At 63.1% G+C, this 43,775-nt stretch carries 37 protein-coding genes and 3 tRNA genes (1 of these 40 running past the window's edge); 18 read left to right on the top strand and 22 right to left on the bottom strand.

From position 1 onward, the window contains the following. Window positions 1-1,799, bottom strand: a 1,799-nt coding sequence (gene recJ, locus BA190_RS29255) for a single-stranded-DNA-specific exonuclease RecJ (RefSeq protein ID WP_068296315.1), incomplete at its 3' end; no start/stop codon positions are given. Window positions 1,800-1,940: 141 nt separating this feature from the next. Between recJ and BA190_RS29250 the strand changes: the two genes are divergently transcribed. Beyond that, a complete protein-coding gene (locus BA190_RS29250; protein WP_068296389.1) occupies window positions 1,941-3,839 on the top strand; it encodes a potassium transporter Kup in 1,899 nt (632 codons plus the stop codon). Between the two features lie 76 nt (window positions 3,840-3,915). Here the strand turns inward: BA190_RS29250 and BA190_RS29245 are convergent, their stop codons facing one another. Continuing rightward, window positions 3,916-5,094: a DUF563 domain-containing protein gene (locus BA190_RS29245; protein WP_068296312.1), complete on the bottom strand. Its 1,179-nt coding sequence runs from the start codon at window positions 5,092-5,094 to the stop codon at window positions 3,916-3,918. Window positions 5,095-5,169: 75 nt separating this feature from the next. On the opposite strand from BA190_RS29245, the gene rfbF reads away from it, so the two are divergent. Genes rfbF through BA190_RS29225 form a run of 4 tightly spaced genes read left to right on the top strand, consistent with a single transcriptional unit; the run spans window position 5,170 to window position 8,801 of the window. Next, window positions 5,170-5,943, top strand: coding sequence for a glucose-1-phosphate cytidylyltransferase (gene rfbF, locus BA190_RS29240; protein WP_068296385.1), 774 nt, complete (start codon window positions 5,170-5,172; stop codon window positions 5,941-5,943). Further along, a complete protein-coding gene (rfbG, locus tag BA190_RS29235; RefSeq protein WP_245314986.1) occupies window positions 5,940-7,019 on the top strand; it encodes a CDP-glucose 4,6-dehydratase in 1,080 nt (359 codons plus the stop codon). The genes rfbF and rfbG overlap by 4 nt, the downstream gene beginning before the upstream one ends. Before the next feature lie 10 nt (window positions 7,020-7,029). Continuing rightward, a complete protein-coding gene (locus tag BA190_RS29230; RefSeq protein WP_068296309.1) occupies window positions 7,030-8,274 on the top strand; it encodes a class I SAM-dependent methyltransferase in 1,245 nt (414 codons plus the stop codon). Further along, on the top strand, window positions 8,271-8,801 hold the full coding sequence (locus BA190_RS29225; protein ID WP_068296306.1) for a dTDP-4-dehydrorhamnose 3,5-epimerase family protein: 531 nt from the start codon (window positions 8,271-8,273) through the stop codon (window positions 8,799-8,801). Before BA190_RS29230 ends, BA190_RS29225 begins: the two co-directional genes overlap by 4 nt. A gap of 40 nt (window positions 8,802-8,841) precedes the next feature. Here BA190_RS29225 and BA190_RS29220 read toward each other — a convergent pair whose 3' ends face one another. Both BA190_RS29220 and BA190_RS29215 read right to left on the bottom strand, forming a co-directional pair. After that, a complete protein-coding gene (locus BA190_RS29220; protein WP_068296303.1) occupies window positions 8,842-9,339 on the bottom strand; it encodes a GNAT family N-acetyltransferase in 498 nt (165 codons plus the stop codon). A 14-nt stretch (window positions 9,340-9,353) separates the two neighbouring features. Beyond that, on the bottom strand, window positions 9,354-9,611 hold the full coding sequence (locus BA190_RS29215; RefSeq protein WP_068296378.1) for a YjhX family toxin: 258 nt from the start codon (window positions 9,609-9,611) through the stop codon (window positions 9,354-9,356). A gap of 363 nt (window positions 9,612-9,974) precedes the next feature. Here BA190_RS29215 and BA190_RS29210 point away from each other — a divergent pair, with 363 nt between their 5' ends. Then, on the top strand, window positions 9,975-10,187 hold the full coding sequence (locus tag BA190_RS29210; protein ID WP_068296300.1) for a hypothetical protein: 213 nt from the start codon (window positions 9,975-9,977) through the stop codon (window positions 10,185-10,187). Between the two features lie 43 nt (window positions 10,188-10,230). Here BA190_RS29210 and BA190_RS29205 read toward each other — a convergent pair. The 6 genes from BA190_RS29205 to BA190_RS29180 form a co-directional block, all read right to left on the bottom strand. Beyond that, a tRNA-Val gene (locus BA190_RS29205) sits at window positions 10,231-10,306 on the bottom strand. 116 nt (window positions 10,307-10,422) lie between these two features. After that, a complete protein-coding gene (gene lon, locus BA190_RS29200; RefSeq protein ID WP_068296297.1) occupies window positions 10,423-12,846 on the bottom strand; it encodes an endopeptidase La in 2,424 nt (807 codons plus the stop codon). A gap of 548 nt (window positions 12,847-13,394) precedes the next feature. Further along, a complete protein-coding gene (gene clpX, locus BA190_RS29195) occupies window positions 13,395-14,654 on the bottom strand; it encodes an ATP-dependent Clp protease ATP-binding subunit ClpX (RefSeq protein ID WP_068296294.1) in 1,260 nt (419 codons plus the stop codon). Window positions 14,655-14,934: 280 nt separating this feature from the next. Continuing rightward, a complete protein-coding gene (locus BA190_RS29190) occupies window positions 14,935-15,567 on the bottom strand; it encodes an ATP-dependent Clp protease proteolytic subunit (protein ID WP_068296291.1) in 633 nt (210 codons plus the stop codon). Between the two features lie 300 nt (window positions 15,568-15,867). After that, on the bottom strand, window positions 15,868-17,298 hold the full coding sequence (tig, locus tag BA190_RS29185; RefSeq protein WP_068296288.1) for a trigger factor: 1,431 nt from the start codon (window positions 17,296-17,298) through the stop codon (window positions 15,868-15,870). 61 nt (window positions 17,299-17,359) lie between these two features. Next, window positions 17,360-17,444: transfer RNA gene (locus BA190_RS29180), tRNA-Leu, on the bottom strand. 223 nt (window positions 17,445-17,667) lie between these two features. Between BA190_RS29180 and BA190_RS29175 the strand changes: the two genes are divergently transcribed. Next, window positions 17,668-18,969: a multicopper oxidase family protein gene (locus tag BA190_RS29175; protein ID WP_068296285.1), complete on the top strand. Its 1,302-nt coding sequence runs from the start codon at window positions 17,668-17,670 to the stop codon at window positions 18,967-18,969. A gap of 63 nt (window positions 18,970-19,032) precedes the next feature. Here the strand turns inward: BA190_RS29175 and BA190_RS29170 are convergent, their stop codons facing one another. Continuing rightward, complete coding sequence (locus BA190_RS29170) at window positions 19,033-19,827, bottom strand: DUF4239 domain-containing protein (protein WP_082980106.1); 795 nt, start codon at window positions 19,825-19,827, stop codon at window positions 19,033-19,035. Between the two features lie 26 nt (window positions 19,828-19,853). Here BA190_RS29170 and BA190_RS29165 point away from each other — a divergent pair, with 26 nt between their 5' ends. Beyond that, the gene (locus tag BA190_RS29165; RefSeq protein WP_202908539.1) at window positions 19,854-20,969 is read left to right on the top strand and encodes an RNA ligase family protein; all 1,116 of its coding nucleotides are present in this window, start codon (window positions 19,854-19,856) and stop codon (window positions 20,967-20,969) included. Between the two features lie 16 nt (window positions 20,970-20,985). Here the strand turns inward: BA190_RS29165 and BA190_RS29160 are convergent, their stop codons facing one another. After that, the gene (locus BA190_RS29160; RefSeq protein WP_068296375.1) at window positions 20,986-22,455 is read right to left on the bottom strand and encodes a bifunctional ADP-dependent NAD(P)H-hydrate dehydratase/NAD(P)H-hydrate epimerase; all 1,470 of its coding nucleotides are present in this window, start codon (window positions 22,453-22,455) and stop codon (window positions 20,986-20,988) included. Window positions 22,456-22,741: 286 nt separating this feature from the next. Here BA190_RS29160 and BA190_RS29155 point away from each other — a divergent pair, with 286 nt between their 5' ends. The 5 genes from BA190_RS29155 (at window position 22,742) to BA190_RS29135 (ending at window position 28,760) form a co-directional block, all read left to right on the top strand. After that, on the top strand, window positions 22,742-23,080 hold the full coding sequence (locus BA190_RS29155) for a P-II family nitrogen regulator (protein ID WP_068296275.1): 339 nt from the start codon (window positions 22,742-22,744) through the stop codon (window positions 23,078-23,080). Between the two features lie 166 nt (window positions 23,081-23,246). Beyond that, a complete protein-coding gene (glnA, locus tag BA190_RS29150; RefSeq protein ID WP_068296272.1) occupies window positions 23,247-24,656 on the top strand; it encodes a type I glutamate--ammonia ligase in 1,410 nt (469 codons plus the stop codon). Window positions 24,657-24,872: 216 nt separating this feature from the next. Beyond that, complete coding sequence (locus BA190_RS29145; protein ID WP_068296269.1) at window positions 24,873-26,024, top strand: carboxylate-amine ligase; 1,152 nt, start codon at window positions 24,873-24,875, stop codon at window positions 26,022-26,024. A 165-nt stretch (window positions 26,025-26,189) separates the two neighbouring features. Further along, a complete protein-coding gene (gene hutH, locus BA190_RS29140; RefSeq protein ID WP_068296266.1) occupies window positions 26,190-27,821 on the top strand; it encodes a histidine ammonia-lyase in 1,632 nt (543 codons plus the stop codon). Window positions 27,822-27,830: 9 nt separating this feature from the next. After that, window positions 27,831-28,760 carry a carbohydrate kinase gene (locus tag BA190_RS29135; protein WP_068296262.1) on the top strand — a complete coding sequence of 310 codons (930 nt, stop codon included), beginning with the start codon at window positions 27,831-27,833 and terminating at the stop codon, window positions 28,758-28,760. 54 nt (window positions 28,761-28,814) lie between these two features. On the opposite strand, the gene BA190_RS36220 is transcribed toward BA190_RS29135, so the two are convergent. From BA190_RS36220 to BA190_RS29120, 3 genes are all read right to left on the bottom strand, one after another. Then, the gene (locus BA190_RS36220; RefSeq protein WP_156771749.1) at window positions 28,815-29,498 is read right to left on the bottom strand and encodes a hypothetical protein; all 684 of its coding nucleotides are present in this window, start codon (window positions 29,496-29,498) and stop codon (window positions 28,815-28,817) included. A 172-nt stretch (window positions 29,499-29,670) separates the two neighbouring features. Beyond that, window positions 29,671-29,744 (bottom strand) — tRNA-Gln (locus tag BA190_RS29125). 244 nt (window positions 29,745-29,988) lie between these two features. Beyond that, window positions 29,989-30,291 carry a hypothetical protein gene (locus BA190_RS29120; RefSeq protein ID WP_068296256.1) on the bottom strand — a complete coding sequence of 101 codons (303 nt, stop codon included), beginning with the start codon at window positions 30,289-30,291 and terminating at the stop codon, window positions 29,989-29,991. A 384-nt stretch (window positions 30,292-30,675) separates the two neighbouring features. On the opposite strand from BA190_RS29120, the gene BA190_RS29115 reads away from it, so the two are divergent. Beyond that, window positions 30,676-31,413, top strand: a complete 738-nt coding sequence (locus BA190_RS29115) for a hypothetical protein (RefSeq protein WP_156771748.1) — start codon at window positions 30,676-30,678, stop codon at window positions 31,411-31,413. 36 nt (window positions 31,414-31,449) lie between these two features. On the opposite strand, the gene BA190_RS29110 is transcribed toward BA190_RS29115, so the two are convergent. Continuing rightward, window positions 31,450-32,313, bottom strand: coding sequence for a cell envelope integrity protein TolA (locus BA190_RS29110; RefSeq protein WP_068296252.1), 864 nt, complete (start codon window positions 32,311-32,313; stop codon window positions 31,450-31,452). 270 nt (window positions 32,314-32,583) lie between these two features. Here BA190_RS29110 and BA190_RS29105 point away from each other — a divergent pair, with 270 nt between their 5' ends. Continuing rightward, window positions 32,584-33,693, top strand: coding sequence for a hypothetical protein (locus tag BA190_RS29105; protein WP_068296250.1), 1,110 nt, complete (start codon window positions 32,584-32,586; stop codon window positions 33,691-33,693). A gap of 299 nt (window positions 33,694-33,992) precedes the next feature. Next, window positions 33,993-34,739 carry a hypothetical protein gene (locus tag BA190_RS29100; protein ID WP_068296247.1) on the top strand — a complete coding sequence of 249 codons (747 nt, stop codon included), beginning with the start codon at window positions 33,993-33,995 and terminating at the stop codon, window positions 34,737-34,739. Window positions 34,740-34,767: 28 nt separating this feature from the next. Here the strand turns inward: BA190_RS29100 and BA190_RS29095 are convergent, their stop codons facing one another. The 6 genes from BA190_RS29095 to BA190_RS29070 are packed head-to-tail and all read right to left on the bottom strand — an operon-like array spanning window position 34,768 to window position 40,913. Then, window positions 34,768-35,694 carry an RDD family protein gene (locus tag BA190_RS29095; RefSeq protein ID WP_068296244.1) on the bottom strand — a complete coding sequence of 309 codons (927 nt, stop codon included), beginning with the start codon at window positions 35,692-35,694 and terminating at the stop codon, window positions 34,768-34,770. Continuing rightward, window positions 35,678-36,772 (bottom strand): stage II sporulation protein M, encoded by a 1,095-nt coding sequence (locus tag BA190_RS29090; protein ID WP_245314985.1) that lies wholly within the window; start codon window positions 36,770-36,772, stop codon window positions 35,678-35,680. The genes BA190_RS29095 and BA190_RS29090 overlap by 17 nt, the downstream gene beginning before the upstream one ends. Then, window positions 36,769-38,079, bottom strand: coding sequence for a DUF58 domain-containing protein (locus BA190_RS29085; RefSeq protein ID WP_068296241.1), 1,311 nt, complete (start codon window positions 38,077-38,079; stop codon window positions 36,769-36,771). The genes BA190_RS29090 and BA190_RS29085 overlap by 4 nt, the downstream gene beginning before the upstream one ends. Then, the gene (locus BA190_RS29080; protein WP_068296238.1) at window positions 38,076-39,032 is read right to left on the bottom strand and encodes a MoxR family ATPase; all 957 of its coding nucleotides are present in this window, start codon (window positions 39,030-39,032) and stop codon (window positions 38,076-38,078) included. Before BA190_RS29080 ends, BA190_RS29085 begins: the two co-directional genes overlap by 4 nt. Continuing rightward, the gene (locus BA190_RS29075) at window positions 39,001-40,236 is read right to left on the bottom strand and encodes a DUF4350 domain-containing protein (protein ID WP_068296235.1); all 1,236 of its coding nucleotides are present in this window, start codon (window positions 40,234-40,236) and stop codon (window positions 39,001-39,003) included. The genes BA190_RS29080 and BA190_RS29075 overlap by 32 nt, the downstream gene beginning before the upstream one ends. Next, complete coding sequence (locus BA190_RS29070) at window positions 40,233-40,913, bottom strand: hypothetical protein (protein WP_068296233.1); 681 nt, start codon at window positions 40,911-40,913, stop codon at window positions 40,233-40,235. Before BA190_RS29070 ends, BA190_RS29075 begins: the two co-directional genes overlap by 4 nt. Before the next feature lie 293 nt (window positions 40,914-41,206). Between BA190_RS29070 and BA190_RS29065 the strand changes: the two genes are divergently transcribed. Both BA190_RS29065 and BA190_RS29060 read left to right on the top strand, forming a co-directional pair. After that, window positions 41,207-43,294, top strand: coding sequence for an ATP-dependent helicase (locus tag BA190_RS29065; RefSeq protein ID WP_082980104.1), 2,088 nt, complete (start codon window positions 41,207-41,209; stop codon window positions 43,292-43,294). Window positions 43,295-43,325: 31 nt separating this feature from the next. Further along, a protein-coding gene (locus BA190_RS29060; protein WP_068296230.1) for an SOS response-associated peptidase crosses the window boundary here: on the top strand, window positions 43,326-43,775 show its 5' portion. The gene runs 249 nt beyond the window's last position; 450 of the gene's 699 nt are visible here — the first part of the coding sequence; its start codon is at window positions 43,326-43,328; the stop codon falls past the right edge of the window.

Genomic DNA, 43,775 nt, shown 5'->3' with positions numbered 1-43,775 from the left:
ATGGCGGGGGCTGCGTCGATCACGCGCAATTGCACGCGTTCGCGCCCGCCATAGCGGTCGACACTCAAGGTGCCGGCGACATGTACCGCCTTGCCGCGATGGCCGACGAGGCCATCGCCCAAGGGCTGCCCGACCGAGCGGAAGGCGATAGCGTCGAGCATGGCGCCGTCATGCGCCTTGAGGCGCAGACGCAGATGCGCTTCCCCAACCGTATCGACGAAAGCGAGCTGGTGGCCCGGCAGCGCCAGCACGGGCTCGGGATTGCCCTGGCCGAACGGGCCGGCCTTTTCGAGCATCTCGATCAGGCCGGTGGTCGCGCCGCCAGCTGCGAGTGCGCCATCGATCTCCAGGGCTGCGTCTGCCCGTGCCGTCTCGACGGCGGATGCGAGTTCCGCCTCCAGATAGGCCCGGAAAGCGCCGAGCTGGTCCTGGCCCAGAGTGATGCCAGCGGCCATGGCGTGGCCACCGCCCTTGACGATGAGACCGCGCTCCACCGCCTGCCTTACGGCCTTGCCCAGATCCACGCCCCCGATCGAGCGCCCGGATCCCGTGCCGACGCCATCCTTGTTGAAGGCAACAGCAAAGGCGGGACGTCCGAAGCGCTCCTTGAGACGGGCGGCTACCAGGCCCACGACACCCGGGTGCCAATTTCGCGAGGCCGTCACCACTGTCGCGCCCGTCTCCTCGAGGCCAAGGGCCGCGACCGCCTCAGCCAGCGCTTCCTCCAGCATGATAGCCTCGACCGTCTGGCGCTCCCGGTTGAGCCGGTCCAATGTCGCGGCGATCGAAGCTGCCTCCTCGCCGTCTTCTGTCATCAACAGCCTTGCCCCGAGTGCGGCATCGCCGATGCGCCCACCTGCATTGATGCGCGGGCCGAGCAGGAAGCCGAGATGATAGGGACGTGGCGGCCCGTCCAGGCGGGCCATGTCCATCAGCGCGCGCAGGCCGGCACGCTGGCGCTGGCGCATGACGGCGAGGCCTCGCGCCACGAAGGCCCGGTTAAGTCCTTTCAGCGGCACCACATCGGCCACCGTCCCCAGGGCGACCAGGTCGAGGCGTGCCATCAGGTCCGGCTCGGGGTGCTCGCGCCACCAGCCGCGCTTGCGCAGGCTTCGACTGGCGGCGACGAGAAGCATGAAGGTGACGCCGCAGGCACACAGATGCCCCTGCCCTGAAAGATCGTCCAGACGATTGGGATTGACCACCGCCACCGCCGGCGGCAGCGCTTCGCCGGCCTGGTGATGGTCCACGACCAGTGTCTCGAAACCGAGCTCAGCTGCCTTACCGAGGACGTCGACGCTCGTCGTGCCGCAATCCACCGTCACCAGCAGGCTGGCGCCTTCGGTCCGCAGCAGTCGAATCGCCTCCTCGTTCGGGCCGTAGCCTTCATAGATGCGATCGGGAATGTGGATCCGGGCCGGCACGCCGACCTCGCGCAGCCACCCCGCAAGCAATGCGGAGGAAGTGGCGCCGTCGACGTCATAGTCGCCGAAAATGGCAATGCTCTCACGCGCCACCACGGCATCGGCCAGCCGCTCCGCCGCCTTGTCCATGTCGGTCAGGCGCGAGGGATCGGGCATATAGTGGCGCAGGGTAGGAGCCAGATAGGCGTCGGTCTCCTCGGCCGTCACGCCTCTGCCAGCAAGGATGCGCGCCAGCAGGTCGGGCTGGCCGGAGCGCTGGGCCAGGGTCATGGCCTGCATCTGCCCCTGCGCATCCAGCCTTTCCCGCCAGGCCTTGCCGGTGAAAGAGGATTGCACGCCGAGAAAATAACGAGAGGGGGAAGCGGATGACTGCATGCGCGGACCATATCGGCGAAGCCATGGCCCAAGCCAGCGGAAATGCTTTGAAGACACCGCATAACACCTTCGGCATCCTTGACCGCGTGCGACAATCTGCCATCAATCGCAGAATTCCCGAAGGTTCACGGGGCGATGGTGATGACGACTGCGGCGGGCGCTAACGGATCTCGTTTTTCACCTGGACTCGCCCTGGCGGCGCTCGGCGTCGTCTATGGAGACATCGGCACCAGCCCGCTCTATGCCTTCGCACAGGCCATCGGCGCCAGCGGCGATGGCGGTGCGAGCCAGGCCTGGATCGTGACCGGTGTCGTCTCGGTGATCTTCTGGGCCCTGATCCTGATCGTATCCCTGAAATATGCCATCCTGATCCTGCGCGCCGACAACAAGGGCGAAGGCGGCATCGTCGCCCTGCTCGCCATTCTGGGCGGCAGCGGCCGCCGCGAAGGCCGTCGCCATATCGTCTTCCTGATCATCGGCCTGGTCGGTGCGGCGCTGCTCTATGGCGACGGCGCCATCACGCCAGCCATCTCGGTGCTCAGCGCCATCGAGGGACTGGAAGTCGCCACGCCCTCTCTGGCCCATATCGTGGTGCCCCTGACCGTCGCGATCCTTCTGGTCCTGTTCATGGTCCAGCGCTACGGCACCGGCATGATCGGCCGTTTCTTCGGCCCGGTCATGCTGGCCTGGTTCGTCCTCATCGGGCTGCTGGGCCTGGCAAGCATCGTGCGCAATCCTGCCATCCTCGCCGCCCTCAACCCGTTCGTGGCCCTGCATTTCCTGGTAACGGCCAATCCGGCCGTCAGTTTTGCCATCCTGGGGGCGGCCTTCCTTGCCGTCACCGGCGGCGAGGCGATGTATGCCGATATGGGGCATTTCGGCCGAAACCCCATCCGCCTGGCCTGGTTCACGATCGCCCTGCCCGCCCTGGTCCTCAATTATTTCGGCCAGGGCGCCCTGCTGCTCGGCAATCCCGCCGCCGCCTCCAATCCGTTCTACAATCTGGTGCCCGACTGGCTGCATTTCCCGGTCATCATTTTTGCGACGGCAGCCACCGTCATCGCCAGCCAGGCCATCATATCGGGAGCATTTTCGCTGGCACGCCAGTCCATTCAACTTGGTCTTCTCCCGCGCCTCACCATCAAGCAGACCGACAACCAGGAATTCGGCCAGATCTACGTACCCCTGGTCAACTGGCTGCTGTGCATCGCCACGCTGGGCGCTGTGCTCGGCTTCGGCTCGTCTGCCGCGCTGGCGGGTGCCTATGGCGTCGCGGTTTCCCTGCTGATGGCGATCACCACGCTGCTGGCGGCATTGGTGGCCCGGCACTGGGGATACAATCTCTTCCTCGTCATCCTGGTCAATGGCGCCTTCTTCGTCGTCGACCTGATCTTCGTCTCCGCCAATGGCGTCAAGCTCTTCGAGGGCGGCTGGTACCCGCTGCTGTTGGCCATCTTCGTCGCCATGCTGATGCTGACCTGGCGCCGCGGCCAGATCCTGGCCGAACAGGCCCGCAAGCATCTGCGCGTGGAGGAGACGACCTTCTTTGCGGCGATGAAAACCCAGCGTCCCGTCAGGCTGCCGGGCACGGCCGCCTTCCTGAGTTCGGCCGCCATCGGCATGCCCCTTTCGCTGAGCATTTTCCTGCGCCACACCCAGGCTATTCCCGAACGCGTGTTGCTGGTCACCGTGCAGGGGGCGGAGATCCCTCGCGTCAAGGACGGGGACCGCGTGACGGTAACCTCGCTTCGCCCCGGTTTCGAACGCATCGTCTTGCGCTTCGGTTTCATGGAGGAACCAGATGTGCTCAAGGGCATGCGGCTGGCCATCTCGCAAGGCCTGATCTCGGGCTTCGACCTCGGCGAGATCTCCTTCTATATCGGCAGCGAGACGATCATCCCCTCCAAGAGGATTGCGGGCATGGCCTTCTGGCGCGAGGTGCTCTACGCCATGCTCCAGCGCAATGCCGAGCGCTCGGCCTCCTATTTCCGCATCCCGGCGCCGCAGGTGGTGCAGTTCGGAACTGAGATCGAGATCTGAACGGGCTCAGGGGCCGATCGGTCCCTTGAACACGAAGAAGGCACCGGCAGAGATCAGGCCGAGGCCGGTGGCATTTTCAGGAAGGAGCTGAAAGTTTCTCGAGCTTGTCGCGCAGCAGATCTTCATTCAGCACGAAGGCCTGATCGTAGTCGCCCGGCTCGCCGATGAGCCAGCTATAGTCGAGGCCAAGGCGCTTGCTGAGCCATAGATAAGTGCTCTTGGTGAAATTCTCGGGAAAAAGCTCGATGACTTGCGTTCCGGGGCGGCAGAACGCCAGATTGCCGAGCCCGGCGCCATGCACGCCGACAACCACCTCGGCCTGGGAGAACAGCCGAACCTGTTCGGCATGATTGTCGCCTTTGGCCTCGAAACGCTCGAAACCATGACCCTTTGCAATCTCCCAGAGCGCCTCTTCATTGAGCAGGCGCCGGATCTTGCTGCCTCCCCGTGAAAAGAAAATACGCCGCCCGCCGCTGGGTTCCACCCGGTAATGTGCCCGGAAGAGTTCTGCCAGCCGCCATACCGGAGCGGCATCGGCAAAGCTCCATTCGGCGTTGCCGGCATCGAAGGAAAGCCATAGCGCCTCCTCGACCGCCACTTTGGCGTCGTCCGGCATGGCGACCACGCGCACGCCCGGATAGGCCTGCTCGAGCAAGGCACAGCCAAGATTCAGGCTCTCCAGGCGGGAAGGCGGCAGCAGCAGGGTGAGCGGCATGCCCTCGGGGTGAAAGCGCTCGAGATAATCGACCACCGGCACCAGATCTTCAAAAAGCGCGTGGTAGTAGTTGTCCGTGCGGGCGAGCAGATGACAACGCCCGGAAAGGGCGGGCAGGACCTGGAGCCGCTTGGCCCTGGCGAAATTCCAATTCACCCATTTCACATCGCGTATCACCACGCCCTGCTGGCGAGGTGCGAAAATGCGGCTGACATGGCCGAGCAGTTCGGCCGGCTTCACCGTCACGGCCAGCTCTTGCACCGGAACCATGACGCCGCCCGTCCACTCGCGCGCCAATGTGTCATAGGACCAGCACCGGTCCCGCACGAAGGTGCTTTCTTCCGGCGTGAACGAGGTCGCCATCTCGGTTTTGCGGTCTTCGATGACCAGTGCCGCGGCGATCCCAGGATCGACCCCGCGCGGATAGAAGGAAAAACGCCGCCGCAGTAGGCCGATCCGGCCAATGGTCGCCCGCGCCAGCAGCCAACGCCAGTAGCGGATATTGAAGCGCTTTCGAAATCCGGATTTGACGCGGGCCATTTCTGCCGTTTGATTGCCATTGAACAGCCAAGCGGCTATAGCCGCGCCACCACCCTCTGTCTATCGGATCAGACCTTGAAAGCAATCATTCTCGCCGGCGGCATGGGCACGCGCATTTCCGAAGAATCGCATCTGCGTCCCAAACCGATGATCGAGATCGGAGGCCGGCCGATCCTCTGGCACATCATGAAGATCTACAGCCATTACGGCATCAACGATTTCGTGATCTGCCTGGGCTACAAGGGCTATATGATCAAGGAGTATTTCTCCAACTACTTCCTGCACAATGCAGATGTGACGATCGACGCCGAGAAGAACGAAGTCATCTATCACAACCAGAAGGCCGAGCCCTGGCGGGTCACCATGGTGGATACCGGCGAGACCAGCATGACGGGCGGCCGGCTCAAGCGGGTCGCGCCCTTCCTGACGCCGGGCGAACCCTTCTGCTTCACCTATGGTGACGGCGTCGCCGATGTCGATATCGGCGCCCTCATCGCCTTCCACAAGAAGCACGGCAAGCGCGCCACACTGACCGGCGTGATCCCTCCCGGCCGTTACGGCTCCCTGTCGCTCGAGGGAGACAAGGTCACCCGCTTCATCGAAAAGCCGCCCGGCGACAACGCGCTGATCAATGGCGGTTTCTTCGTGCTGGAACCGAGCGTGGTCGATCTGATCGAGACCGACCAGACCTCCTGGGAAGGTGCACCGCTCGAGGCCCTCGCCGCCTCCGGCGACCTGATGGCCTACCGGCACGGCGGTTTCTGGCAACCCATGGATACCCTGCGCGACAAGAACCATCTCGAGCAATTGTGGGCGCAGGGCAAGGCTCCCTGGAAGGTCTGGCCGTGAGCGAGGCACTCGCCGCAGGCGCATTGCCTTCACCCGGCTTCTGGCGGGGCAAGAAGGTGTTTCTCACCGGCCATACCGGCTTCAAGGGAAGCTGGATGGCCCTGTGGCTGCATCGGCTGGGAGCCGACGTCACCGGTTTTGCGCTGCCGCCGGCCGCCGACCAGCCGCTGTTCGCCGCAGCCGGCGTGAAAGAAGCTGTCCACTCCATTCTCGGCGACCTGCGCGACACCGACGCCGTGCGTCGCGCCGTGGATGCGGCCCAACCGCAGATCGTGTTGCATCTCGCCGCCCAGGCCCTGGTGCGGCGCTCGCTTGCCGAACCGATCGAGACCTTCGGTTCCAATGTGATGGGCACCGTCCATCTGCTCGATGCCCTGCGCTCCCGCCCCGGCCTTGCCTGTATCCTCGCTGTGACCTCGGACAAGGTCTATCTCAACCAGGAAGAGGGAGCGGCCTTCCGGGAGGACGACAAGCTCGGTGGTAAAGACCCCTATTCCGCATCCAAGGCGGCGGCCGAGATCGTCACCTATGCCTATGCGCGCTCCTATTTCGACAAGGCTGGGGTGCCGGTTGCCACTGCACGTGGCGGCAACGTCATCGGCGGCGGCGACCATTCCACCGACAGGCTGGTTCCCGATATCGTACGCGCCGTGCGCAGCGGAAAGCCGCTGGAACTGCGCCATCCCGAGGCCGTCAGGCCCTGGCAGCATGTGTTGGACTGCGTGAACGGCTACCTCGTCTATGCCGAGCGGCTGGCCACCGTCCCGGACACACCGCGCTCGCTCAATTTCGGCCCGGATCCCTCCCGGCCCCTGCCCGTTTCGGCCGTGGCCGATGCCGTCTTCCAGGCCCTCGACCGCAAGCCGGACTGGCTCCACAAGCCGGTGCCCGGCTCCATCGAGATGAAGGCCTTGACCGTCAACTCGGACCTCGCCCGCCAACTGCTCGGCTGGCAGGACCGCCTCGCCGGGCCGTCCAGCCTGGAATGGACGGCGCAATGGTATGCTGCCGAGGCCATCGGGCAGGACATGCATGCCTACACCCTCGACCAGATTTCCCGTTTCTCGACGCCCTGAGACCGCTGCCATGACCGCTGCCACGACGACGCTTCCCCATTGCCGGTTCTGCGCCACCCCGCTGACGACCACTTTGTGCGATCTCGGCTCGATGCCGCTCGCCAATGACTATCGCCTGCCCGACGACAGCAATCCCGAGCGCAGCTTCCCGCTGCATGCCCGCGTCTGCCCGAGCTGTCTGCTGGTCCAGGTCGACGATTCCGTGCCGCCGGACGCCATCTTCTCCGACTATGCCTATTTCTCTTCCTATTCGGACAGTTGGGTCGCGCATGCCAAGCGCTATGCGGACGCGATGATCGAGCGCTTCGGGCTCGGCGCCAACTCCCTGGTGGTCGAGATCGCCTCCAATGACGGCTATCTGCTCCAGCATTTCAAGGCTGCAGGCGTGCCGGTGCTCGGTGTCGAACCGGCTGCCAACGTCGCCGAGACGGCCCGGGCCAAGGGTATCGATACCGAGGTCGCTTTCTTCGGTGTCGAAACCGCCAGGCGCCTCGTCGGCCAGGGCAAGCGCGCCGACCTCATGGCTGCCAACAACGTGCTCGCCCATGTCCCCGACATCAGCGATTTCGTCGGTGGATTCGCCACCTTGCTGAAGCCCGAAGGTGTCGTCACCTTCGAATTCCCGCATGTGCTCAATCTGATCGAGAAGGTGCAGTTCGACACCATCTATCACGAGCACTTTTCCTATCTCTCGCTGGTGACGGTGGAGAAGGTATTCGCCGCCGTGGGCCTCAAGGCGATCGATGTGGAAGAACTGCCGACGCATGGCGGCTCGTTGCGCCTGTTCGCGGCACCGATTGCTTCCAGCCACCAGCCATCGGCACGGCTCGACGCCCTGCGCGCCAAGGAGCATGCCGCCGGTCTCGACACGCTGGCAGGCTATGAAGGCTTTGCCGCCAAGGTCGCCGAGGTCAAGCGCGGCTTCCTTGCCTTCCTGGCCGAGGCCAAGGCGGCCGGCAAGACCATCGCCGCCTATGGCGCCGCAGCCAAGGGCAATACCTTCCTGAATTTCTGCGGTGTCGGCCCTGCCGATATCGTGGCGGTCTTCGACCGCTCGCTGGCCAAGCAGGGCCGCCTGCTGCCCGGCAGCCAGATCCCGATTCTCTCACCCGACAAGATCAGCGAGATTGCGCCGGACTATCTCGTCATCCTGCCCTGGAACATCGCCGAGGAAGTGATGGAGCAGACGCGCGCCCTGATGCCATCGGGCAGTTCCTTCGTGACGGCAGTGCCCAGCATCAGGCTCACGCCGTGATCTTCAGCGAAACGCGGATCCCTGGCTGCTTCCTGATCAAGCCGGAACCGCGGCGCGATGATCGCGGCTTTTTCGCCCGCACCTATTGCCCGGACGAGTTCGCCGCGGCCGGCATCACCTTCGCGCCTGCGCAGACCAATCTTTCGCGCAACGACAAGGCCTTCACGCTGCGCGGCATGCATTTTCAGGACCCGCCTCATGCCGAGGCCAAGCTCGTCCAGGTGGCACGGGGCGCGATCCATGATGTCGTAGTCGACCTCAGACCGGACAGCCCGGCTTTTCGCCAATGGATCGGTGCGGATCTGAGCGCCGACAACCTTCATCAGCTCTATATTCCCGAAGGCTGCGCTCACGGCTTCCTGACGCTCGAAGCAGGGACGGACGTCTTGTACGGCATGGGCCGCAAATATGTTCCCGGCCACGCTCGCGGCTATCGCTATGACGATCCTGCCTTCTCTATCGAATGGCCCCGCCCACCCGCAGTGATCGCGCCGGCGGACGAAGCCTGGCCCTCTTTCGGAGCTTGAAAGACCGTCCGCCACGCCTCAATCGCAGCGGACGGATCCACTATTTCGCGTCGAAAGCCGGGTGGTAGGCCACGTTTCCGCGCGGCGTATCGGCCCCGAAGGGCAGGCACTGGAAATAGACCTGCGGCAGGCCGGGAAAGCAAAGCTGCTCTTCGTTCTTGAAGCCGAAGCGGCCGTAATAGGCAGGATTCCCCGCCACGACGCAGCCATCTGCCTTTTGCCGGTGAAGATGGGCCAGGCCTGCCTCGATCAGCGCCCGGCCAATACCACCCTTCTGGCGATCCGGCCGCACCGATACGGGCCCCAGCCCATACCACTGCCGGAAAGCGCCGTCGATGGTGACGGGCGAGAAGGCGGCATGACCGACGACCTCGCCGTCTTCTTCCGCCACCAGGGACAAAGTCAAGGCTCCGGCCGCCCGCAAGGCGTCGACGATCGCCGCCTCCGTCTGGCTGCTGTACGGCTTACCTTCGAAGGCCGCCTTGGTAATCGCGCGGATGGTATCGATGTCATCGGCACGTTCTGGTCGGATCTGCATGGTTTTTCCCCTATTCAGCGATTATCGGCCTGCGCGCGCACGCTCTCCCGCCCCTTGCGCGAAATGCGGTAGGGACCGGAGGCGTGGGATTCGATCAGCCGTTTGCGGTGGAGTTTGCCGAATGTCTCCAGCGTGCAATCGGCCAGACGATGGCCGTCGCGGGTGAAGCAGTCGACATGGTGGATGCGGCCACTATCGCCGCGGTGATGACGGATATGCCCGCCCTGGGCCAGCACGTGCAGCACACGCTGCTCGCCCCGTGAGATATTCATGATGGTGGAGCCTGTCGCAGAAACCATGACAAGCATCGCCTGCGCACGCGCCCGATCCGGCTGCAGTGCCTCGCAATGCTTTCTCATGTCTCGTCAAATCGAGACGGTCAGCGGTTTCCCACAAGCTCTGACATAAAACCTTCCGCTCAAATCAGCAGGCCGTGATCGCTTAGTTCAGCATCGGTCCGATGTCAATCCGATCCGGCCACGCGCCGATCTTCCCAACCCAATAGGACTTAGAGACGCCGTGCATCGATTTCGACAAGTGACGCCCGAGCGGCGGGAGCCTGAAACGACCTCGCCGTGGAACCCCGCGCCTCGCTGCGCATTTCATTGATGAATGCACTATTCAGGACGACTCGAATGACCCAGTTCATCATCATGAAACGCCGCGGCGCTCACGTCGAACCATTGCCGGATGCACCGATTTTCGATGATCTCGTCGAGGCGGAGATTTGGGCGGCCACCTATCTGGAAGGCGACCCGGCCTTGTTCGACAAGGGCCTGGACTCGATCGAGGTACACCGGCAGGAACAACGGCTGGCACCGCGCCAGTTAGCATCAGGCAGGCGCTGAGCGCGCGCTACGCACAGATCGACGGCTCTGAATATTCAATGAATGGTGGGCGGTGACGGGCTCGAACCGCCGACCCTCTCGGTGTAAACGAGATGCTCTACCAACTGAGCTAACCGCCCCCGATCGCGGGGATCCACGCAGGGCCTCTGTCTATTGTGCTTGCGCGCGCTTCGCAAGGCAAAAGAAAGCGGCCGTGCCTTTGTCGAGGCACGGCCGCTCTTAGATCACTTCAGCGTCAGTGGGCGACGACGGTGTTGCTGTCATCCCCGACCTTGGCCGGCGGAGGCGCGTTCTTGTCCTCGTCCCAGGTGATGGGTTCGGGCATGCGCACCAGCGCCCTGCGCAGAACCTCTTCCATCCGGGAGACCGGCACCAGTTCGAGGCCGTTCTTCACATTGTCCGGGAGCTCGGCCAAGTCCTTGGCGTTCTCTTCGGGGATCAGAACAGTCTTGATGCCAGCCCGCAACGCAGCAAGCAGCTTCTCCTTCAGGCCACCGATCGGCAGCACACGACCACGCAGCGTGACCTCGCCGGTCATCGCAACGTCGCGGCGCACCGGGATGCCCGTCATCACCGACACCATGGCAGTTGCCATGGCGATGCCGGCAGAGGGGCCATCCTTGGGCGTTGCGCCTTCCGGCAGATGCACATGCACGTCGCGCTTGTCGAACAGCGGCGGCTCGATGCCGTAGTCGATGGCACGCGAACGGACATAGGAAGCTGCCGCGGAGATCGACTCGCGCATGACGTCCTTCAGATTGCCCGTCACGATCATCTTGCCCTTGCCGGGCATCATGACCGCTTCGATGGTCAGAAGCACGCCGCCAACCTCGGTCCAGGCCAGACCCGTGACGGCGCCAACCTGATCCTCGAGCTCGGCCTGCCCGTAGCGATAACGCGGGGCCCCGAGATAGTCTTCGAGCACCGTGTTGGTCACCTTCACGCTCTTCTTCTTGGACATCAGGATGTCCTTGACGGCCTTGCGGGTCAGGTTCGAGATTTCGCGCTCGAGGTTACGCACCCCGGCTTCCTGCGTATAGCGGCGCACCAGGTTGAGCAGCGCTTCATCGTCGATCGAGAACTCGCGTGCCTTCAGACCATGCTTCTGGACGGACGAGGGGATGAGATGCTTGCGGGCAATCTCGACCTTCTCGTCTTCCGTATAGCCGGCGAGACGGATGATCTCCATGCGGTCCAGCAGGGCCGGCGGGATGTTGAGCGTATTCGCCGTGGTCACGAACATCACGTTCGACAGGTCGTAGTCGACCTCAAGGTAATGGTCGTTGAACGTCGAGTTCTGCTCAGGATCCAGCACCTCCAGCAGAGCCGAAGACGGGTCACCGCGGAAATCCTGGCCCATCTTGTCGATTTCATCGAGCAGGAAGAGCGGATTCTGCTTCTTGGCCTTGCGCATCGACTGGACGACCTTGCCGGGCATCGAGCCGATATAGGTGCGCCGGTGGCCACGGATCTCGGCCTCGTCCCTGACGCCGCCGAGCGACATGCGCACATATTCGCGGCCGGTCGCCTTGGCGATCGAACGGGCGAGCGAAGTCTTGCCGACACCGGGCGGGCCGACGAGGCACAGGATCGGACCGGTCAGCTTGTTGGCGCGCTGCTGCACCGCCAGATACTCGATGATGCGCTCCTTGACCTTCTCCAGGCCATGGTGATCCGCATCGAGGATCTCCTGGGCATGCGGCAGATCCTTCTTGATCCGGGACTTGTCGCCCCAGGGCAAGGAAATCAGCCAATCCAGGTAGTTGCGCACGACGGTGGCCTCGGCCGACATCGGCGACATCTGGCGCAGCTTCTTCATCTCGGCCTGCGCCTTGTCGCGGGCCTCCTTGGAGAGCTTGGTGTCCTTGATCTTCTGCTCGAGTTCGCCGAGTTCGTCCTTGCCTTCCTCGTCACCGAGCTCCTTCTGGATCGCCTTCATCTGCTCGTTGAGATAATACTCGCGCTGGGTCTTCTCCATCTGCCGCTTGACGCGGGTGCGGATGCGCTTCTCGACCTGCAGGACGGAGATCTCGCTCTCCATCAAGGCGAGCACCTTCTCCAGGCGCGCCGGGATCGACAGGATCTCCAGCACTTCCTGCTTGTCGGCAATCTTCACCGCAAGATGCGCGGCAATGGTGTCGGCGAGCTTCGAATAATCCTCGATCTGGGTGACCGTGGCCACGACCTCAGGCGACACCTTCTTATTGAGCTTCACATAGCTCTCGAATTCGGCCACGACGGAGCGGGCAAGCGCCTCGGCTTCGATCTTCTCGCCATTGCCGTCGCCCAGCACTTCGGCTTCGGCCTGGTAGAAATCGTCATGCCCGGAATAGGAAAGCACGCGCGCGCGGTCGACACCTTCGACCAGCACCTTCACCGTGCCGTCGGGCAGCTTCAGCAATTGCAGCACGGTAGCCAGCGTGCCGAGCTTGTAGATGGCGTCCGGCGCCGGATCATCCTCGGCGGCATTGAGCTGCGTCGCCAGCAGGATGTGGCGGTCGGTCCGCATGACTTCTTCCAGCGCCCGGATCGACTTCTCGCGGCCAACGAAGAGCGGCACGATCATGTGGGGAAACACCACGATATCGCGCAGAGGCAACACGGGGAATGTATCGACAGTGCCAGCCGGCACCGGAGGACGCTGCTTATTCGTCGTCATTGCATATCCTTTCCTGCGCCGTACCACGCTGCAATAGCCGTGCCAGCGACGCTACCCTCCTGGCCAACACGAAGAGCGACCCCAGAGGTATTCCCAACTGCCCCGGATGAGCACAGTTGCTTCGATAAGGGTTAGGTGGAGAGCACCAAGCACAGTGTCAAGCCGGCTAATCCCGGTAAATCGCGCTGTCTCGATTTTCTTTCCCGCACCTGCGAACCTCGCTGTAAATTTCTGCTCGATCGACTTTGGATTGATTGCCGGAAGCTTCGGGCTATCCTTGAAATGAAGCCCTGAAAAGTGTCGACAATCAGCCAAATCGTGTATTTTTCTACGGAAACCGGCTCGAATCGAGCCGATCCCTCCTCAACTCACGATACCCCCCTCCGACGTCCAGCGCAATCAACGGTCGCTGCGGCGAATGGCCGATCTTGGCCAAAGTCGAACGCCCCGGACCGAGCCATGCATTTCAACATGCCTGGAGGAAGATGCCGACATGACAATGCCGGCCAGAGGCCGGCATTGCACTGAGAATATCGCTCCAGCGGGCATCAGCCGGTGGAGGAGACCTCCTGCTTCTCGGAATAGATGAAGAGCGGCTTGGCCTGCCCGTCGACGACCTCCTTGGAGATCACCACTTCCTCGACGCCGTCGAGGCCGGGCAGTTCGAACATCGTGTCGAGCAAGATGCCCTCCATGATCGAGCGCAGGCCGCGCGCACCGGTCTTGCGCTCGATCGCCTTCTTGGCAATCGACGACAAGGCCTCGTCCTGGAAGGTCAGATCGATGCCCTCCATCTCGAACAGGCGCTGATACTGCTTCACGAGCGCGTTCTTCGGCTCGGTCAGTATCTTGATCAGCGCCGGCTCGTCGAGGTCTTCCAAGGTCGCGATGACCGGCAGACGCCCGACGAATTCCGGGATCAGGCCGAACTTCAAGAGATCCTCGGGCTCGACCTCGCGGAAGATCTCGCCGGTACGCCGGTCCTCCGGCGTCACCACGCGGGCGCCGAAGCCGATCGAGGTGCCCTTGCCGCGGCTGGAGATGATCTTCTCGAGACCCGAGAAGGCGCCGCCGCAGATGAAGAGGATGTTGGTGGTGTCGACCTGCAGGAACTCCTGCTGGGGATGCTTGCGCCCGCCCTGCGGCGGAACGCTGGCCACCGTGCCTTCCATGATCTTCAGCAAGGCCTGCTGCACGCCCTCGCCCGAGACGTCGCGGGTGATCGAGGGATTGTCGGACTTGCGGCTGATCTTGTCGACTTCGTCGATATAGACGATACCGCGCTGGGCACGCTCTACATTGTAGTCGGCCGCCTGCAGCAGCTTGAGGATGATGTTCTCGACATCCTCGCCGACATAGCCGGCTTCCGTCAGGGTGGTGGCGTCGGCCATGGTGAAGGGCACGTCGATGATGCGGGCCATGGTCTGGGCAAGCAGCGTCTTGCCCGAACCGGTCGGTCCGATCATCAGGATGTTGGACTTCGCCAATTCGACATCGCTGTGCTTGGTGGCATGGTTGAGGCGCTTGTAGTGATTGTGCACGGCCACCGAGAGTACGCGCTTGGCCTGCATCTGGCCGATCACGTAATCGTCGAGCACCTTGCAGATCTCACGCGGGGTGGGCACTCCGTCGCGCGACTTCACCAGCGAGGACTTGTTCTCCTCGCGAATAATATCCATGCACAGCTCGACACATTCATCGCAGATGAATACCGTCGGGCCGGCGATGAGCTTGCGAACTTCGTGCTGGCTCTTGCCGCAGAACGAGCAGTAGAGCGTGTTCTTGGTATCGCTGCCGGCCTTGGTCATGGCATCCCCCTTTCGGGCTCTCTCGGCGGAACGGACATTCCGCATAATCCCACGGGAACCCCCGTGGCTGTAAACACAATCGCGCAGGCGTACCTGCATCGACCAAGCTCGTCTAGCAAGGGCTATGCCAAGTGGCGGCCGCCCCTGCCATCTTCGGTGACGCTGCATCCAGCGGATCCAATGCTGGAATCTAGCGCCCCCCACGTCAACAGATCATTACCGATATCCATCGCAACGAACTGTGGCGAAACTCGTACGGGTCGCCTCCCGCAGCGTCACATCAAGCCTTGGCAGCGCCGTCGTCGGGACGCTTCTCGCTGACATGGTCGACGATACCAAAAGCTTTGGCCTGCTCGGCTTCCATGAAATTGTCGCGCTCGAGCGCGTCCTGAATCTTCTTGATGTCCTGGCCGGTATGCTTGACGTAAATCTCGTTGAGACGCTGCTTCACGCGGCGAGTTTCCTCAGCATGGATGAGGATGTCGGTCGCCTGGCCCTGATATCCGCCCGAAGGCTGATGCACCATGATGCGCGAATTGGGCAGGGCGAAGCGCAGGTCCTTCTCACCAGCCGCCAGAAGAAGCGAACCCATCGAAGCGGCCTGGCCAACGCAAAGCGTGGAAACCGGCGAGCGGATGAACTGCATGGTGTCGTAGATCGACAGGCCCGCCGTCACCACCCCGCCCGGGGAGTTGATGTACATGGCGATTTCCTTCTTGGGGTTCTCGCCCTCGAGGAACAGCAGTTGCGCCACCACGATCGAGGCCATGTAGTCTTCAACCGGGCCGGTCAGGAAGATGATGCGTTCGCGCATCAGCCGCGAATAGATATCCCACGAACGCTCGCCGCGATTGGTGCTCTCGACCACCATCGGCACGAGGTTGTTGGTGTAGAAGTCGATCGGATCTCGCATCAAAGCTCTCCAGAAGGCGAATCTAGGCAATCCCTGTTCCCTGTCAGGGCAAGGATAGCGGGCGCATTTGTCAAGTGAACCTTCCTGCCGCCCGCTGAGACATGAAGGCGCGACGGGGGTTCGAGAGTATGGCCCTCCCCGACCGGGCCGGCCCCTCATGTCGCAAATGTGTCGTCAAGCCTCGTCCTGCAAGCCCCCGCCTCGCCTTTTGCGAGTCGAGGGTTTTGAGAACGACAATGGCCGGGGAAGACCCGGCCATTGCAGACTCGTTTCGACAGGCCATTACGGCCCGGCGCAGCCTCACTCGGCGGTCTCGGCGGAAGCCTTGGCAGCCTTGGCCTTCTTGGGCTTGGCCGGCTTGTCCTCGGCAGCAGCGGACGTAGCCTGCTCGTCGTCTTCCTTGAACAGATCCTCCTTGGAGACCTTGTTCTCGGTGACATCCGCGAGCGACAGGATGTGGTCGACGACCTTGTCCTCGAAGATCGGCGCGCGCAACTCGGCAATCGCCTGCGGGTTCTTGGTGTAGAACTCCCAGATCTGGCGCTCCTGGCCCGGGAACTGGCGGGCGCGCTCGATCACGGCGCGGGTCGCTTCCTCGTCGGTCACCTGGATCTTGTTGCTTTCGCCGATCTCGGCCAGGACGAGGCCGAGGCGAACGCGACGGGCCGCGATCTTGCGATAGTCTTCCTTGGCGGCCTCTTCGGTGGTGTTTTCCTGCTCGAAGGTGCGGCCGGTCTGCTGCATCTCGCGCTCGACCTGCAGCCAGACATTGTCGAACTCCTGCTGGAACAGGGTCGGCGGCAGATCGAAGGAATATTTGGCATCGAGCGCATCGAGAAGCTGGCGCTTCACCTTGCTGCGCGAGGCGGCATTGTACTCGCCTTCGATCGAGCTCTTGATCACTTCCTTGAGCTTGTCGAGCGATTCGAGGCCGACGGACTTGGCAAGCTCGTCGTCGACAACGAGTTCAGCCGGAGCCTGCACCGTCTTGACCTTGACGTCGAAGGTGGCGTCCTTGCCGGCCAGCGTGTCGGAGGCATAGTTGGTGGGGAACTTGACCTCGATGGTCTTCTCCTGGCCGGCGGTGACGCCGATCAGCTGGTCCTCGAAGCCCGGAATGAAGGTCTTGGAGCCGAGATCGACGGAGATATCTTCGCCCTTGCCGCCTTCGAACTCGACGCCGTCGATCTTGCCGACGAAATCGACGATCACGCGGTCGTGGTTCTCGGCCTTCGACTTGGCCTTCTTGTCGGCATAGGTCACGTTGCGGCGGGCCAGATCCTGGAGGCGCGACTGCACCTCTTCGTCGGCGACTTCAGCCACCGGCTTGACGATCTTGATGCCGTTGATGTCGCCAACCTCGAAGGTCGGCAGCACTTCTACGGCCACGGTCCAGGCGAGATCGGCCTTGCCGTCGAGCACCTGGGTCACGCCCTCATCATCGGCACCGAAGTCGAGCTTGGGCTCCATGGCCAGCTTGATCTGGTTGTCATCGACGATCTTGCGATTGGCTTCGCCAACGAAATTGTTGACGACATCAGCCGTGACCGAGCGGCCGTAGAGACGACGCAGATGCGCCACCGGCACCTTGCCCGGACGAAAGCCGTTGACGCGGACCTTGCCCTTCATGTCTTCCAACTGGGCATCGGTGCGCGAGGCGATATCGGCCGCCGGCACCACCACTTTGAATTCCCGCTTCAGGCCATCGGCCAGGGTTTGGGTCACCTGCATTATCTTGTCCCGAATCCGTGAGTTCGTAGCTGCCCCGTGTTTAAGCCGTCGAGGCCGATCGTGGTGCGGGCGGAGGGGCTCGAACCCCCACGACTTTCATCACTGGAACCTAAATCCAGCGCGTCTACCAGTTCCGCCACGCCCGCAAATAGGGCTCCCTTTCGCAAAACTTGCATTCTGCGAAACGAGTGGCGCCATATAGCATGTCATGAAATTGATGCAGCAAAAAAATGCCATCCCCTGCATGATATTTGGAATTGGGGATTCGCAGACGGATGCCTTGCTCGACCGCAACGCCGCTCCCGGCCCACCGAGCGACCTTCCCGGCAGGCGGGAATAGCCAACACCCCAGCCCGGAAGGAGCGAGCAATGACCGTCAGCCTCGATCGGCGCCAGCTTCTGGCCGGGCTCGGCGTCACCCTGGCCAGCCTTGCTCTTGCCCGCCCCGCGCTGGCGACCACGGGACCTCTCCTGACAGCCGCCCCTGGTGAACTCGCGCTGCCAGGTGGCGCCAAGCCCACCCGCACGCAGTGCTTTAACGCCACGATCCCGGGGCCTCTCCTGCGCGCCAAGCGCAATCAGCCCGTGAAGCTGCGCTTCGCCAACCAGCTCGAAACCCCTTCGACGATCCATTGGCATGGTCTGCGGCTCGCCAACGCCATGGACGGCGTTGCTGGCCTGACGCAGCAGGCGGTGAAGCCAGGCGCGGGCTTCGACTATGCCTTCACGCCGCCGGATGCCGGCACCTTCTGGTACCACCCGCCGGCTTTCGGCCCCTTTCTGTCCCAATGCGAGGCTGGCCTCTATGGCGTCCTCGTCGTCGACGAAGACGAACCGCCACAGGTCGACCAAGACCTGATTCTCGTCATCGACGACTGGAATATCGGCCCTGACGGACAAATTCTGGCCGCCCCGACCACCGAGAGCAAGCCAACCGTTACGGTGAATTCGAAAGCGGCCGAAACGATCCGCCTCGCCCCCAACGAGCGTGTACGCCTGCGCCTCGTCAACGCCGCCGCAACGCGCATCGCCAAACTGGCCCTGGCCGGCTTTGAGGCCACCATCATCGCGATCGACGGCCATGCCGTCGATACGCCCTTCGCCCCCAATCGCGGCCGAATCGACCTGCCCCCCGGCGGCCGCGCCGATATTGTGGTCGACGGAACACTCGCAAAGGGGAGCGAGGCCGGCATCGCGCTGGACCGTGACGGTGACGTCGTCATTCTCGCTCAGCTTGTCGCGAGCGATACGGCTCCGCTTCGCTCGGCCCCCCTGCCCCCTCTGGTGCTGCCGCGCCCCGGCCTGCCCGTCGCACTTGCCTTGCAGAAGGCCAGGCGCATTGCCGTATCGCTGCCCGGCCATGAGGGGGGCGGCTCCGGGTTGCCCGGCAAGCCTCTGTTCTCGGTCAAGCGCGGCAGCCTCGTCGATCTCGGCATCGCCAACAAAACGCCCATCGATCAGGCCGTGCATGTACATGGCCACGCCATGCGCATCCTTCATCCCTTCGACGACGAGTGGCAGCCCTATTGGGTCGACACGGTCGCGATCGGTCCGGGCGAAACCGTGCATACGGTGTTCCTGGCGGATAATCCCGGCAAATGGCTCCTGCATGGCCGCGCCTGCGGCCCCTCACGGAAAGACGATCTCCTGGCCTGGTTCGAGGTGACCTGAATCAAGGCGCCGCCGGCTGTCACCGTGCCGGCGTCTTCGAGATGGCGAGCGGCTTCCGGAGGTTCAGTCGCGATTCATGTCGGCCAGCGCGTCGCGCATGGAGATGCTGGAGATGCCGAAGAAGCCGCCATAGGGAATCTTCAGGTCGGTTATCACGAACATGACGCTCGATATGCACACCACGCCGATGGCGAGCACGATCTTGCTCAACAGCCGATGCGAGATCTGAAGGCCGAAGCTGAGAAAGACGAGGGCCAGCCAGAAGCTGATGATCAGGGTGAAGGACACGCCGGACGGAGCGTGGGTATCCTCGATCACGGCCCAACGTCCCGTCAGTGCCGCCCTGTAGTCCAATTGGCAGCGCGCGACGATGTTCTTGCTGATGCCATCGGCGGGCTCGAATGAATCGATCGCCAGACCGATCCGGTTCATCATGCCGGCAAGCACCCTGTCCTCGCCCATGAGCGGCATGTCCTTGGTGTCGAGCATGGTCTTGACCTGCGGCGCCGGCTCATCGGGCCAGGTGCTGGCGATCACCGCGGCGGTGTAGCGGCGCAACAACTGCCGTGTTGGTTCCATTTGCTTGGAGAGATCGCGCAGGCATTGATCGAGGCTCGCCAGATGCGCCGCATAGGTCGAGCGATCCTTGCTGGCTGCGTCGAATTCAGCCCTGGAGGTGGAGAGTTGCAGGCTCAGGATCAGGGCCGCGAACGATACCAGCAGGCCTGTCACCAGCCGCAGCGCCTCCATGTTCTCTTTCGAGAGGTGCTCCTCATGCAGGTGCCTGCGCAGGATCACCCCGCCGACGGCGCTCAAACTGAAAAGCACCAGGAAACTCAGGCCGTAGATTTCTTCCATGACCGGGACCGCCAGGTTTTTCTTTTGTGTCGGCAGTGTCGCTCAGCAGGCGTGACTTGAAAGTCACACCAGAATTCGGTCGCGCGCACAAGACCGTCACGCTCTCTTGCCCGGACGTGTTGCGGCGCCCCTCGAGTTCAGTGGCTGAATGGAGCGCCGCCTCGATCGCGCGCCTGTCGACGCTTGTCCGATCAGGCGATCGCCCCTATACGCGATACTCAGGAGTTCGCCATGTAACGCGCATCTCGGCCCTGTCGGTTCAGGCAGGGCCTCCGTCCCACAGCCCGCATTTTCCTACGCCGCCTGCTGGCCGGGCGAATGCGAAATCGTGTGTACAAGGTGCGACCATGTCCTTCTTCAAATATCCGCGCACGCCGCATCTCGTCGGCTCGCGGCTGCAACCCGGCGACGACAGTACGGGTCAGATTCAGCTCAGCCAGCTTGACGGCGGCCGTCTCGTCTTCGAAGAGAAGCTCGACGGCGCCAATGCGGCCATAAGCTTCGACCATAGCGGCAACCTCACATTGCAATCGCGCGGCCATATCCTCGCCGGTGGCGGGCGCGAAGCCCAGTTCAACCTGTTCAAGGCCTGGGCGCAAACTCATGAACGTATATTCAGGATACTGCTGGGCCGGCGTTTCATGATGTTCGGTGAATGGTGCTTTGCCAAGCACACGGTCTTCTATGATCGGCTGCCGCACTATTTTCTCGAGTTCGATATCTATGATCGCGAACGCGCGGCCTTTCTTGCGACGCCGCGCCGGCATGCCTTGCTAGCCGGATTGCCCGTGGTTTCGGTACCGGTCGTTCATCAAGGCAACCTGCCCAGGAAGGTAGAACTACCGGCACTGGTCGGGCCGTCGCTCTATAAATCGCGGGACTGGCGGCAATCCCTGCGGCTCGCCGCAGCCGAGGCCGGCCTCGACGTCCCGACTGTCCTGGGCCAGACTGAGGACAGCGATCTCGCCGAAGGGCTCTACCTCAAGCAAGAGGATGAGGAACAAGTCATCGGCCGCTACAAATTCGTGCGTGCCGATTTTCATCAGACCATCCAGGATTCGGGTTCCCATTGGCAGGAGCGCCCAATTCTGCCCAACCGCCTGGCCGATGGCGTCGACCTGTTCGCCGAAAGCCTGGCATGAGTTGATGCGGCACGGCTCACGACAAGGCTGCGAGGGCCTTGGGCAACATCACCGGCAAGTCGTCGGCGGTGAGCCCCGGCCCGAACAGATGGGCCGCCTCGCCATGCAGCCAGACGGCCGCGCTGGCGGCTTCGAAGGCCGGCATCGATTGAGCGAGAAGCCCGCCGATCAGGCCGGAGAGCACGTCGCCGGAGCCGGCCGTCGCCAGGGTCGGCGGTGCGTTGGCGTTGATGGCGGCGCGCCCGTCCGGTGCTGCGATCACGGTATCGGCCCCCTTCAGCACGATCACAGCGCCGGTTGCCTCGGCGGCTGCACGGGCCCGCTGGAGCTTGTCAGCATGTTTTCCGGCAATGTCGTCGAAGACGCGTGCGAATTCGCCCTCATGGGGCGTGAGAACGACGGGCCCGAGCGCAGCCCGCAGCGTGGCGATGAAATGAATGCGCTCGGCGGCAAAGGCGGAGAGCGCGCCGGCGTCGATCAGCACGGCTCGCGCGGAAGAAAGAACCAGATCGACCTTGGCGCGGGTCTCCTCATCCGGCGGCAAAGCGGGCCCCACGACGAATGCATTGCGCCGGGCATCTTCCAGCATGACGGCGAGGCCTTCCGGGCCATCGCAGCGCCGCACCATGATGGCATCGAGCGAGGCAGCATGGATGCCGAGAGCGTCGGAAGGACTGGCAACCGTCACAAGCCCCGCGCCGACACGCAATCCGGCCTTGGCCGCCAACCGTGCCGCCCCCGTCCCTTCAATGCCGGCGGACAGCACCACCAGATGCCCCCGCGCATATTTATGTCCCGCCGGCCCGGGATGCGGAAAACAGGGCTGCCACAGGGAAGGCTGGTTGACGAAAGTCCGCGGCCGGATGGTTGCCAGCACATTGTCCGCAATGCCGATATCCGCAATCCGGACCGCACCGCAATTGAGCTTGCCCGGCAGCAGCAGATGTCCAGGCTTGCGCCGGAAGAAGGTCACCGTCTCGTGCGCCTTGATGGCCACGCCGCGGATCTGGCCGGTCGCCCCATCGATGCCGGAGGGCAGATCGACTGCGATGACCTGCAGGCCCGAAGCATTGATCCGTTCGACCAACGCGGCGAGCGGGCCGCCGATGTCGCGGGAAAGCCCGGCGCCGAGCAGCGCATCGATGATGATTCCTTCCTTGGGGAGCGACAGCGCCAGAGCATCCTCCACCGGCTGCCCCCATTTCTCGGCAGCATAGGCGACCTCTCCCCCCAGCGCCGAAACCGGGCCCAGCAGGCCGAGCCGGACCCGATAGCCCCTTTCGCGCAGGATACGGGCGGCAACGAAGCCATCGCCCCCATTCAGGCCGGTGCCGCACAAAACCAGGATCGGCGTGTTGAAGGGGTGTCGCGCCGCGACATCGGCCACGGCCCGCCCGGCCCTCTCGAGCAACTGGTCGGCCGTCATGGCCTCGGCAATGGCAAGACGATCCGCATCGGCCATTTCGGACGGGGTCAGTAACTCAATCAAAACGTCCTCCAAACCTTCCCTGGCATGCGCCACCTCGTCGCATTCGGTGGAAAAAATGCGTTCCTTCACGTCAAGCGCTGAAAATTACCCTCTCGGGGCGCATATTTTATTGGCAGGTCGCCGAAAAATTGTGCAGTCTTCCGGCATCGCTTGCCCATTTTTCAGCACCTAACGCCTCAACATCTTGAAGATAAAAGAAAATTTTCCTGTTGGCGGTTTGGCATGCGACCTGCTACCAGCAAGGAGGTTTCTGCGCACTATGTGCTGAAATCGAGGAGACCCCATGAAGAAAATTGAAGCCATCATCAAGCCCTTCAAGTTGGACGAGGTGAAGGAAGCGCTGCAGGAGGTCGGCCTGCAGGGCATTACGGTGACGGAAGCGAAGGGATTCGGGCGGCAGAAAGGCCACACGGAACTTTATCGCGGCGCCGAATATGTCGTCGATTTTCTTCCCAAGGTGAAGATCGAGGTTGTGGTGCCGGACGAGCGTGTCGAGCGCGCCATCGACGCCATCCGCAAGGCCGCCCAGACGGGCCGGATCGGCGATGGCAAGATCTTCGTCCTCAACATCGAGGAAGCCATCCGCATCCGCACCGGCGAGAGTGGCCTCGACGCCATCTAGAGCAAAGCGCGTTCATGGCTGAACGCCTATTTGCTCTGGCTTTGTATTTCGACGCGTCTTTGCGATTTCCGGTGATCCCGTCCAATCGCAAGACGCTCTGGCAATCAGCGGGCCTCGGTTCGCGCCTTAAAAGATAGTGCCCAAACGAACGAAAGGGTTGCACCAGATGAAGACCGCCAAGGATGTCCTGAAGGCGATCAAGGACAATGACGTCAAATATGTCGATTTTCGCTTCACTGACCCGCGCGGCAAGTGGCAGCATGTGACCTTCGACGTCTCCCTGGTGGATGAGGAGATCTTCACGGAAGGCACGATGTTCGACGGTTCCTCCATCGCTGGCTGGAAGGCGATCAACGAATCCGACATGTGCCTGATGCCGGACCCCACCACCGCCACGATGGATCCCTTCTTCTCGGCAGCGACGATGTCGATCACCTGCGACGTGGTCGAGCCCTCCACCGGCGAAGGTTACAGCCGCGACCCGCGTGGCATCGCCAAGCGCGCCGAGGCCTATCTGAAGTCGACCGGCATCGGTGACGTCGCCTATTTCGGCCCGGAAGCCGAGTTCTTCGTGTTCGATGACGTTCGCTTCAAGGCGGACCCCTACAACACCGGCTTCAAGCTCGATTCGACCGAACTGCCGACGAATTTCGACACCGAATATGAAGGTGGCAATCTCGGCCACCGCATCAACACCAAGGGCGGCTACTTCCCGGTTCCCCCGCTCGATTCGGCGCAGGACATGCGCTCGGAAATGCTGGCTGCGATGCAGCAGATGGGCGTCGTGGTCGAGAAGCATCACCACGAGGTCGCCTCCGCCCAGCACGAACTCGGCATGAAGTTCGGTACGCTGGTGACGATGGCCGACCACCTGCAGATCTACAAGTACGCCATTCACAACGTCGCCCACACCTATGGCAAGACGGCAACCTTCATGCCCAAGCCCGTCTTCGGCGACAACGGCTCGGGCATGCATGTGCACCAGTCGATCTGGAAGGACGGCAAGCCGGTGTTCGCCGGCAACAAATATGCCGACCTCTCCGAGACCTGCCTTCACTATATCGGCGGCATCATCAAGCATGCCAAGTCGCTGAACGCCTTCACCAACCCGGCGACCAACTCCTACAAGCGCCTGGTCCCCGGCTACGAAGCGCCGGTGCTGCTGGCCTATTCGGCCCGCAACCGCTCGGCTTCCTGCCGCATCCCCTACACGACCAACCCGAAGGCCAAGCGCGTCGAGGTCCGCTTCCCCGATCCGGCGGCGAACCCCTATCTCGCCTTTGCAGCCCTGTTCATGGCCGGCATGGACGGCATCCTCAACAAGATCGATCCCGGCCCGGCGATGGACAAGGATCTCTACGACCTGCCGCCCAAGGAGCTCAAGAAGATCCCGACCGTCTGCGGCTCGCTGCGCGAGGCTCTCGCTGCCCTCGACAAGGACCGCGAGTATCTCAAGAAGGGCGGCGTGTTCACCGACGACTTCATCAACAGCTTCATCGAGCTGAAGATGCAGGAAGTGATGCGCTTCGAGATGACGCCGCATCCGGTCGAATTCGAGATGTACTACTCGGTCTAACAACTCAAAAACCATCCAGAGAGAGCCGAGCGGGGGCCGGTGCAGCAATGCACCGGCCTTTCCTTTACTCTTTGGTATTGCCTACAGGGGGCTCGAGAACGCTCGCTCCTCGCCAATGTAAGGGAATTGTATCTGCCCGGGACCTTCTGCGGGCGGCCTGCGTTAGAGAGCTGCATCGAGGCCCGGATCACTGCCCGACACCGATCGGAGGACAGCATGGAGCATCCCTACACCTTCGGTATCGAGGAGGAGTATTTCGTGTTCCAGCGCCGGACCGGCGCTGTGCAGGAAACCATGTCGGCCGAGTTCTTCGACGAGGCCCGGCAAATGCTGGGCAAACACGTTACACGCGAGTTGCTGCAAGCGCAGATCGAGATTGCAACGACTCCCTGCCGCAACATGAAGGATGCGAGGCTGCAACTGGTGGGCTGCCGCCAGGCCTTGCAGGACCTCTCCTTCAAGCACGATCTCGGCATCCTGGCCGCGGGCACGCACCCTTCTGCCGAATGGTCCGAGCAGCATCCCACCCATGCCAATCGCTATGGCAAGGTCACGCGTGACCTGCAGATGCTCGCACGCCGCAAGATGATTTGCGGCATGCACGTTCATGTCGAGATTCCTCAGGAACACTCGCGAGTGGACTTGATGACCCGCATGTTGCCCTATCTGCCTTTGCTGCTGGCGCTTTCGACTTCCTCGCCGTTCTGGCAGTCGCGCCCGACCGGCCTGATGGGCTATCGCCAGAACATCTATGCGGAATTGCCCCGCTCGGGCTTGCCCGACCTCTTCCGGAGCGAGGAGGACTATCGGACCTATGTCGACACGCTGGTGAGCAACCGCATCATCGACGACACCAGTTTCCTGTGGTGGGCGATAAGACCCTCCAGCCATCTGCCCACGCTGGAGCTGCGGATCACCGATGTCTGCACGAATGTGGAGGATGCCCTTGCCATCGCCGCGCTTTATCGCAGCCTGGTGCGGCACCTCATCCGAAAGCCGGACCTCAATCGTGGCCTGACGTCGCCGGGGCGTGCGATCGTCGAGGAAAACAAATGGCGGGCGCAGCGCTACGGCATCCACGGCTCGCTCATCGACCTGCATAGCGGGCAGGCGCGAAGCGCCGCCAATATGCTGACGGAACTGCTCGATCTGGTCTGGGAAGATGCCGAGTTGCTCGGCTGCAGCGAGGAATTGGCGACGGCCCAGATGATCCTGCGCACGGGCACCAGCGCCGATGGGCAATTGACGGTTTATGAAGAGCGCATCGCCGCCGGCGCAACGACGGAAGAGGCCATCCACGCCGTGGTCTGTTGGCTGGCGGACAGGACGGCTGCGCCACTGGCCGCAGGCCTTGCTGCCAGCGGCTGAAGGCCGGTTGCGTTTCGATCCGCTTCTGCTAGAGCAAAGCGCGTTTTGACGGAAACACTTGTTTGCTCTCACTCTTTGGTTCGACGCGTCCTTGCGATTCTTGGCGTAACCTCCAAATCGCAAAACGCATAGGTCAAGGATATCGAGCGCGATGCGGGGGAGGCCATGGCTGTCACCATAGACGGGCGACGTATGACCGGTGCCAAGGTCGTCCGCGTCGCGCGCTCTGAGAAGGCAGGCCGCTTCGAGAAGGCGGGCATCGAGGCCAAGGCCCGCGCCGCGGTAGGCACGGCGCGCGATTATATCGACGCCAACTGGCTGACCGATCAGGCTCCGCTGATGTACGCCTTCAACACGGGCGTTGGCCTGTTCAAGGACGTGCGCATTCCCGTCGCCAACATGACGCATTACCAGGATCAGACCATCCGCGCCCATGCCACCGGCATCGGCGAGCCCTTCGCGCGCGAGATCGTGCGCGCGACCATGCTACTGCGCGCCAATGCCTTTGCCTCCGCCTATTCGGGCGCGACGCTGCCGCTGATGGACCGTCTCGTCGGCTTCCTCAATGCCGGCCTGCACCCCGTGATTCCTTCCAAGGGCTCGGTCGGCGCTTCCGGCGACCTCGCTCCCCTCGCCTATCTCGCCGGCGCCATCCGAGGGTTCGAGGACGTCCAGGTCGAGTATAAGGGCAAGGTCTATCCGGCGCCCGAAGCCGCGCGCCGGGCCGGCTTCGAGCCCGAATACAAGATGGGGGCCAAGGAAGCCTCGGCTATCATCAACGGTTCCACCGTATCGCTGGCCATCGCAGCCCTTGCCCAGGAGGATGCCAAGCGCATCCTCAAACATGCCGACATCGCGCTCGCTCTGACGCTGGAGGCCCTGCGCGGAGAACTGGCCGCTTTCGACCCGCGCGTGCATGCGGCGCGGCCGCATCGCGGCCAGGCGCGCACCGCCCGCAACCTGCTGCGCATCGCCGGCGATTCCAAGCGCTGCTCGGAAGGCGCTCGCGCCATCCTCTATCCCGACGAGGCGCGCGACCCGGCCAAGCCGGTGCCCCCGCGCGTGCAGGACGTCTATTCGCTGCGCTGCGCCCCGCAGGTGCACGGCCCGGTCTTCGAGGCCCTCGCCTATGCCGACGGCATACTCGGGGTGGAAATGAACTCGGCCACCGACAACCCGCTGATGTTCGCCAATGACGACGGCAGCTATGTCTCGATCTCGGGCGGCCATTTCCACGGCGCCTATGTCGCCCAGGCCATGGATCTGCTTGCCATCGCCATGACCGATCTCGGCGCCATTTCCGAACGCCGCCTCGCCCGGTTGATCGATCCGGTGATGAGCTATGGCCTGCCGCGCAACCTCCTCGCCGGCCAGCGCGGCCTCAATACCGGCTTTGCCACGGTGCAATGCTCGATGTCGGCCCTGGTCATGGAAAACCGCGGCCTCGCCACGCCCGGCTCGGTCGACTCCATTCCCGGCAAGAGCAATGCGGAGGATCATGTCTCCAACTCCACCTGGTGTGCGCGCAAGGCCCGCACCGTGGTGGAGAATGTCGAGCAGATCGTTGCCGTCGAGATGCTGATGGCGGCCCAGGCGCTTTCTCTGGTTGCCGACCGCAGCAAGGACTACCCGATCGGCAAGGGCTCGCAGGCGGCGCTCGATGCGATCCGCGCCGAAATCGCGCCGGCCCTTGACGGAGACCGCTGGTACCACCACGAAATGCAATCCATACTCGAACTTGCCCGTAGCGGCCGCATCCTGGCGGCCGTGGAAACGGCAGTCGGCGGCCTGGAGTGAGGAGACCCCATGATTCTTGTGTGCGGCGAAGCCCTGATCGACTTTTTGCCGGTCAAAAGCGCCGATGGCCGGAACGCCTATCGGCCAGCTGTCGGCGGCAGCCCGTTCAACACGGCCGTCGGCATCGGCCGGCTCGAGGGTGATGTCGGGTTCTGCGCCGCGCTGTCCACCGACTTCTTCGGCGAGGACCTTGCCGCTGCCCTGACCCGATCGAAGGTCAAGCAGCACTATGTCGCCCGCTCGAAGCACTCGTCGATGCTCGCCTTCGTTTCCGTCGGCGAAGGCGAACCCGAATATGCCTTCATCGACGAAGCCTCCTCCAATCGCCTGTTCTCGCCCGAACGCGACGTTCCGCCGGTCGGGCCGGAAGTCTCGATGATCTGGACGGGCTCGGTCGCGCTCATCAACGACCCGATCGCCTCGGCCTATGAGACGCTTTATTTCGCCAACAAGGGCAAGCGCGTGCTCGGCATGGATCCCAATGTGCGGCCGACCGTGGTGGGCGATGCCGTCGAATATCGCGCCCGCATGAAGCGCATGACGGAAGCCGCCGAGATCATCAAGATCTCCAAGGCCGATCTCAACTGGCTCTATCCGGGTATCGATCCCGCCGCCTGGGCCCAGGATCTGGTGGCCAAGGGCGCCCATTTCGTGGTGCTGACGGATGGCGGCAATGGTGCGGAAGGCTATGGCAAGGGCTTCGCCGTGCGCAGTCCCGTCGTCAGGGTCGAGAAGGTCGCCGATACGGTCGGCGCCGGCGACAGCTATTCCTCCGGCCTGCTCACCATCCTGCAGCGCCGCAACGTGGTTTCCATCGATACCGTGAAGAATCTCGACGAGGCCATTGCCCAGGAGGCCATGGACTATGCCGCACGGACGGCGGCAATCACGGTTTCACGCGAAGGCGCCGATCCGCCCTGGAACCACGAAATGGCCTGATTGCCATCCCGACCGGCATCTCATCCCAGAAGAGCGGCATCGTCACCGATGCCGCTACTTCTCCAGCTCAGCCAATTTCCTGTCGAAGCGCCCGCTCTGCAGGCTGATCAGCGCGAGCAACGGCAGGGCGAACAGTGCCAGATGCACATAGCCGCTGCGGATCAATAGAAACTGCACAATCAGCGTGCCGGCGTCGATCAAGAGCAGAAGCACGGCGGCCGCCAGGCTTGCCACGGGCACGAGCACGAGCAAGGCGGCGAGTACCTGCGTCGACGACAAGGCAACGCGCATCCAGGGCGCAAAGCCAAGCGCATCGAACTGGCGGACCATGATCCGATGCCCCCACAGGGTGAGCAATGCGGGCGTGAGGAAGATCAATGCCACAAGGATACGCAAACCCCAGGTAACCAGAATCTTGGTGCGGGACTGGGGAGAAGACTCGGACTCCATTCGTGTACTCGCCAACAACGCCTTTGACGCAGCTAAAGCACGATGAAAGCGCTTGCAGACGTCCACGAGGCCAACATTGAATAATCCGCCCGCTTCACCGTATTGGCAACTGTTAAAATGGCACGAGGGCGTGATCTGTAACCTGCGAAACGCCTCGCCCCTCTTGCCGCCTGCGGTGGGCTTCACTTGCCGCAATGGTGGAACACTTTCCGTCGACGCTCCGGAGGCCCGCTTCATTCTGGAGCGGCACAGTCGCAGGTGCGCCGTTACCATCACGATGCGCGACATGGACACACTCCTGATGCCTGACGCCGGTAAAATCGAAACAGGCCCAAATCCGACTCTGGATCGCCGCGATAGTCCCATATGGCGAGTGGCAACCGAGTTCGAGCGCATGCTGGTCGAGCCCGTGCACAACAGCCAGCCCGGCCCTGCATCTTCAGCGATTTCTGGGAAGGAATGGCTCGGGGACCTGGATTCGAACCAAGATTAACGGAGTCAGAGTCCGCTGTTCTACCGTTGAACTATCCCCGAACAAAGAGCCTTTGTGATCAAACACTTAGCAGAAATTTTTTGCAATTCCGCCGAATGTTTTACAGTGGGTGGCCCCGTTCCGTTTGGGCTTCATATTGAAGTCGCTGCCGCATTGCAAGGGGGCTTGTCGTTTTTCTGTGGCCAGAGCTACTGTTTGCAACATGAAGAGGCAACAGCACCGCTAATCTTGGGGCGGGTCCGATAAAAGGGCGCCGCAAGGGCGCCCGTGCCGACGGAAAACGGCTCAATAGCCGTCATCGTAGTAGCGACGGTGGTGATAGCTGCGATAGCCAAGACCGAATCCGAAGCTGGGTCGCTCTTCGTAATAGTAGTTGTCCGGGTTCTGGCCAGGATGGCGACGCAGATAGTGGCTGAGCTTGCAGCCGCCATGGCTGGTGACCTTGTAGCCGGGCGGACATCCACCGTGATACCGGACCTGGGCGACGCCGGAACCATTGTCGGCCAGACGTGGCACGAGCGGGAGCGCCACCGACGAGCCCGTAATGCTCGCTGCCGCCACAAGACCTATCAGTATCGAGCGGGTCATCGAGCCCTCCTTTCTGAATCGATCTCGAATAGACTCAATGAGTCAAAACCTATTTTTAGCGCAAACGTTCCCTCTTCTGGATTTTGACGAAGCAAGATTCTTGGTGAACAACCGGAAAATCCCAGTGAGCGCCCGCCTGATGCGATCGAAAAAGCACAATCGAAACTGCTCGTCGCGACGCTGACCGAGCTGAGACCGGGCAGAACGCCAGCCCCTTCTCCTGGATCGGTTCCTGCCCGCCCATGTCCCCACAAGGCACGCCCCGTCTTTCGGGGACTAAAGCGCGTCCCGGGCGTTAAGGCTCTGCCACGCAAGCCCTTCCTCTTGCCGCCCACACACGTCATAACAGAGTGATCGGCGTGGCCAGTCTCGATCGAGGTGCCCATGAGCAGACCTGCCTCCTCACGACCGCCCCTGCGCCTGTTCCTTCTTCTTGCGAATGCAGCGACAGGTTTGTGGCGGGGCCTCTTCCCGATCGTCCTGCTCAACACCCTGCCGAGCCTGCCGACCCTGCTCGCCTTGCTGGTGAACGGCGGGGTCTCGCAAACGCCGACGCTCGCCGACCTGGTAGCCTTGCCTATTGCCGTGATTCTGCTGGTCTTCGCCCAGGGCGCCACCGTCACCGGCACGCACCGCCTGCTGCAAGGCTCGAACTTCGGTCTGCTTGTGTCGATGCGGCAAACCTGGCAGAGGCTCCCCACCCTGTTGGGCACGGCCTTTCTCAGCGGCATTCTCGTCCTGCTCGGACTCGCCGCGCTGGTGGTGCCGGGCCTGATGGCGATCGCGCTGCTCTATCTCGCGCTGCCGGCCTGCATGATCGAACGCACGGATATGGTCGAGAGCCTGGAGCGCAGCGGGCAACTCACCCAGGGCTATCGCTGGTCCATCCTCGGTCTTTTCATCCTGACGCTGCTGCCGACCATCGGGCTTGGCGCCGTCACCGGCGATTTCGCCTATGCGCCCGTAACCGTGATGCAGACGCTCGGCCAAGAGGCGGGCATGATGCTCTTCAGCACACTCTCGGCCGTAGTGGCGACCGCGGCTTTCGAACGATTGCGCGAGATCCGCAGCGTGCCGGAGGTTGCGCGACACCTGCCGGAATGGGCCAGCGGCAAGACCTGAAAGCTGTCCGCTGCCATCCTGCTAAAGCGTTTTGCTCTATGGCGGCTCCTCCCAGAGGAAGGGATGATCCGGTGGCAGTTTCGCATTGCTGATCCTGTCCCACCAGTTCGTAGGCTTGCGGCCATTGCACCAATAGGAATCATAGATGGTGTCCACCTGCCAGCCCCACAGCTGGGTCAGTCCCTTGAAATCCAGAGGATACATGATGTTCTTGGCCGTCGCCGAACCGGCATCGGATTGCTGATGATTGAGGCGGCAGGCATGTCCCATTTCATGGATCAGCAAGGTCTTGGGATTGTCCTGGGTTGGTGTGGGATCAGCGATGACCCAGGGCAGCCACTCCTGGCGCAGGACCGTGTAGCCGTTCGGCCCGCCATCAATATGGGCGAACACCACGACCATCCGCGTTTCATCCGGGACCGTGCCAAGGCTTTTCCTGAGGGCGGTGAGGCCGTCGATGGGAGCCTCGCCCTCCATGGGCACATGGACCGAGCCGCTGAAATCCAGGAGACCCCGTGCCGCGTGGCCCTGCTCCTCGATCGCCTTGGCGGCAGCTTCGGTCTGCTTCTTGGCGACCTCGCCCTTCGCCTTCTTTTGCCGCGCAACCTGCTTGTCTACGGTCTTGTCGAATTTGCGGGTGGCCTTTTCCTTCGTCGAGGCCAGCGCTGCCGGCTCGGTTTGCAGCGGCAGCATGTCGAGCGCCAGCGTATATTTGCGAAGGATCTCGTCAGCCCCCTTGAGCAACGCCCAGCTGTTGTTCCACAGCGACACGTCGCGCCAGATATCGGCGGCCCAATAGACCTGCACCCGCACGCCCTTGCCGCCAAAATTATGATATTGCTGGGGTTTGTTGTCGATGTCGTTGGCGGGATCTTTGTTGAAGTCGAGAAAACTCGTCATTTGAAGGACTCTCGCGCCATCGTCGCCATGGGCTGAGGAAGGCGGCGTTGACAAGATGGCACGGCGTCGATGGGAGCGCCCGCTCTGGCTCTCCACAGGCTCGATTGGAGCACAGAAAAGGCAGGGCCACCTCCTCCGAACGCAGGATGACCTCTGCCCGCAGACTGCTCATACTGGCTCGCCAGGCAGGCATTGCCGGCGTGCTGGAGCCGCGCACGATGAACCGCGATCGCTCCGCAACGCAGGCATGCCGCCTTCACGGAGAAGACCATGGCTACACCGCTTGAAACAAAGCCCGCCAAGCTGGCTGCCATTCCACGCGGCCGTCCCTACCGGGTGAAGGATGGCGACGACTGGCTTTCCGTTGCCAGGGCGCATGGCATCAACGTGCAATATCTGATCAGCTACAATTTCGACACGCTCAACACCCGCGAGGTGAACTGGTATCTGCGCCACCGCGTCGGCTGCGTCGTGCCGAGCCCGAAGGGCTGGAACTGGCGGTTCAGCAGCAGCGCCAATCCCGGCATCATCATGATTCCCCCCGATGACGGCCAGCTCGTCCTCAAGATAAACAGCTTCACCTATTCGATCGCCACCATGAGCTGGATCGACCCCCGCTCCGGCCTGCCGGAGCACGATGCCGGCAGCCCGGGCGAGCTCGTCGATCGCCAGCGCATCCTCGGCAGCAGCGGCTATCGCTTCGCCAATTTTCTCGAAGCCACCATCGAGAGCACCGACACCTCCTCAAAGGCGATCCGGCTGCTCCACCGCGTCGCTTACGAGAAGGACACGGGCCTCTACCGCTCGCCATCCTTCCTCGGCTTTCCCTCCTATCCCTATCCGATCAAGCTGGAGGAACCGCAATATATCGACGAGGGCGTGGTGTTCCGCCAGACCGTCGGCGCCCGCACCCAGAGCGCCGAACTCGCCGCAGGCGTAGCGCCTCCCCCCGTCGGCTTCGTCGCCGGCAAGATCCTGCAGAAGGTCATGAATTTCCCGCCGATCTGGACGGAACTGAAGCTGACGCTGCGCTATGACGGGACCTATGAGGGCGAACTCGTCGCCCACAGCCTCTATCCGAGCTGCTCCTATTATGAGCGCTCGCCGCTCATCTGCCTCAATCTCGGCCCCAAGCCCGAAGCCTGCGAGGCCTATGAACGCAAATATGAGTATGACGGCCTGCCGAATTTCGACCGCTGGTTCGAGCAGAACAAGGGCTGGGGCGCCAAGAGCGGCTATATGCCGGCGGATGGCAACCCCTGGGGCGCCACGGCGCCCGATCCGGACGTGCTCTTCGGCCAGCAGCCTCCGGACCCGAACGAGGAGGCTCGGCGCCCGCGTCAGTACCCGCCCGAGACCTGGCGCCCGCCGAGCCGCTGAGGCGGCTTTCCTTGGATTGTTCCATGGCTTCGGCGGCCAGCCCTGCGGCGTTGTCCGGACCTCGCGCTCACTCTCTTCCCACAGCTGATGTGGCTCTCACACCCATGGGAGTTGCAGCGGCAATTGCACTCCTTCTTCGCGTGAAATAAGTTTCCATACGCGCCCCTCGAGGAACTTTCCTGTCGTGTACTTGGCGGCTCGCAAAGAAACTGGCGGTTCGCAAAGGAAATCGTCATCGATGGACACTATCGTAAATATTGATCTCCTACTGCCGCCCTTGATTAATAGGATGCGCTCTCATGACCAACTACAGCCAAGGCACCGGTTCCGGTGAGTTCAACATCGGTGCCTTGATCAGCGAAAGCTTTGCCGTTCTTCACCGCGCCCTGCCGCGATTTCTGGCGCTGGGCCTGATTCCCATCGTCCCCCTGATCATCTCGACCCTGGTCATCGGAGTTCCGACGCCGGAGAACCCATTCCCGAACGTCAGTGCCATCGTGGTGCTGATGCTGATCTACATCGCGCTGCTCTTTATCATTCAGGGCGGCATGATCTACGGCGCCTTCAACGAATTGCGCGGGCAAAACTTTTCGGTTGGCGATGCCCTTTCCAAGGGATTGTCCCGCTTCCTGCCACTGCTGGGCCTCTCGATTCTCGTCGGCCTTGGAATTGCCGTCGGCCTGATGCTGCTGATCGTGCCTGGCCTGTGGCTGATCTGCATGCTTTACGCTGCCGTCGCGGTCTGCGTCGTCGAACAGCGCGGCGTCACGGACAGTATGTCCCGCAGCGGCGAACTCACCTCAGGCTTTCGCTGGCAGATTCTCGGCCTCGTACTGATCGTCGGCATCGCCGGCTGGATCGTCGCCATTATCATCGAATATATTGGCGGCGGCCTCGGGGGGCCGATATTCGGTGCTTTGCTGGGCAATCTGTTCCAGGTTTACCTGACAGCACTTGGCAGCGTACTCACCGCCTTGGTCTATTACCGCCTGCGCTCGATCAAGGAAGGCATCGACATCGACAGGCTCGCTGACGTCTTCGATTGAGAGCTTCGCTCGCCGAGGGAGCCGGCCCTCACTTGGCCGGCTCGCCGGCCTTGCGGGTACCCGAGTTCTTGTCGTCGCGATAGCGGCCGAAAAGCTGGCCGCGCTCGAGTTCCGCCCGCTCCGCCGCATAGAAGGCCTGCAGGAAGTCGGTCGCCGCATTGGGCTCGAATGTACCCTGCCAGCCGATGCGCCGAATGATTTTCTCGGCGATCTCGCGATGGATCCGCCAGGTCTCGGTCCCGCCGGGCCGGCGGAGAATTTCCTCCAGCACCTGCAGCTCATAGGCGCCATAGGCCTGCAGCTGCGCCGAGGTGAAGCTGTAGCGGGCAGCGACCTTGGCCGATCCCTGGGTAAGGTCGAGGGCAAGGGCGCGTTTCGGCAGGGCGATCACCAGCGTGCCGCCGATCAGGTCGCCCGCCCGCAGATGATCGCGGTTGAAGAAAGGCAAGGCAGCGAGCAACACCACCCAGGCCAGCATCGAGAGCGCCTGCCAGGACTCTCCGCTGTTGGAGGCGCCGATCCACATGAAGAAGAGCTGCAGCGGCAGGAAGAACTCGACCTCGCGGGTCAGGTTGCGCGCTACCACGGCGGTCGGGGTCAGCACGCCCCCCCGGCGATCGATCACTTTCAGTCCCGTGGCGCGCTTGCCCGGCGTCGAGCCCTGCCAGGCCAGCTCGAAATGGATGAAATAGAGGTTGCGCAGCAAGAAGGAGAGGAAGGAGATCACCGTCACCGCGACATCGCTGCCGCCGCGCAGGAAGGTGGTCGCCAGCGCGATCCAGATCAGGATGGTGGCGCCGAACCAGATCACCAGGTCGATCAGGAAGGCACCCAGCCTTTCGCCGCGGTCGGCGACCTCGACATGGATGGCGACGCCTTCCGGCGTGACGATCTCGCGAGTGCGGCGCTGCCGCCCCTCGAGCAGTTGGGAAACGCGGTCACGCGGAGAGGCCATGCTGTGCCCCCTTGCCGCAATAGAGGAAATAGACGCCCCACAGCACGGCGGTGACGGCGGCGAAGGCGAAGCGCCAGGACGTCACATTGATGAGCTGGCGCAGGCCACCCTCGATGAAGCCCGCAATGAACAGCATGGCAACCGCACCGCAAGCGAGAACGGCGGCCTGCTTGCCGTGAATGGCGAGCGCTTCCAGGCGTGAATAGCGGCCGGGGAAAATGATCTTCTCGGCCACCACCAGGCCCGCGGCGCCGCACAGGATGAAGGCCCCGAGTTCGGTCACGCCGTGGATCGACAGCCAGCCGATGCAATCGATCAGGAGGCCGCGCTGATAGTGGATGGCCAGGAAGGCGCCGACGATCAACCCGTTATAGACCAGCAGCAGCAGTGTCGGCACGCCCGCCATGAAACCGACCCCGAAGGACAGGATGGCGACCATGCTGTTGTTCTGGAACAGGTAGTTGGCGAAGACGATGAAACCTTCCTTGAAGCCGTCCCAGGGCGCGAACAGGACGCTGCGCAGATATTCGGCGCTGGCACTCGGCCCCCGCCCTCCGGCCAGGCCGTCGGGAACGATGGCATTGAACCATTCGGCCTCGCTGTTCACCAGCACGAACCCAGCCGCAATGCCGAGCGCCATCGCGGCGAAGGCGATCAATATATGCCAGCCCGCCTTGCGCACGGCGTCGGGGAAGCCGTAGCGGAAGAAATGGCCCAACCCCGCCAGCAGGCTCGTGCGCGGCCCGTAGACCACCAGATAGGCCCGCAGCGTCAGGGCTTCGAGATAGCGCAGCAGATTGCGGTCGAGCGCAATGCTGCGGGCGACGGACAGCGAGGACAGAGCCGAGCGATAGAGCAGCGGCATCTTCTGCAATTCGTCGGCGGAGACACCGTTGATGCCGCGTTTTTCGACGCGCGTGACCAGGTCTTCGAGTTCCCGCCAGCTCTCCTCGCGTCCCCGCCGAAACTCGGCCGAGCGCAACACCACGTGGGCCCGAGGCTCGCCGGGCACGCCGATGATCGTCGGCGCCGGCCCGGCAGGACCGGTCGCAGGCAAGCTGGCATCCATGGCCGTCATAGCAGGCCCTCCTGCTTGATTTGGAGATAGCGATTGAGCAGAGCGACACTGAGCCCGCCAACCGGCACGTCGACGCAATGCACGCCGAGACGGGCGATGCGCTCCATCACGATCGCCCGCTCACGCGCGAAATCATGCGCCACCACGGCTTCCGCCACGATGCCGAAATCCTGCGGCTCGGCATTGACCAGCCGCGTGGTCAAAGGGTCCTGCAGCGTGACGAAGATCACGGCGTGACGGTTGGCCATGCGCTTCAGACTCTCGATCAGCAGTTCGGCCATCACGCTGTCGACGAATTCGGTGAACAGCACCACCAGGGCCCGGCGCTTCAGCCGCGCATTCAGTTCGGCGAGGCCGAGGGTGAAATTGGTCTCCTCGGTGTGATAGGCGAGCTGGGCGGCCGAGCGCTGCAACCGGGCGTAATAGGTGCTGCCCCGGCCCGGTTCGAGATAATGGCGGATGGTGGCATCGAAGCCGAAACTGCCGACGAGGTCGCCTGCCCTCAGCCCGGTCCAGCCCAGCATCAGCCCCGCCTCGATGGCGTGGTCGAGCCGCGCCAGGCCGTCGATCGGCTCGAGCATGAGATGGCCGGTGTCGAAGGCCAGCACGATCTGGTGGTTGCGCTCGATGCGGAATTCCTTCGACAGGAGCTTGCGATGGCGGGCCGACTGCTTCCAGTCGATCATGCGGGAATCGAGGCCGGGCACATGCTCGCGCAGCGTATCGAATTCGGTACCCTCGCCCTTCTGGTTCTGGGTCTTGGTGCCGTAGATCGCGCTTTTGCTCAGCGCCTGGATGGCCGGGCCGAAGGACATGCGGGCGGCAGGCAGAATCTCGATCTTGCGATCCAAGCTTTCCTTGAGGCGCCACTCCACCAATCCCAGCGGGCCCCGCCAGCGCAGCCACAGCGCTTCCAGCGTCACTACCCCGCGCCGCAAGGCGGTGAAGGGAATGCCGAGACTCTCCGGCGCCCCGCCGAAATGGCCTGCCACCATCGGCGGCGTCTCCAGCGGTCCGTCGAGATCGACCACCGCCTCGATCCTCACCGGGCGTGCCGACCTGGTGCTGCTCAGGGTCACCTCGATCGTCCCTTCATTGCCGACCGGCAGCCGCTTCGGGGCCTTGAGGTCGACCACCAGGCTACGTCGCGGCGGGATCAGCAGCGCGTCGACGGCGATCACCACCAGGGCCAGCAGGCTGAGGTCGAAGGAAAACGGCCACAGGGCCGGGTTCCACACCACCATCAACAAGGCGACGGGAATGCCGAGGCTGAACAGCAGGACGGCACGCGGTGTCGGCCGGATCATCGGGGTGCAGCCGTCTGGTCCAGGATTTCGTTGACGATACGGTCGGGGGTGAGGCCATCGATCTCGGCATTGGGCGCGAGCACGATGCGGTGGCGCAGGATCGGCCGCGCCAATCGCTTCACGTCGTCAGGAATGACGAAATCGCGCCCGTTCAGCGCCGCCAGGGCCCGCACGGAGGCCGCGAGCGCATTGGCGGCGCGGGTCGAGCCGCCCGTCTCGATCGCCGGATGCTGGCGGGTGGCGCGCACCACGTCGACGACATAGTCGATGATCTGCGGCGTCAGCACGATCTGTTCGCTGGTGGCCCTGAGATCGGCGAGCGTCGCCGGATCGGCCTGGGTCTGGATGCCGAAATCGGACAGCTTGGGCATGGCCGAGCGATGTCCGTGCTGGGTGACGATGGCTCTCTCCTCGTCACGGCTGGGATAGGTGACATCGATCTTGAAAAGGAAACGGTCGAGCTGCGCCTCGGGCAAGGGATAGGTTCCCTGCTGCTCGATCGGATTCTGGGTCGCCACCACCATGAAATCGGCACCGAGGGCATAGGTCTTGCCGTCGATGGTGACAGCCCTCTCGTTCATCGCCTGCAGCAAAGCCGCCTGCGTCTTGGGCGGGGTCCGGTTGATCTCATCCGCCAGCAGGAGGTCGGTAAAGATCGGCCCTTCGGTCAGGACGAACGTGTTGGTCTGGAAATTGAACAGATTTGTGCCGATCACGTCGCCCGGCATCATGTCGGGCGTGAACTGCACACGGCCGAATTTCAGCGACAAGGTCGAGGCGAAAGCCTGAGCCAGCAGGGTCTTGCCAGTGCCTGGCACGCCTTCGAGCAGGATATGCCCGCCGCAGAGCAGGCCGGTGAGCATCAGTTCGATGACTTCGTCCTGGCCAACGATGGCCTTGCCGACTTCCTTGCGGATGCCGTCAGCGATGTGGGCGACGCGCTGCAGTTCCATCGGAGATCTTTTCCTTCCAATCATGAATATCGCGCGCCGCCTGGAACAGGCCGGTCAGGGACGTACCCTGCCCCTCCTCCGCGCGGGCGAGAACGACAGAGGCTTTGGTCTCCAGCCCCCGCGACTCGCCGATTTTGTCGAGCCATTCCGCCAGCTTCTCGTCATCGAGCTGGCGGGGTGCGTGAAACAGCCGGCCGGCGTCGCGCAAGGTCGCGCGCACATAGCGGCGCATGACGAAGGCCTGGTGGCCGGCACGGTCGAGCAGCGTGGCCGTGTTGGTGATCAGGCGCTCCTTGCCGAGGTCGAACGCCGGTGGCGCCAGGCGTGGCTTGCCGAAACGGCTCGTGGTGGCCCAGGCCAACAGCGCCGTCGCAGCCAGCACGAGCAGGAGCACGATGACATAGGGAAACTGGAACAGTTTCTTGAAGGGGCTGTCGACATTGTTGACCATGCCATGGATGGTCTCGTCGAACACCACCTTGCCATCCCCGAGCTCGGCATCCCGCATGGCATTCAGCAGTGCAAGGGCGAACTCGGCGTTCCTGCCCTTGATCAGGCCGTGGTTCTCCACGAGATCGGGGTCGGCAAGAATCCAGACACGGCGCTCGCCGTCGAGTTTCTCGCCGATCAGCATGCCCTGGCGATTGCCGATGATCGGGGTCAACTCCTCGCTCTTGATGAGCTGGGCGCCGTCGTCGAAGGACGGGTTCACATCGAGATCGTTGCGGTCCCAGCTTTTGGGCGGATCGCCCCTGGTGACTTCGAGCTTGGACTCGACCAGCCGCGCAATGCTGGTGACCCAGGGAATGTCCATCGGGGTGGCGGACCGGATCCAGGCGGGCTTGCTCCGGTCGGCCAGCGCCCAACGCTTGGGCAGCACCAAGAGGACGTTGCTCTCGCGCCCCAGCCGAATGATGTCGTCCTTCGACAGGCTCGACGTCGGCTCGGCCATCACCAGCAAGCCGCCTTCGCCGGGGGCGACGGTGCCGTTGATGCGGCTGCGGGCGACCGGAATATCCAAGCGCCGGGCCAGTTCATAGAGGCCGGCATGTCCGATCGCCGAGACCGAGCGGGTGGTGGTACTGAAGCCCTGTTCCTCGGAAGGACCGTTCAGCATCAACAGCATGGACAGGGCGAAGACGGCCGTGGCCCCTGCGACCAGCACGGCGAGGACGGGGCCGGAGAAGGTGGCTTTTTCGCTCATGCCGCCCTCGCCTGCATCGCGTCGGTCAGGATCTCGTAACTCTGCCGGCAAGCGGTGTAATCCCACTCCTCGGCGGGGCTTTCGCCGAAATAGACGGGCTCGACCCGCCCGATGATATCGGCCAATGCCTGCTTGCCTCGGTCGGGTAGCGACAAGGCCCGAAGAATTTCGCGGCTGGTCAGCGAGTCCGCGAAGCTGACATTGAGCCTTTTTCGCACCTCGATCAGGCTGCGCAGCAGCAAGGCATGCATGGCCTCGGCAAGGCGGCCCTGCCGTGCCAATTCATCGGCCTCGATCTGGGCCACCACCATGCGCTCGACCGAAGCGGCCTGGGCGGAGACATCCGTCTCGACACGCGCGGCCAGCTTGCGCCGCCCGAGCACCGGCAGGCGGTCCCGCATCGTCCAGATCGCGAAAATGAGGCCCGCGGCGATGGCGGCATAGAGCAGGACGCTCAGCAAGGTTCCCAATGAAGGATTCCAGACCCGCGGTGCCCGCTCGTCCTGCTTTGGCTCGGTCTTGGGCGTCACAACCTCGCCCTTGTTGCCGGGCAGATCGGGTTGGAGGCCAAGATCGCGCGCGATGTCCCGGGCCACGGCCTGGGGATCGGAAGCAGCGAAAACCGGCATTGCCGGCGCCAACGCGAGGAGAACCGCCAGGCCGGCGACAGCCGGCATGGTTCTTCCCGTCAGATTTTTTCGACTCCGTTCCCGCACCAAACCGCCAATCAGCCCCGCTTCATATCCGCGAACATGGCGTGACGGTGGATCCGGAGCAAGCGCCCAGGGAACACATTCACATCGCCCCGGTCGAATTCTTCCACCAGCGGAAGCATGGCGGTAGGCCGTTGCCGGTGAACGGATCATTCGCGAATCCGTTCCATTTTTGTTCATATGTGCCTTCTACCTTTTATAAAGCTCGTCCGCCGAATCGCTGGGCGGATTCGTTTCTCACCACGCGAGAGCAAGGCATGAATGCGCAGGCAGCCCTTCTTGTGCCCGAGGAGCTGGTTCAATCGCCCGCCGATCTTCTCGCCGGGCTGAACGAGAACCAGCGCCGCGCGGTCGAACATGGTTCCGGCCAGCCGGCCGGTCCCCTGCTGATCATTGCCGGTGCCGGATCGGGCAAGACCAACACGCTGGCCCACCGGGTTGCCCATCTCATTGCCGAAGGCGCTGATCCCAGGCGCATTCTCCTCCTGACCTTCTCGCGTCGAGCTTCCTCTGAGATGATTAGGCGGGTCGAGCGGATCACTGCCAAGGTCATGGGAGCGAAAGGGGCGACACTGAGCGAAGGGCTGACTTGGGCCGGCACGTTCCACGCCGTCGGCGCCCGCCTCCTGCGTGAATATGCCTACCAGATCGGCCTCGATCCCTCCTTCACCATTCACGACCGGGAGGATTCTGCCGACCTGATCAATCTGGTGCGCCACGAGCTCGGATTCTCCAAGACGGAGAACCGCTTCCCGAGCAAGGGCACGTGCCTCGCCATCTATTCGCGGGTGGTCAACGCGCAGGACGAACTCGAAAATGTGCTGAAAGAGGCCTTTCCCTGGTGCCTGGCCTGGGCGGCGGAACTCCGCAGCCTGTTTGCTGCCTATGTCGAGGCCAAGCTCGCCAACAATGTGCTCGACTATGACGACCTGCTGCTGTGGTGGTCGCACATGGTGGCCGAGCCGATGATCGCCGCCGATATTTCGGTGCGTTTCGACCATGTCCTGGTCGATGAATACCAGGACACCAACCGCCTGCAATCCTCGATCCTCAAGGCGCTCAAGCCGGACGGACGTGGCGTCACGGTGGTCGGCGACGACGCTCAGTCGATCTATTCCTTCCGTGCCGCCACCGTGCGCAACATCCTCGACTTTCCGGCACAGTTCTCGCCGGCGGCCGAGATCATCACGCTCGACCGCAACTACCGTTCGACCCAGCCCATCCTGGCGGCGGCCAATGCCGTGATCGCCCTTGCCAGCGAGCGCTTCACCAAGAATTTATGGACGGAGCGGCAATCGACCGAACGTCCCCAGCTCGTCACCGTGAGGGACGAGGCCGGACAGGCCGATTTCGTGGCCGGACAGATCCTGGAGAACCGCGAAAGCGGCATGACGTTCAAGCAGCAGGCCGTGCTGTTTCGCGCCTCCCACCACTCCGGCCCGCTCGAGGTCGAACTGACCCGCCGCAACATTCCCTTCGTGAAGTTCGGCGGGCTGAAATTCCTCGATGCCTCCCACGTCAAGGACATGCTGGCCCTGTTGCGCTGGGCGCAGAATCCGCGCGATCGCGTTGCCGGTTTCCGCGTCCTGCAACTGCTGCCGGGCGTCGGTCCTACCTCCGCCGCCAATGTCCTCGATGCCGTCGGCGTCGACGATATCGCCGCCTTGCCCGCCCCGCCCCGCGCCGGTGCGGACTGGCCGGATTTCATCGATCTGGCCGCCAGCCTGCACAAGGGACTGAGCGACTGGCCCGGGGAGATCGAGCGCGTTCGCCGCTGGTACGAGCCCCATCTCGAGCGCATGCATGAGGATGCCGCAGCGCGCCGTGCCGATCTTCTCCAGCTCGAACAGATCGCCGCGGGCTACGAGTCCCGCGAGCGCTTCCTCACCGAGCTGACGCTCGATCCGCCCAGCGCCACTAGCGACGAAGCGGGCCCTCCCTTGCGGGACGAGGATTATCTCATCCTCTCCACCATCCATTCGGCCAAGGGGCAGGAATGGAAAGCGGTGTTCGTGCTCAACACGGTGGATGGCTGCCTGCCGGCGGATCTTGCCGCCGGCACCAAGAACGACCTGGAGGAGGAACGCCGACTGCTCTATGTCGCGATGACCCGCGCGCGCGACAGCCTGCACCTCGTGATGCCGCAGCGCTTCTTCACCCATGGCCAGCATTCCCAGGGCGACCGGCATGTCTATGCCAACCGCACCCGCTTCATCCCGTCTGCGATCCTCGACCGCTTCCAGCAGGTGATGTGGCCGAGGGTGGCAGCCTCCGATGCCCGGCAACAAAGCGGCATCCACAGCTCGATCGACCTGCGCGACCGCATGCGCGGCATGTGGCGTTGAGACCTGCAGGTGGGCGTGCCATGGTCCGGCCATGTGTGGACGGATCATGCAGCGCAGCCCGGACCTGCCGGGCCTTCAGACGGAACCGGGGGCCACGCCGGAAGAGGTCGCCCGTGCCTGGGAAGCCCATTTCAACGGGGCGCCGGCCCAGCACTTCTGGGTGATCCGCCGTCAGCCTCGGTCTGCCGCCTATGTCCACGACCTCCTGCAATGGGGGCTCATTCCCAACTGGGTGAAGGACCCGGGCGATTGGCCCAAGCCCATCAACGCCCGTTGCGAAGGCATCCAGACCAAGCCTTCCTTCCGCGATGCCTACAAGGCCCGGCGCTGCCTCGTCCCGATCGATCTCTTCTTCGAATGGATGAAGATCCTCGAGGCGGACGGCAAGCCGGTGAAAGGGGCGAAGCAGCCCTATGCCATTGCCATGAAGGATCACCGTCCCTTCGCCGTCGCCGGTGTCTGGGAAAGCTGGGTCGACAAG

This window comes from Labrys sp. WJW (genome assembly GCF_001676615.1).
Lineage (GTDB): Bacteria > Pseudomonadota > Alphaproteobacteria > Rhizobiales > Labraceae > Labrys > Labrys sedimenti.
The sequence above is the reverse complement of the archived record's forward strand: the minus strand, read 5'-3'. Positions and strand labels throughout refer to the sequence as shown.

What these genes read in the sequence shown, in the direction of transcription:
- BA190_RS29065 (WP_082980104.1), top strand. Translation starts at nt 41,207, where the DNA reads ATGAATGCGCAGGCAGCCCTTCTTGTGCCCGAGGAGCTGGTTCAATCG.
- BA190_RS29175 (WP_068296285.1), top strand. Translation starts at nt 17,668, where the DNA reads ATGACCGTCAGCCTCGATCGGCGCCAGCTTCTGGCCGGGCTCGGCGTC.
- BA190_RS29245 (WP_068296312.1), bottom strand. Translation starts at nt 5,094, where the DNA reads ATGGCCCGCGTCAAATCCGGATTTCGAAAGCGCTTCAATATCCGCTAC.
- BA190_RS29090 (WP_245314985.1), bottom strand. Translation starts at nt 36,772, where the DNA reads ATGACGGCCATGGATGCCAGCTTGCCTGCGACCGGTCCTGCCGGGCCG.
- BA190_RS29250 (WP_068296389.1), top strand. Translation starts at nt 1,941, where the DNA reads ATGACGACTGCGGCGGGCGCTAACGGATCTCGTTTTTCACCTGGACTC.
- BA190_RS29190 (WP_068296291.1), bottom strand. Translation starts at nt 15,567, where the DNA reads ATGCGAGATCCGATCGACTTCTACACCAACAACCTCGTGCCGATGGTG.
- BA190_RS29215 (WP_068296378.1), bottom strand. Translation starts at nt 9,611, where the DNA reads ATGAATATCTCACGGGGCGAGCAGCGTGTGCTGCACGTGCTGGCCCAG.
- BA190_RS29070 (WP_068296233.1), bottom strand. Translation starts at nt 40,913, where the DNA reads ATGCCGGCTGTCGCCGGCCTGGCGGTTCTCCTCGCGTTGGCGCCGGCA.
- BA190_RS29135 (WP_068296262.1), top strand. Translation starts at nt 27,831, where the DNA reads ATGATTCTTGTGTGCGGCGAAGCCCTGATCGACTTTTTGCCGGTCAAA.
- BA190_RS29075 (WP_068296235.1), bottom strand. Translation starts at nt 40,236, where the DNA reads ATGAGCGAAAAAGCCACCTTCTCCGGCCCCGTCCTCGCCGTGCTGGTC.
- glnA (WP_068296272.1), top strand. Translation starts at nt 23,247, where the DNA reads ATGAAGACCGCCAAGGATGTCCTGAAGGCGATCAAGGACAATGACGTC.
- BA190_RS29230 (WP_068296309.1), top strand. Translation starts at nt 7,030, where the DNA reads ATGACCGCTGCCACGACGACGCTTCCCCATTGCCGGTTCTGCGCCACC.
- BA190_RS29100 (WP_068296247.1), top strand. Translation starts at nt 33,993, where the DNA reads ATGACCAACTACAGCCAAGGCACCGGTTCCGGTGAGTTCAACATCGGT.
- tig (WP_068296288.1), bottom strand. Translation starts at nt 17,298, where the DNA reads ATGCAGGTGACCCAAACCCTGGCCGATGGCCTGAAGCGGGAATTCAAA.
- BA190_RS29110 (WP_068296252.1), bottom strand. Translation starts at nt 32,313, where the DNA reads ATGACGAGTTTTCTCGACTTCAACAAAGATCCCGCCAACGACATCGAC.
- hutH (WP_068296266.1), top strand. Translation starts at nt 26,190, where the DNA reads ATGGCTGTCACCATAGACGGGCGACGTATGACCGGTGCCAAGGTCGTC.
- BA190_RS29120 (WP_068296256.1), bottom strand. Translation starts at nt 30,291, where the DNA reads ATGACCCGCTCGATACTGATAGGTCTTGTGGCGGCAGCGAGCATTACG.
- clpX (WP_068296294.1), bottom strand. Translation starts at nt 14,654, where the DNA reads ATGACCAAGGCCGGCAGCGATACCAAGAACACGCTCTACTGCTCGTTC.
- BA190_RS29105 (WP_068296250.1), top strand. Translation starts at nt 32,584, where the DNA reads ATGGCTACACCGCTTGAAACAAAGCCCGCCAAGCTGGCTGCCATTCCA.
- BA190_RS29210 (WP_068296300.1), top strand. Translation starts at nt 9,975, where the DNA reads ATGACCCAGTTCATCATCATGAAACGCCGCGGCGCTCACGTCGAACCA.
- BA190_RS29145 (WP_068296269.1), top strand. Translation starts at nt 24,873, where the DNA reads ATGGAGCATCCCTACACCTTCGGTATCGAGGAGGAGTATTTCGTGTTC.
- BA190_RS29155 (WP_068296275.1), top strand. Translation starts at nt 22,742, where the DNA reads ATGAAGAAAATTGAAGCCATCATCAAGCCCTTCAAGTTGGACGAGGTG.
- BA190_RS36220 (WP_156771749.1), bottom strand. Translation starts at nt 29,498, where the DNA reads ATGTCGCGCATCGTGATGGTAACGGCGCACCTGCGACTGTGCCGCTCC.
- BA190_RS29170 (WP_082980106.1), bottom strand. Translation starts at nt 19,827, where the DNA reads ATGGAAGAAATCTACGGCCTGAGTTTCCTGGTGCTTTTCAGTTTGAGC.
- BA190_RS29220 (WP_068296303.1), bottom strand. Translation starts at nt 9,339, where the DNA reads ATGCAGATCCGACCAGAACGTGCCGATGACATCGATACCATCCGCGCG.
- BA190_RS29115 (WP_156771748.1), top strand. Translation starts at nt 30,676, where the DNA reads ATGAGCAGACCTGCCTCCTCACGACCGCCCCTGCGCCTGTTCCTTCTT.
- BA190_RS29085 (WP_068296241.1), bottom strand. Translation starts at nt 38,079, where the DNA reads ATGATCCGGCCGACACCGCGTGCCGTCCTGCTGTTCAGCCTCGGCATT.
- BA190_RS29095 (WP_068296244.1), bottom strand. Translation starts at nt 35,694, where the DNA reads ATGGCCTCTCCGCGTGACCGCGTTTCCCAACTGCTCGAGGGGCGGCAG.
- lon (WP_068296297.1), bottom strand. Translation starts at nt 12,846, where the DNA reads ATGACGACGAATAAGCAGCGTCCTCCGGTGCCGGCTGGCACTGTCGAT.
- BA190_RS29080 (WP_068296238.1), bottom strand. Translation starts at nt 39,032, where the DNA reads ATGGAACTGCAGCGCGTCGCCCACATCGCTGACGGCATCCGCAAGGAA.